Below are 57,671 nucleotides of genomic sequence, written 5' to 3' on the forward strand. Positions count from 1 at the left end.
TCCTGGAGCGCTCGGGCGCCGAGCTGCACAACCTCTACGGCCCGACCGAGGCCGCCGTGGACGTCACCGCCTGGGCCTGCGAACGCGACGACGACCCGCGTCCGGTCCCGATCGGGTTCCCGATCGCCAACACCCGGATCCACGTGCTCGACCGGCGGCTGCGGCCGGTCCCCGTGGGGGTGCCGGGCGAGCTGCACATCGCCGGACGGAACCTGGCCCGCGGCTACCTCGGCAGGCCCGAGCTCACCGCCGAGCGGTTCGTCGAGGACCCCTTCGACGCGNCCCCGGGCGCGCGTCTCTACCGGACCGGCGACCTTGCCCGCCACCGCGAGGACGGCGCCCTGGAATACCTCGGGCGACTGGACCATCAGATCAAGCTGCGCGGCCTGCGGATCGAGCTCGGCGAGATCGAGTTCGCCCTGGCCGGGCACGAGCGGGTACGCGAGGCGATCGTGGTCGCCCGCGAGCACGGGCCGGGCGACACCCGTCTGGTCGCGTACCTGACCGCCGCGGGGGAGCCCGCGGACCTCGGCCCGCAGGGGACGGGAGAGCTGATCGATCATCTGCAGCGGCGGTTGCCCGAGTACATGGTGCCCTCGGCGTTCGTCGTCCTGCCCGCGCTGCCGCTGACCCCCAACGGCAAGGTCGACCGGGCGGCACTGCCCGAGCCCGAACTCGACCGATCACGGGTGCGGACCCCCTTTGTGGCCCCCCGCGAGGACCTGCCGCGTGCGATCGCCGCGCTGTGGCGGGAGCTGCTCGGCGTCGAACGGGTCGGGATGAACGACAACTTCTTCGACCTGGGTGGTCACTCGCTGCTGATGGCCGAGCTCAGGACCAGGCTCACCGCCGCCGTCGGTCGGGAGCTGTCGATGGTCGAGCTCTTCCAGCACCCGACGGTCGGTTCCCTGGCCGACCACCTCCGGCGGCCGGCCGCCCCGCGGGACGGCGCGACGGACGCCGCACGCGACCACGCGGAGAGCCGTCGCCGCTCCCAGATCCAACGCCAGCAATCGGCCGCTCGCCGGGCGCGCCCACGAAACGGCAGGTGACCACGTGTCAGACGCAGCCCAGGACCTGGAACAGGTCGCGATCGTCGGGATGGCCGGGCGCTTCCCCGCGGCCCCCGACGTCGACGCCTTCTGGACCAACCTCACGCAGGGTCGGGAGAGCATCGCCGTCCTGTCCGACGAGGAGCTGCTCGCCTCGGGCGTCGATCCCGCCCTGCTGGAACTGCCCAACTACGTCAGGGCCAAGGGAGTGCTGGAGGACGCGGACCTGTTCGACGCGGGCTTCTTCGGTTTCTCCCCCCGGGAGGCGCAGCTGCTGGACCCGCAGCACCGGGTGTTCCTCGAATGCGCGTGGCAGGCGGTGGAATCGGCGGTCGGCGACCCCCGCGCCTTCGGTGGGCGGATCGGCGTGTTCGCCGGCGCCAGCCTCAACTCCTATCTGCTGTTCAACGTGATGGCCGACCCGCGGGCGGTGGAGTCCAGCGCCGCCTACCAGACCCTGCTCGCCAGCGACAAGGACTTCCTCGCCACCCGGACGTCCTACAAGCTCGACCTGCGCGGCCCCGGCATCACCGTCCAGACGGCCTGCTCCACCTCGCTGACGGCGGTGCACCTCGCCTGCCAGAGCCTGCTCAACGGCGAATGCGACCTCGCCCTCGCCGGCGGCGTGTCGGTCGGTGTCCCGCTGCGCGGCGGGTACGTGTACGAGCCGGGCGGGATCCTCTCGCCGGACGGGCACTGCCGNGCGTTCGACGAGGGCGCGGGCGGCACCGTGCCGGGCAACGGCGTGGGCATCGTCGTGCTGCGCAGGCTCAGCGAGGCCGTCGAGAACGGCGACGACGTGCGGGCGGTCATTCGCGGCACGGCGGTCAACAACGACGGGTCGCTCAAGGCCGGCTACACCGCCCCCAGCGTCGACGGCCAGACCGAGGTCATCGCGGAGGCGCTGGCCGTGGCCGACGTCGATCCCGCCACCATCGAGTACGTCGAGACCCACGGCACCGGCACGGCGCTCGGCGACCCCATCGAGATCGCCGCGCTGACCCGGGCCTTTCGCGAGCACACGCAGGACACCGGCTTCTGCGCGATCGGATCGGTCAAGAGCAACGTCGGTCACCTCGACGCCGCCGCCGGCGTCACCGCCCTGATCAAGGCCACTCTCGCGCTGCGCAACGAGGCCATCCCGGCGACGCTCGGCTGCACCGCCCCGAGCCCCGGGCTCGAGCTCGACAAGAGCCCGTTCTTCGTCAACACGCGCCTGCGGCCGTGGCCGCGGCGGGCGACGTCGCCGCGCCGGGCCGGGGTCAGCGCCTTCGGCATCGGCGGTACCAACGTGCACGTCGTGCTGGAGGAGGCCCCCGGCCGTGCGGCCGCCGCGACCGAGGCTCACGACCCTGGCCAGGCGCGGGCGGTCCGCCTGCTGCCGATCTCCGGAAGAACCCCGGCGGCACTGGCGGCCAACGCCGGGCGGCTGGCCGACCACCTCGCGGCGCACCCGGACGCCGACCTCGGCGATGTCGCCTTCACCCTGGCGAACCGCAGGGCCTTCGAACGCCGCCAGGCCGTGGTCTGCCGGGACGTGGACGACGCCGTCGCCTCACTGCGCCGGCTGCACCGCACGGGCGGGTCCGACTCCGCCACGGCCGACGGAACCGAGGTCCCGGTCGCCTTCCTCTTCCCCGGACAGGGCGCGCAGTACGTCGACATGGCCCGCGACCTGTACCGCCACGAGCCGCTGTTCGCGGCGGAGCTCGACCGGACCGCGCGGCTGTTCACCGGCCACCTCGGAGCGGACCTGCGTGACCTGCTGTTCGTCCCCGACGACGAGCCGGACGCGCGGGAGGCTGCGGCGCGCCGGCTGGAGCAGACCGCGATCACCCAGCCGGTCATGTTCGCGGTCGAGTACGCGCTGGCCCGGCTGTGGACCGCCTGGGGCGTGCGGCCCGCGGCGATGGTCGGGCACAGCGTCGGCGAGTACACGGCGGCCTGCCTGGCGGGGGTGTTCTCGCTGGAGGACGCCGTCCGCCTGGTCGCCGAGCGCGGCCGCCTGGTCCAGGCGATGCCCGCCGGCGCCATGCTCGCGGTGTTCCTGCCCGAGCGCGAGCTCACCGCCAGGCTCGGGGACGACCTGTGCGTGGCGGCGGTCAACTCGACCGGGCTGTGCGTGGCGTCCGGCCCCGCCGGGGCGGTGGACGACCTCCACCGGGAGCTGACCGCCGACGGTGTGGCCTGCCGCAGGCTGCGCACCTCGCACGCGTTCCACTCGCCGAGCATGGACGACGCGGTCGCGCCGTTCGTGGACCTGGTCCGCCGGGTCCGCCTGCGCGCCCCGCAGATCCCCTTCTGCTCGAACGTGACCGGAACCTGGATCACCGACCGGGAGGCGACCAGCCCGGAGTACTGGGGCGCCCACCTGCGCGAGGCGGTGCGGTTCGGCGACGCCCTGGACGTGCTTCTCGCCGATCCCGCCATGGTGATGCTGGAGGTGGGGCCGGGGCAGTCGCTCGGCGACTTCGTCCGCCGGCACCGGGCCTACGACGGCCGGACGGTGCTCGGCTCGCTGCGGCATCCCAAGCAGCGGCGCGACGACCGCGACCACCTGCGCAACGGACTCGGCGCCCTGTGGAGCACGGGGGTGCCGGTCGACTGGGCCGCCCACTATGCGGGCGAGGACCGCAGGCGCGTGCCGCTGCCCGGCTACGCCTTCCAGCGGCAGCGCTACTGGATCGAAGCCGGTACGCGACAGGCCCGTGCGCCCGGCGGCCGATCCTCCGGTGTGGAGTCCTCCGGTGCCGGGTTCTCCGGTGCCGGGTTCTCCGGCGTCGGCTGGCGGCGACTGCCCGCGCCGACGGAGCCCGCCGGTCAGGACGATGCCGCGGTGTGGCTGGTGCTGGGCGCCGATCTCGCGCTGGGGCGGGAACTCGCCGAGCGGCTGGAGGCCGAGGGCCGGACGGTCGTCCGGGTGAGTGCGGGCACCGGCGCCGAACCGCGACGCGACGGCGGGTCGTGGTCGCTCGACCCGTCCCGCCGGGACCACCACGGGGCGCTGTTGCGGGCGCTGACCGAGGTCCCGGCGGAACGCGAGCCGAAGTCCGTCCACATCGTGCACCTGTGGAGCCTCGGACACGACCCCCTGGACGGACCGGACGCCGCCCGGCCCGACCCGGCCCGGTTCGCCGCGGCGCGCGCCCTCGGCTTCGACGGCCTGCTCGCGCTGGCGCAGGGGATCGACGACGCCCGCCCGGCGGTCCCCATCGCGATCGACGTGCTCTGCCGCGGCGTTCACAGCGTGACCGGCGAGGAGGCCCTGCAGCCGGAGAACGCGACGCTGCTCGGGCTCTGCACGGTGATCCCGCAGGAGGTCGCGGGCGTGACGTGCCGCACTCTGGACGTGACGGGCGTGGACCCGCGGGCGCCGCGCCAGGAGGCGGTGCTGGCGGTGCGCACGCTCCTCGGCAGGGTCGCCGCCGCCGACGACGATGACGAGGCGGTCGACGAGGCGGTCGGCGAGCTGGCGTTGCGCGGCCGGCACTGGTGGGTCCGCGGCTTCGACCCGGCCCGGCTCGGCTCCGGTCCGGCGCGGCTGCGCGACGGGGGCGTCTACCTGATCACCGGTGGTCTGGGTGGGGTCGGCCTTGCGCTCGCCGAGCACATCGCCGGCGCCGTCGACGGCCCCGTGCTCGGGCTGCTCGGCCGGTCGTCCTTCCCCGCGCAGCAGCAGTGGGTCCCCTGGCTGGACTCCCATGACGAGCAGGATCCGACCAGCGTCCGCATCCGCCGGCTGCGCCGCCTGCAGGAGCTGGGCGCCACCGTGCGCGTGCTGNAGGCGGATGTGACCGACCTGGAGCAGACCGTCCGGGCGGTGCGGGACCTGCGCACGGGCTTCGGCGCCCTGAACGGGGTCGTCCACGCGGCCGGCCGGCCGTCCGTGAGCATGATCGCGGGTAAGTCGCGGGAGGACGCCGACGCGGTGCTGGCGGCCAAGACCCGGGGCACGCTGGTGCTCGACCAGGCCCTGGAACAGGTGCTCGGCCGTCAGGAGCACCCCGGCGAGTGCGACTTCGTCCTGCTGTGCTCGTCGCTGACCGGCCTGCTCGGCGGTCCGGGACAGAGCGACTACGCGGCGGCCAACACGTTCCTGGACGCGTACGCCGAGTGGAAGCGGCAGACGACCGGGGCGCCCTTCACGTCCATCGGGTGGGACACCTGGCNCGGGGTCGGGATGGCCGCCGACCTGGCCGCACGGTTCGGCGGTGACGGCGGCGGGCCGGCCGGGGAACCGACCGGTCACCCGCTGCTCCAGCGGCTGGTGCGCAGGACCGACCAGGCGCGGACCTACCTGACCGTCCTGCGCACGGCCGACAGCTGGATCCTCGACGACCACCGCATCATGGGGCACGGTCTCGTTCCGGGGACGACCTATCTGGAGCTTGTGCGGGCGGCCGTGGNCGAGCAGGCGCGGGGCCGGATCATCGAGCTCCACGACGTGCTGTTCCTGACGCCGATCATTGTGCCGGACGGGCGGCGCCGGGAGATCTACACGACGGTCTCCGCGCACGAGGGCGGCCTGCGTTTCACCGTGCGCAGCCTCGCCGACACNGGGACCGGCCCGGCCTGGCAGGAGCACGCGAGCGGTCTGGTCTCCTTCCACGACGCGGACAGTGAGCAGGCGCGGGACGCGGCGCGCGTGCGCGACCTCGACGCGATCGTGCGGGATCTCGGTGCCACCGAGGTGATCGAGACCGAAGAGAAGATCAAGCGCCGGTTCAAGCTGGACCTGGTCGAGAAGGGCGGTCGGATCGAGTTCGCCTTCGGCCCGCGCTGGCGCTGCCTGCGCAGGATCCTGGTCGGCGACGGCCGGCTGCTCGTCACGCTCGCCCTCGACGAGGAGTTCCTGCCCGACCTCGACGACTACGGCCTGCATCCGGCGCTGCTGGACGTCGCGGGCGCCTCCGCCCGCATCCACGCGCGGGACGTCTTCTACCTGCCCTTCACCTACCGCAGCCTGCGGGTCTCGGCGGGCCTCACCGGCACCGTCCACTGCCTGGTGGAGCGCAGGGACGCGGTGGACGCCTCGGGTGAGACCCTGACCTGCGACTTCGACATCCTCGACCCGCAGGGCCGGTCGCTCGTCCGGATCACCGAGTTCACCATCAAGCGGATCAACGACATCGACGGCCTGCTCGGGCAGATCCAGCGCGCCGTGGAGCAGGCCGAGGCCGAGCAGGACGAGGCCGAGCAGGACGGCGGCGCGGCGGGCGAGGACGCCGTCCCCGGCGCGCTGCGCGCGCTGGGCGAGGGCATGAGCGAGGCCGACGCCGTGGCCGCGTTCGCCCGGATCCTGACCGCGCCGTCCCTGCCCGCGCAGTTGGTGGTCGCCCACACCGATCCCGCGTCCCTGCGACGGCTGGCCCGGTCGATCACGCCCGCGCTGCTGGCCCGCGAGGTGGAGCGGCTCGTCCCGATCGGCGGGACGCATCCGCGGCCCGACCTGGACACGCCGTACGTGGCTGCGGTGACGGGCCCGGAGGAGGCGGTCGCCGGCATCTGGCAGGAGGTGCTCGGCATCGACCGGGTCGGCGTCCACGACGACTTCTTCGCCCTCGGCGGCCACTCCCTGGCCGCCGTCCAGATCGGCGCGAAGATCCAGAGCCGGTTCGGCACCGAGCTGAACCTGCGGACCTTCTTCGACACGCCCACGGTCGCCGGCACGGTCGCCGCGCTCGCGGCGGCGGGGCCGGCGAAGGACGCCGCGCAGGAGGGGATCCGCGCGCGCAGCCGCGATCTGCCCGAAGACGGCGAGACGACCGACCTGGGCGCCCCGGACGGTCTGGACGGTCTGGACGACATCGACGGACTGTCCGACGAGGAGGTGGAAGCGCGACTGCACGCGCTTCTCGCCGCGGAGACGAAACGGCAGGGCGACACCGCATGAGCACCATCGACCTGGGCGGACTGTCACCGGCCGAGAAGCGCGCGCTGCTGGCGGAGCGCCTCAAGGACCGAAAGCGCCGGCAACGGCCGCTGCGCCGGTTCCCCGCCTCGTTCGCCCAGCAGCGCCTGTGGTTCCTGGATCAGCTGACACCCGGCAACGCGGCCTACAACATTCCCGGCGCGCTGCGGCTGCACGGTGCGATCGATCTGGACCTGTGGCGGCGGGCCTGCGCCGAGATCGTGCGGCGGCACGAGTCGCTGCGCACCACCTTCGAGGAGGTCGACGGGGAACCGGTCCAGGTGATCGCCGAGACCGGCGAGCCCGAGTTCGACGTCGTCGAGTGCGGGCACCTGGCGGGGCCGCAGGGCGACGTCGAGATCACCAGGCTCGCCCGCGCGGAGTTCGCGCGCCCTTTCGACCTGCGCACCGGCCCGCTGCTACGGGTGAAGTTCCTGCGGCTGCGTTCCGACGAGCATGTCCTGCTGCTCACCATGCATCACATCGTCGGCGACCTGTGGTCGACCTCCGTCGCCTTCGCCGAGCTCGTCGCGCTGTACGGGGCCTTCCAGGCCGGCGGCGAGGCCGCGAACGCGCTGCCCGACGACCTGCCCGTCCAGTACGCCGACTACGCGGTGTGGCAGCGTGAGCGGCTCGACGGCGGTGCGCTCGCCGATGACCTGGCCTACTGGACGCAGGCGCTGCAGGGCGCTCCGGCCGCGCTGGAACTGCCGACCGACCGTCCCCGTCCGGCCGTGCAGGGCGTCCACGGGGCCTCGCGTCCGTTCCGGCTCTCCGCGCACACCATGGACGCCGTACGCGAGCTGAGTCGCGGCGCCGGTGCGACCCCGTTCATGACCCTGCTCGCCGCCTTCGGGGTGCTGCTGCACCGCTACAGCCGCACGGACGACATCGTCGTCGGGGTGCCGGTGGCGGGCCGGGTCCGGCCGGAGGTCGAGCGGCTGATCGGGTTGTTCGTCAACATGCTCGCCCTGCGGACCGACCTGTCGGGCGAGCCGACCTTCCGGGAACTGGTGGCCCGGGTCCGGCGGACCTGCCTCGACGGCTTCGCGCACCAGGAGCTGCCGTTCGAGCGGCTGGTGGAGGAGCTGCACCCGCGCCGGGACCTGTCGCGCTCCCCGGTCTTCCAGGTCTCGTTCATCTTCCAGAACATCCCTCTTCCCGAGTTCGACGGGATCGGGCTGCGGGTGGAACCGGTCGAGATCGAGACCGTCACCTCCCGCTTCGACCTGACGCTTGAGGTCTTCGACCGGCCGGATGGGCTTCGCGGCTGGCTCGAGTACAACAGCGACCTGTTCGACGCGGCCACCGTCCAGCGCCTGTCGGAGCAGCTGGAACTGCTGGTGACCCGGCTCGTCGCCGACCCCGACGAGCCGGTGGCGCGGGTTGCGATGCTGACCGCCGAGCAGGAGCGACGGCTCCGGCTGGAATGGAACGACACCCGCCGGGACTGGCCGCAACCGCTGCTTACGCACGAGCGGTTCGCCCGCCAGGCCGCGCTGACGCCGGACGCCGAGGCGGTGCGCGCCGACGACGGCGTCCTGACCTACGGCGAGCTCGACCGGCGCGCCAACCGGCTCGCGCACCGGCTCGAACGGCTCGGCGTCGGTCGGGACACGCTGGTCGGCATCTGCCTGGAGCGCTCGACCGAAATGGTCGTGGCGATGCTCGCGGTGCTGAAGGCCGGGGGCGCGTATGTGCCGTTGGACCTGACCTTCCCGCCGGACCGGCTGACGTTCATGGTGGCGGACTCCCGGCTGCCGGTGCTGGTGACCCGGCGGCGCGTGCTGGCCGAGGCGAACGAACTGGGGACGGCCGAGGCGCAGGTGTTGTGCCTGGACGAGGCCGGGCTCGACGCGGAGTCGGACGGCCCCCTGCACGCGCCCGTCGCCGCGGCGGACCTCGCCTACGTCATCTACACGTCGGGCTCGACCGGGCGTCCCAAGGGTGTGCAGATCCCGCACGGGGCGCTCGCGAACTTCCTGAGGGCAATGAAGGAGCGGCCGGGCATCGAGCCCGACGACGTGCTGCTCGCCGTCACCACCCTGTCGTTCGACATCTCGATGCTGGAGATTCTGCTTCCGCTCGTCGAGGGCGCCCGGGTGGTCCTGGCCAGCCGTGAGGTCGCCGCCGACGGCGAACGGCTGGCGGCGGTGCTGGCGACCTCCGGCGCCACCATGATGCAGGCGACACCGTCCACGTGGCGGATGCTGCTCGATGCCGGCTGGCCGGGCCGAGGCGGGATGCGGGTCCTGACGGGCGGGGAGGCGCTGCCCGCCGAGCTCGCCGAGCGGCTNCTGGCCACGGGCGTGACCCTGTGGAACATGTACGGGCCGACCGAGACCACCATCTGGTCGTCCGTCGCGCGGATCGACGCCGGACCGGTCAGGCTCGGCGAACCGATCGCCAACACCGAGCTGCACGTGCTNGACGACCTGGACCGGCCGGCCCCGCTCGGCGTNCCCGGCGAGCTGTGCATCGGCGGCGCGGGTCTGGCCAGGGGCTACCTGGGGCGGCCCGAGCTGACCGCGGAGAAGTTCGTCGCGCACCCCTTCGAGACCGGTCTGGGCGACCGGCTGTACCGCACCGGCGATCTGGTCCGCCGGCTGTCCGACGGCTCGCTGGAGTTCCTGGGCCGGCTGGACCACCAGGTGAAGCTGCGGGGCTTCCGGATCGAGCTCGGCGAGATCGAGTCCGTGCTGGCCAGGCAGCCCGCGGTCGGCCAGGCGGCGGTGGTGATCCGCCAGGATGTTCCCGGGGACCAGCGTCTCGTGGCCTACCTCGTGCCGACGGCGGACGCCCTGGACCGGCCCGCCGTCATTGCCGGGCTGCGTGCCGCGCTGGGCGCGACGCTGCCCGACTACATGATCCCGTCCGTCTTCGTGTTCCTCGATGCGCTGCCGCTGACGCCGAACAACAAGATCGACCGCGGGGCGCTGCCCGTGCCCGACGGCGGCCTCACCGATCTGGGCGCGCACTACGTCGCGCCCCGCGACGAGGCCGAGGCGAGGCTGTGCACGCTGTTCGCGGGGGTGCTCGGCCTGCCCGAGGTCGGGATCGACAACGACTTCTTCGAGCTGGGCGGGCACTCGCTGCTGGCCACCCGCCTGATCGCCCAGATCCGCACCGCCTTCGCGGCCGAACTACAGGTGCGGACCCTGTTCCAGCATCCGACCGTGGCCCGTCTGGCCCCGTGTCTGCGACGCGCCGGGACGGCTCGACCGGCGCTGCGTCCAGCGGTCCGGCCGGACCCCCTGCCGCTGTCGTTCGCCCAGCGCCGCCTGTGGTTCCTGCACCACCTGGAAGGGCCCTCGGCCACCTACAACATTCCGATCGCGCTGCGACTGACCGGCCCGCTGGACGTCGACGCGATGCGTGCCGCGCTGGCGGACGTGGTCGCCCGGCACGAGACGCTGCGTACCGTCTTCCCGGACACCGACGGGGTGCCGTACCAGCGCATCCTGCGCCCCGAGCAGAGCCGCCCGCGCCTGGAGGTGACCGCCGTCGGGGCGGCCGACCTGGCGGCGGCGGTCGGCGCCGCGGCCCGGTACGCCTTCGACCTGGCCGTCGAGGCGCCCATCCACGCCCGGCTGTTCGCGCTCGGTCCCGACGAGCACGTGCTGGTGCTGGTCGTCCACCACATCGCGGCCGACGCGTGGTCGCTGGCGCCGCTGGGCCGTGACCTGGCCGTCGCCTACGCCGCCCGTCGGGAGGGCCGGGCCGTGGCCCAGCCGCCGCTGTCGGTGCAGTACGCCGACTACACGCTGTGGCAGCACGCCCTGCTCGGTGACCAGGACGGCCCCGGCAGCCGGTGGGCCGACCAGCTCGGCTACTGGCGCAAGGCGCTGGAGGGGCTGCCGGAGCGGATCGCCCTGCCCACCGACCGCCCGCATCCGCCGCAGGCCTCCCTGCGCGGACGGACCCTCGCCTTCGAATGGGACACCGATCTGCACGCCGGCCTGACGAGCCTCGCCCGGTCCGGTGGGTCCAGCACGTTCATGGTCGTCAACGCGGCGCTGGCCGCGCTGCTCGGCCGGATGGGCGCCGGCGAGGACATCCCGATCGGCGCCGCCATCGCCGGGCGCACCGACTCCGCTGCCGAGGACCTCGTCGGCTTCTTCGTCAACACCCTGGTCCTGCGGGTGGACCTCGCCGACGCCCCGACCTTCCGCGACCTGCTCGCCCGGGTGCGGGAGACCGGCCTGGACGCCTACGCCAACCAGGACGTCCCCTTCGAGTACCTCGTCGACGCGGTCAACCCCACCCGCTCCCTGGCGCACCACCCGCTCGTCCAGGTCATGATCGCCTGGCAGAACACCCCGGACGCCGCGCTCGACCTGCCGGGGCTGCGGGTGCAGCCGATGCCCGCGGCCACCGNCACCGCCCGGATGGACCTGGCGTTCACGCTGGCCGAGCGGCCGCGGGACGGCGGGATCGACGGCACGGTCGAGTTCAACACCGATGTCTTCGACCCCACCACCGTCGAGTCCCTGCTGGACCGGCTGCGCCGGCTTCTGCGGGCGGTGACCGCCGACCCCGACCTGCCGATCACCGGGATCGACCTGCTCGGCCGGGACGAGCGGCACCGGCTGCTGACCGGGTGGAACGACACCGCCCAGCCGTTGCCGCGGGCCACCCTGCGGGAGCTGTTCGAGGCCCAGGTGGCACGCGATCCGCGGGGCGTCGCGGTCCGCGGCGCCGACACCACGCTGACCTACGCGCGACTCGATGCGGTGGCCGGCCGGCTGGCCGGGCGGCTGGCGGAACTCGGGGTGCGCGCCGGGAGCCGGGTGGCGATCCTGCAGGGACGCTCGGTCGACCTGGTCGTGTCCGTCCTGGCCGTCGTCAAGGCCGGCGGCGTGTACGTGCCGCTGGACGACAGGTACCCGCCGTCCCGAATACAGATGATCATGGCGGAGACGCGGGCCTCGGTGCTGCTGGTGGACGGTTCGGCCCGCAGACCTCCGGTGGACGAGGACGTCCACGTCATCACGGTGGACGGTCTCGCGGACGAGTCCGTCGACGAGGGCGCCGTCGCCGCGGNCGGACCGCCCGCCACGGATCCACATCCACATCCACATCCGGATCCGGATCCGGCCTCGGACCCGGACCCGGACCCGGACCNGGACCAGCCGGTCTATGTGATGTACACGTCCGGGTCGACCGGCACCCCGAAGGGCGTGGTGGTCACACATCGTAACGTGGTCGCGCTCGCCCAGGACCGGAGATGGCGGCAGGGCGACCACACGCGGGTGCTGATGCACTCGCCGTCGGCGTTCGACGCCTCGACCTACGAACTGTGGGTTCCGCTGCTGTCCGGCGGCCGGGTGGTTGTGGCGCCACCCGGTGCGCTCGACCCGGAGACGCTGGAGCAGACGGTCCGCGAGCACGGCGTCACCGCGGCGTTCCTGACCACCGCGCTGTTCAACCTCGTCGTCGAGCAGCGCCCCCGCGCCCTCGCCGGGCTGCGCCAGGTGTGGACCGGCGGCGAGGCCGTCTCGCCCGCCGCGTTCGAGCGGGCCCTGCGGACCTGCCCGGATACGAGGTTCGTGCACGTCTACGGCCCGACCGAGACCACGACCTTCGCCACCTGCCACCCCACCCGCGGACCGGTGCACTCGACCGTGCCGATCGGCCGGCCCATGGACAACACTCGGGTGTATGTGCTTGACGGCGGGCTGAAGCCGGTTCCTCCCGGCGTCCCCGGCGAGCTGTTCATCGGGGGAGNAGGCGTCGCGCAGGGGTATCTGGAGCGTCCGGAGCTGACCAGGGAGCGCTTTCTGGCCGATCCCTACGGCGAGGCGGGCGCCCGGTTGTACCGCACCGGCGATCTGGTCCGTTGGACCTCCGAAGGAGTACTGGAGTTCGTCGGCCGCACCGACGACCAGGTGAAGATCCGGGGTTTCCGGATCGAGCCGGGCGAGATCGAGGCGGTTCTCGCCGCCCACCCGGCGGTGGGACAGGCCGCCGTGGTCGTCCGCGAGGACCGTCCCGGGGACAGGCGGCTGGTGGGGTACGTGGTGCCCGCGGAGTCGGTGCGGGGCGGCGTCGACCCGGCCGAGCTGCGGGACTTCCTCGCCGAACGGCTGCCGCAGTACATGGTCCCGGCCGCCGTCGTGCTCCTCGGCGAGCTGCCGCTGACCCCCAACGAGAAACTGGACCGGTCCGCGCTGCCCGCCCCCGACTACGGCACGGCCACGACCGAGTCGCGCGACCCGGCCACCCCCGCCGAGGAACTGCTGTGCGCNGCGTTCGCCGAGATCCTCGGCCTTGCCCGGGTCGGCGTCCACGACGACTTCTTCGAACTCGGCGGCAACTCCCTGCTGGCGACCCGGCTGGTGTCCCAGCTTCGCTCGGTGCACGGGATCCACCTGCCGATCCGAGACCTGTTCGACAACCCGACCGTCGCCCGGCTGGCCGCGCGGACCGAGGCGCGGGAGGTCCACGCGCCCGCCATGGAGGCCATCGCGCCGCTCGCCGACCGCGGCGGTGCCGTCCCGCTCTCCTTCGCCCAGGAATGGCTGTGCGCGAACCACCCGGTGGCCGCGGACGATCCGTACCACAACGTCCTGACCGCCGTGACGCTCAGGGGCGAACTCGACGACAGGGCGCTGCGTCGCAGCCTGGACGACATCGTGCTGCGGCACGAGGCGCTGCGGATCCGGGTCGTCGACGGCCCGGCCGGCTGGTACCAGACGGCCAGGCCCACCGGCGGGTGGCCGCTGACCGTCGTCGATCTGCGGGACCACGACGAGACCGCCCGCTTCGAGGAACTGCGCCGGCTGATCGGGACCGAGGAGCGCCGCGCCTTCAGGATCGGGGACGAGCCGCTGCTACGCGNCGCTCTGGTGCGGCTGACCGCGGACGAGAGCGTGCTGATCTTCGTGATCCACCATCTGGTCACCGACAACTGGGCCTACGGCGTGCTGGTCCGCGAGCTGTGCGAGCTGTACGAGGCGCACACGCTCGGCCGGCCGTCCCGGCTGCCCGAGATCGAGGTGCAGTACCTGGACTACGCCGCCTGGCAGCGGCGGCGGCTGGCCGACGGCGCGCTCGACGACCACATCGGCTACTGGCGGCGGCGCCTGGCCGGCCTTCCGGCCCCGCTGGACCTGACCGTGCCGGACCACCAGCGGATCGCCGCGACCTCCGGCCACACCCGGGGCTTCGTGCTCGACGCCGCGGCGGCCAGGGGCCTGGCCGAGCTCGCCCAGGCCGAGGAGGCGAGCCTGTTCATGGTGCTGATGGCGGCCTTCCACCTGCTGCTGGCCGCCTATGCCGACAGCGACGACATCGTCGTGGCCTTCCCGGTGGCCGGGCGCGACCGGCCGGAGACCGAGCAGATGATGGGTTTCTTTGTCAACCATCTGCTGGTGCGGACGGACCTGTCCGGCGCCCCCACGTTCCGGGACCTGGTCCGCCAGGTCCGCGACGAGACGCTCGGCGGCTATGGGCATCAGGACGTCCCGGTCTGGTCTCTCGACGAGGTCACCGACGCCGCCCGCAGCCCGTTCGCGATCGCGTTCAACCTGCTCAACGCCGAGGTGCCGGCCCTGGACCTGCACGGTCTGGCGGCCTCGCCGCTGGAGCTGAACATCGGCGACGACTACGTCTTCTCCGAGGTCATCATCACCATGGAGCCCTCCGCGGTCGACCTGACGCTGATCATGCGCGAGGACGGCGACGAACTGCGCGGCATGTGGCTGTACTCGTCCGAGCACATCGATCCCGTGGCGATGGCGGTGCTCATGGACCGATGGGCGCCGCTGCTCGGGCTGGTGGTGGATGACCCGGAACGCGAGGTCGGGGAGCTGCGCGACCTGCTCCGGGCGACCGTGCTCACCGCTCACCGGGACCGCCCGGGCGCCCCGGCCGGTGAGACGGTCTGACCGATGATCCTCTTCAGCTATCTGCTGCGATCGTCGCGACGCGCCTTCCTGCTGGCCGTCGCCGCGAGCGTGGTCAGCGGCGCGACCGGCGCCGCGTTCATCGCGGTCGTCAACCAGGCGCTCGGACATCCGGCNGACGCCTCGGCGGCGCTGATCCTGGCGTTCACCGCGCTCTGCCTGGTCACCGTCGTGACCCGGTTCGTCTCGCAGCACCTGCTGTTCCGGTTGTCCCAGGGCGTCCTGTCCGGCCTGCGCCGCAGGCTCGTCGACGACATTCTGGGCGCCCGGCTGCGCACCGTCGAGAAGATCGGCACCGCGCCGCTGTACTCGGCGTTGTCGGACGACGTGGTCGTGATCGCCGACGCGCTGCCCGGGCTGCCCATCGTGTGCTCCAGCGTCGCCTTCACCATCGTGTGCCTGGTGTACCNGGTGATCGTCTCGCCGACGGCCGCTCTCGCCACACTCGTGGCGGTCGTGGTCGGGGTCGTCGTCTATCGGCTGTTCTCCTCCTCCGGCCTGCGCGCCCTCGCCGCCGCCCGGGAACAGCAGGACCTTCTGTTCGAGCACTTTCGCGGCGTCACCGAGGGGATCAAGGAGCTGAAGCTCAACCGCAGGCGGCGCGAGGTGCTGGCCGGGACCGAACTGAACGCGACGGCGGACTCCTACCGCCGGCACAGTGTCGTGGGCCTGTCGGTCTTCGAGGGCGCGGCGGCCAGCGGGCAGGCCGTGTTCTTCGGGCTCATCGGGGTGCTGCTGTTCGTCCTGCCCGCGTACACGGCGATCTCGGCGAAGACGCTGACCGACAGCGTGCTCGTCGTGCTGTTCCTGGTCTCGAGCCTGCAGGGGGGCCTCACCTGGCTGCCCATGCTCGGCCGCGCGTCCGTGGCGCTGGGCACGATCGAGGAGCGGATCGGCTTGCTGCGGGACGGCGATCGGGAGGACGGCGATCGGGAGGAGGGCGACCGGGATGACGGCGTTCGGGAGGAGTCGGCGAACCGGTCCGGTGCCGGGGCGTCGCCGGACTGGTCACGGCTGCAGTTGTGCGGTGTGTCCCACCGCTATCCGGGACCGGCGGGGGAGGAGTTCGTGCTCGGCCCGCTTGATCTGGAATTCCGGCGCGGAGAGATCGTTTTTGTGGTCGGCGCGAACGGCAGCGGGAAGTCGACGCTCGGCAAGGTCCTCACGGGGCTGTATCCCCCGGAACGCGGCGCGATCCGGGTGGACGGCACCGAGGTCACGGCGGCGAACCGGGACGCCTACCGGCAGCACTTCTCCGCCGTGTTCGCGGACTTCTTCCTGTTCGACAGCCTGCTCGGCCTGCCGGACGGCGGCCGTGCCGAGAAGGCGCGCCACCATCTGAAGCGCCTTGCGCTCGATCACAAGGTGGCCATCGTGGGCGACCGGTTCTCCACGACGGCGCTGTCCCAGGGGCAGCGGAAACGGCTGGCCCTGCTCGCGGCCTACCTCGAGGACCGTCCGTGCTGCCTGTTCGACGAATGGGCGGCGGACCAGGACCCGATGTTCAAGGAGTTCTTCTACACCGAACTCCTGGCGGAGCTNAAGGCCGGCGGCAGGATGGTGATCGTGATCAGCCATGACGACCGCTATTTCCACGTCGCCGACCGGGTCATCCGGCTGGACCAGGGTCAGATCAGACAGGAGGAGAACCCCGATGAACAGCTGGCTGTCAGCCGGACGGGCGCCGAACCCGCACGCTGAGTTCCGGCTTTTCTGCCTGCCCTACGCGGGGGGTGGGGCCGCGGTCTACCGTGGCTGGTCGGACATCGCCCCCGAGGCGCTCGACATCTGCGCGCCGGAACTGCCCGGCCGGGGACGGCGCCTGCAGGAGCCGCCCTTCCTGCGGCTCGCACCCCTGGTCAGGGCCCTCGCGGATCGGCTCACGCCCGCTTTCGACCGCCCCTTCGCGATCTTCGGTCACAGTATGGGGGCACTCATCGCGTTCGAGCTGGCCATGGAGCTGCGCGAGCGGGGAGGGGCGCAACCGGCGCACCTGTTCGTCGCGGCGAAGTCCGCGCCCGGGCGGCAGTCCGGCCGGCCGCCGATCCATGCGGCCTCGGACGCGGCGATGATCCGTGAACTGCGCCGGCTCAACGGAACGCCGCAGGTGCTCCTGGAGAACCGGGAACTGATGGAGCTGATGCTGCCGACGCTGCGGGCGGACTTCTCGCTCGTCGAGACCTATCGGTATCGTGAGCGGCCGCCGCTCGACGTCCCCATCACCATCTTCGGTGGGACCGAGGACCGGCTGGTACCACCGTCGGAACTCGATGAATGGCACGGGCTGTCACGTCGGGGATCGCGCCTGGAAATGTTCCCCGGCGACCACTTCTTCCTGCATTCTGCCGCGACCCGACTGGTGGCTTCGGTCGCCCAGGACCTGGGGCTGTTACCGCGCGCCTCACTCGTCCTTCAGGTCACGACGGGAGAACAGCAGACCGCCGAGTAGCGCGCCCACCACCCCGAGGCCGGTGATGATCGCCGCGCTCGACCAGTCGGGGCCGCCGGCGGGAGCCGGGGCCATGTGGAAGAAGACGGACGTGTCCAACAGCCAGTGACTGAGGTGGACGGTGCCTCCCGCGAACTCGACGAGGACCGACCAGGTCAGGTAGGCGTAGACGACCATCGAGGTGCGCCGTGGCCAGGCACCGAACGCCAGGGTGCCCAGACCCAGCAGGAGCAGCCCGGGCGGGACGACGTTCAGCCCGGCCGTGACCAGCGCACCTGGACGCACCGTGTCGTCCTGACCGGCCGTCCCCACCCAGGCTCCGACCCCCGCGAGCAGGCCGGCGGCGACGAGCAGAAGGCAGGACAGTCCCAGCCGTCCGGCGAGCCACGATGCCCGGCGCACGGGACGGACCAGAAGATTGTCCAGATGCCCCTCGGCCTCCTCGGCCCGGATGGCCGTGCTCTGCCCGGCGGCGACCAGCGCGACCAGGAGCGCGACGACGAGGAAGGTGAGGCCAAGGTAGAGNGCGGCGGACGACCCGTGTCCGCCGAGCCGTCCGATCGCCTGCTCGACGTCCTTCGAACCGGTGGCATCCTCCGTCGAGGACTCGGCGACCGCGCCGAGGAGCACGGAGAACGCGGTGATCACGGGCAGCCAGCCGAGCGCCACCGGCCGTTGCAGGCGCGCGGCGAACCTGGTCGGGCCGCCGAGCAGGGCCAGGCGGGGCCGTGCGGAGTGCCGGTCGGGCAGGGCCGCCGTCCCGACGTCACGGACGCCGACCAGGTGCAGGGCCAGGGCGGCGGCCCCGACCAGCAGGACAAGCGCGGGGAGCAGCGCCGTCGGATTCGGCTCGGTCAGCGGGCGGACCTGCTCGAGCCAGCCGAGCGGACTCAGCCACACCAGCCAGTGCACGCTCGGGTTCGAGTCGGCCACCATCCGCAGGGCGTACGCGACGCCCAGCACCCCGCCCGCCATCGCCGCGGCGGAACGCCGGGTGGCCATGAGCTGGCAGGCGAGGGCTCCGACGGCGAGGAACATCGCCGCGCCGGCCACGAGTGTGACCGAGAGGTACAGGCACTGGCCGAGGCCGAAGTCGACGGTGGAGCGCCGACCGACGGCGATCGTCCCCAGCGCGGTCAGCACGAACATGGCCGCCAGGCCCACGCCGAGCCCGGCGATCGCCTGACCGCCGGCACGGCGGCGCGTCGTCTGACCGGCCAACAGCAGCTCGTAGCGCCCGGACTCCTCGTCACCGCGCAGGAGACGGGTGGCGGTCAGCACACCCCACGCCGACCCGAGCAGGCCCACNATGCCGACGAAGCGCCAGGTGACCCATCCGTCGATGGTGTTGATGGCGTCCGCCTGGCCGAAAATCGCGTTCATGCCGGCGTTCGTCCCGTAGACGCGGGCCATCTGATCGCGTGCTGCCTGGGTGTCGTACTCCGAGGTGTAGGTGACGGTCTGCACGACGATGAACAGGGCGAAGACGAGGCCCCACAGCGCGCCCGACCGGGCGGCGCGGCGGGACACCTGACCGGCCACCACCAGCCGGGGACCGCCGCCGGCGGGTCGCAGAACGCCGGGTCGGGGGAGGGTCAGCTCGGTCATGTCCGGGCCTTCGCGGGGGCCGGGACCTTCCCGGCCGCCGGGGACTGGTCCGGCGCGGCGCCGTCCGGCCCGTAATGGGCGAGGAACAGCTCCTCCAGTGAGGGCTCGCGGCTGAGCAGCTCCCGCACGCCCGAGCCGGTGAGGGCGTCGACGAGGGGTTGGATCGGCCCCCTCAGGTCCAGCCGGGCGCGATGACCGTCCACCACCACCCGGGTCACGCCGGGCACGCGGGTCAGGTCGGGGGGCACACCGTCGAACGTGGCTTCGACCGTCAGGCTGGACAGGTGGCGCATCTCGCCCAGTGTTCCCATCTCGATGAGGCGTCCCTCGCGCAGGATGCTCACCCGGTCGCACAGTGCCTCGACCTCGCTGAGGATGTGCGACGACAGGAACACCGTCTGNCCGGCGTCGCGCGCCTCCCGCACGCTGCGCCGGAACTCCTGCTCCATGAGCGGATCCAGCCCGCTGGTGGGTTCGTCGAGCAGGAGCAGGTCCGGACGGCTCATCAGGGCGGCGATCAGGAGCACCTTCTGCTTGTTGCCCTTGGAGTAGGCCCGCACCTTCTTCGACGGGTCGAGGGCGAAGCGCTCGATCAGCTCGTCGCGGTAGGCGGCGTCGACCCTGCCCTGCACCCGTCCCAGCAGGTGCAGCGCCTCGGCTCCGGTGAGCGACGGCCACAGGTTGGCCTCGCCGGGAACGTACGCCAGGTGCCGGTGGGCCTCCACGGTCCGGCGCTGGCAGTCGTACCCGAAGATCTCGGCCCGCCCGGAGGTCGGCCGCGCGAACCCCAGCAGCAGCCGGATCGTCGTCGTCTTCCCGGCCCCGTTGGGGCCCAGGTAGCCGAGGACCTCGCCGCGGGCGACCTCCAGGTCGAGATCTCGCAGCGCGTGGAACTCGCCGTAACGCTTGCCGAGTCCGACGGCGCGGATAGCGGGTGCCGTCAAGATGTGCGCTCCTCTCGCGTCACCTTGGGGTCGCCTGGCATGTCCTCGTCTCCCGGGTCGTCGGCGGGTAAGTCGGGAACCGTCCAACGCTCCAGCGCGTGACGGACGTCGATGATCCGTGACTCGCCCCAGTCGACCGCCGGGTCGGGCTCCAGGAAGGCGGAGGCGATACTGGCGACGCCGAAGGCCGGAAGCGACCATTCGCCCGGCTCCGACGCGCCGAACGGGCGCGCCGTCATCCGCTGCGCGGCGATGTCCGGGTTGGACAGCGCCATCAGGAACAGCCCCCGCATGCTGGCGCCGAGCAGGCTTGCGAGCGTCTCGAAGGTGGNCGCGAGGCCGGGCCGCAGCCGGTAGCCGAACAGCGCCGCAAGNTGCTCCCAGGACCGCGCGACCCGGGTGGTGTGGTCCCGCTCGGACTGGGCGAGCGCCGCTCCGACCNCGTCACGCAGCTCACTGTCGGTCAGGCTCAGAAACGTCGCATGCAGCGCGACATACGTTCGCCAGTCCGCGGACTCGTAGACGATCTGGAAGTCGAGGAGAGCCAGCTCGCGGAACAGCGTGACGACGAGATCCCGCCGGAGCTCGGGTGTTTCGAACCAGTTCGGCCGCTCGGCGAGCACCCGTCGCAGCAGGGCCACCTCGTCGTGCTCGATCGTGGGGGTGGCGTGCCGGGCCAGCTCGCGCACCACNTCGATGACGAACAGGTCCTTGTACGGCCAGCGACGGTAGACGGCGCTGCGCGAGACACCCGCGTCCCGGATGACGTCTTCCATGCTGATGTGGTCCAGGCTCACCGTCAGCCCGGTGCGGTTCACCATGTCCACGGCCGCACGCAGCATCCGCCGTTCGGTCTCCTGCCCCGACCGGCGGCGACTTCTGCGGCTCAGGCCGCTCAGCTCCCGGGGCTGGGCCCCGCTCCTCGTCCCGTCCGGAGACATCGCAACCTCTGAACTCTGAAATCTGAACTCTGAACTTGGAACTTGAAGTTCCATGTCCGGTGCACAGCAACCTAGCATTGACGACTGGTGATCGGCAACCACGATGCGTTTCGCCGGATGGCGCGTCATGCGCGCGGCGAGGCCTTCCCGCGGCGAGGCCTTCCCGCGGCCAGGGCCGCTGTGTCAGGCCAGAGCCGAACGTCCAGGTGAAGGGGGACATTCGCCGCTGTCCGGGGCCTGTCCATCGGCCGAACATGGANGGTGCCGGGGTGCCCAGCCGGGTCTCGGAGCGCTGACCCCGCTCGACGTCAGCTGGACATGACACATCGGGTGTTCGCCGGAGGGCAGGATGGGCGCCAAGACAGTTCACGAGGTCGAGTACAAGTACGAGGTCGGACCGGCCTTCAGCGCGCCGGCCTGGGACCGGNTGGCCGGGGNGGCGGAGGNGACCGCTCCCCGGACCGTGACGTTGGACGCTGTCTACTACGACTCCGACGACCTGCGGCTGGCGCGTAACCAGATCACCTTGCGCCGCCGCACCGGCGGTCACGACGCGGGCTGGCACCTGAAGTTGCCGGNGCGCTCCGACGAACGACTCGAGGTCCAACGACCGCTCAACGACTCCGCGGTCCCTCCCGGCGACCTGGCCGACCTGGTCCTGATCCACGTGCGCCCGAGCGACCTGCGGCCCATCGCGAAGATCACAACCGAGCGCACGGTGTGGCGGTTGCGTGATGCCGGCGGCCGGGACCTCGTCGAGATCGCCGACGATCAGGTCCACTCGGCGACCTTCGGTTCGACCACCGAACTACAGGCGTGGCGGGAGATCGAGACCGAGCTGATCGGCGACACCGACCCCAAGATCCTGGACCTGGCCGGCCGGACGCTGATCGAGGCGGGTGCCGCCCCGGCGGGGGACGCGTCGAAACTGGCCCGGGTGCTGGGCACGAGCCCACGCCCGACGTCCACCGACCGCGGCCGCACGCGGCTGCGGGGCAGGTCCCCGGCGGGCGCGGTGATCCGCGCCTACCTGGTCAGCCAGGTGGACGCGCTGGTCGAGGCCGATCCACGGGTGCGCCTCGACGAGCCCGACTCCGTCCACCGGATGCGGGTCGCCTGCCGGCGGCTGCGCAGCACGCTGCGCACCTTCGCGCCGTTGTTCGACCCCGACGTCGCCGAGGACCTCGCCGGCCGGTTGCGTGACCTGGCCTCGGCCCTGTCCGGCAGCCGTGATCGCGAGGTCATGCTCGAGCACCTCACCGCCGAGCTCGCCGCGCTGCCCGCCGACCTGGTGGTCGGCCCGGTCGCCGAACACATCGCCGGGCAGCTGACCGCCGACCTCGCCCGCTCCCGCGAGGAGACGCTGGCGGNCCTGCGGGCAGAGTCCTACCTACGGCTGGTCACCNATCTGCGCGCATTCGTCACCACACCCTACGAAGGCGCCGCGGCCCGGCCCGCCCGTGACGTCCTGCTCCCACTCGCCCACCGGGCGGGCCACAAGCTCGCNCGCCGGGTCACCGCCATCGAGGCCACCCCGCCCGGCCCGGCCCGCGACCTTCTCTACCACCAGGCCCGCAAGCAGGCCAAGCAGGTGCGCTACGCCGCCGAGGCCCTCGTCCCGCTCTACGGCACCGACGCCCTCGCCGTCGCGGCCTTCGCNGAACAGGCGCAGAACCTTCTCGGTGACCATCAGGACGCGATCGTCGCCACCGGCCTGCTGCGTCGATGGGCCGCGCAGGTCTCCCACGAACGCGACGGCGATCCACTGACCTACGGCGTCCTGCTGGGTATCCAGATCAGTCGGCTCCGTGCCGCCGAGCGGGACTTCGCCGCCCTGTGGAGCCAGCTGCGCCGCTCCCCGGTGCGCCGCTGGCTGCGCTGACCGGACGGCTGGGCGACGGCGGGCGACGGCGGGCGACGGCACCGTGCCGAACGTCTCGCCCTTGCCCGCCGTCCGACTCCCTGCACATCCCGTCCGGGGTGTGCAGGATCGGGCCACAAGCAAAATCTGCTCGTGGAGTCAGGCCACCCCGAGGGGGCGTTGCGATGACCTGTGATGTCGATAGCAAACGTGCGGGCGAATCCGAATGTTCGGCCGATCTGACCGTCGCCCTCACGACCTTGCGGGACGATCTGATCCGTTATTCGGAAGATCACGCGGTGGATCTGTCGCGGGTGTACCCGGGGCATGTGCGTAGCGCGGAGAACCTGCTGCACTATGTGGCTCTGCGGGAGCACGACGTCCGCGAGCTGCAGGTCCGGCTTTCCGAGGCCGGACTGTCCTCTCTCGGCCGCGCGGAGGGTCACGTCCGGGCCACGATCGAGGCGGTGCTGCGCGCCCTGCGCGCGCTGGACGGCGAGGCGACCAGCCCGCCAACCGGTGACTGGCTCACCTTCGCGCAGGGACGCCAGCTACTGACGGCGAACACCGACGCCCTGTTCGGTCCGCCACCGGTCGGCCGCACGGCGCGCATCATGGTGACGCTGCCGGCGGCCGCCGCGGACGACTACGGGCTGGTCCGCGAGCTCGTCGAACGCGGTATGGACTGTGCGCGGATCAACACCGCGCACGACGGCCCGCCCGCCTGGAATCAGATGATCGACAATGTCCGCCGGGCCGCGGCCGAGACCGGTCGATCCTGCCTGGTCGCGATGGACCTCGCCGGCCCGAAGCCTCGTACCACGGTCGCCGACGGCGACGAGCCGCACCGCCTGCACGCGGGTGACGAACTGCTCCTCGCCCGCGATCCGGAGCCGACGGGGCCAGCGCAGCCGACGGGGCCGGCGAGGTCGGCGTCGGGTCGCAGGGTGCGTCGGGTGGGCTGCACCCTCCCGCTGCAGAACGTGCACGTGGGCCACCGCGTGTGGTTCGACGACGGGAAGATCGGCGCCGTCGTCATCGCGACCGAATCGGACGCCCTGCGCCTGCGGGTGACCGACGTCGCTCCGAAGGGACGACGACTGCGTGCCGGGAAGGGCATCAACCTGCCCGACAGCACGCTGCCCATCCCCGCGCTCACCGACAAGGACGTGGCCGATCTCGGCTTCGTCGCGGCGAACGCCGACATCGTGTCGCTGTCCTTCGTCCGTCGACCACACGACGTGGAGGACCTGCAGTCCCGGCTGGCCGCGCTCGGCCGCGACGACCTCGGCATCATCATCAAGATCGAGACCCTGCAGGGCTTCGAGCACCTGCCCCAGATCCTGCTCACCGCGCTGCGCGACCGGCGGGTAGGCGTGATGATCGCCCGCGGGGACCTGGCCATCGAATGCGGCTATCGCCGGCTCGCCGAGTTGCAGGAGGAGATCCTCTGGCTGTGCGAGGCCGCGCACGTCCCGGTGATCTGGGCCACCCAGGTTCTCGACCAGCTCGCCCGCACCGGCCAGCCCACCCGTGCCGAGATCACCGACGCGGCGATGTCCGAACGGGCGGAGTGCGTGATGCTCAACAAGGGGCCCTACGTCGCCGACGCCGTCGCCCTGCTTGCCGACCTGCTCGGTCGGATGGGCGCCCACCAGCACAAGAAGTCCTCCCTGATGCGCCGGCTGCGCTCCTGGCAGGCGGAGCCGAAGGTCCCGCTCTGACGGCCGCCGCTGGCCGGCCGCCGGTTCTCGGGTCGGCCAGGTCCGGATGGCACCGAGTGCGGGCGGGTCCTCAGGAGCTCAGGCGGCGGTAGCGGGCAAGACGGCGCACCCCGTCCGCGGCGGGGCGGCCGGTGCAGGGCTCCAGGGCCGCCTCGAGCCGGGTGCGGACGGTGGACCGGTCGAGATGCATGCCTATCGCGACCAGACCGCTGGGATTTCCGGTCCCGGGCCTGGCCGCGACGTGGATCTGGCGTCCGACGACATTCACGACGTGGCCGCGCAGGCTCCGCCCGGTGTCCACGGTCACGGTGCCCTTGAGCCGGTACATGTCCGCGGGCAGGTCCTCAAGCANGTCGACCAGCCGGCCGGGATCGACCGGGCCGGTGGCGGGAACGGTCACCGCGTTGACGCGCGGGTGCGGCTCGCCGTCGTGGTCGCCGTCGTGGTCGTGCCGGGCCAGGGCCGCGAGCGGGAGTTCGTCGACCGGGTCGTGCGGGCTGGCGGCGTCGAACACGAGGACCGGGTCGATGCGGCCATGGGTGGTCTCGACGACGTGGGCGTGGGGGTTGCTCGCGCGAATCCGGCCGGCGATCCGCGCCACCGTCTCGGCGCGGTGCGCCGGCGGAACCCGGTCAGTCTTGTTGATCAGGACGAGTGAGGCCGACGCGAACCGGGCCGGCGGTAGGCCGCCCGTGTCGACGGTGTCGAAGTAGGCGGCGGCGTCGACCACGTCGACGAGACCGCCGGGGCGTACGCGGTCCACGCCGCTGAACCGGATGAGCCTGGCGAGATGCGGCGGGTCGGCCACGCCGCTGGCCTCCACGATCACCGCGTCCAGCCGCAACCGCGGATGGGTCAGTTTCGCCAGCGCCTGGTCCAGGCCGTCCGTGTCCGGCAGGCAACACAGGCAGCCACCCGCGATCGAGGCCGGCTCGTCCACCTGGCCGGTGACCAGTGCGGCATCGACGTTGATCGCGCCGAAGTCGTTGACCACCACCCCGAGGCGCGCCCCAGGCGCCTGGAGCAGGTGGTTGAGCACCGTCGTCTTTCCCGCGCCCAGGTAGCCGGTAAGCGCGATCACGGGTACCCGCACACCCATCCCTGCCCGCCTCCCCCTCCCGGGCCGCACCGCGCCGGTGGCGCGATCCGCATCGCCTGGTGCGCGGATCCCGGGCTCGGGCCACGAAGACTATCCACCCGGGCCGGCCGTCGACCCGGCGGCCACGAGCCGCCCCGCCCCGGGTGCTTCACAAATGGGAACCTCGCGGGGAGCCATAAGGCCCCGCNACCAGAGTGGAAAAGCATCGCCGAGCCCGAAGGTTGTCGTCGGATTGCTTGCTAGGATCGGCGCGCGGGCGGCAGCGCCGAGGCCCGGCGGTCGAGAAGTCCAGTCGTGACCGGCGTCCGCGGATACTCCGGAAGGAAATTCCCGTGAGCAGCAAGCTCAACTGGCTCGTCTGCAAGGTCGGCTGCATCGAGTGCGGCATGATAGAGGACCCGGCGCTGAGAATCATCGGAGTGTATGCGGACGAGCAGGAAGCCATTGCCACCGCCCGCAGTACCGCCCAGACGATCGCGCAACGTTGGGGGATGACCAATCCCGACGAGCCGTACCCGGTGAACGCGACCGAGATGCTGGGCTCGCGAACGGGCGCCGGCTGGATGTGGACACCCGCGGACCACGAGCAGGTCTTCGCGGTGCAGGTCCCGTCCTGACAGCTCGGTTGCCTGCGGGTGGCGGCCCTGTATCGATCCGCTTCCGGACCCGGCCGAGGCGGTTATCCTGCGGTGGCGGTTTTGAGTAGCCGGCCGCTGCCGTCGTAAAATCGTAGAACGGGCGCCCTTGACTGCAGCCAGTGCCGGACCGCGTACTTGTCGGTCGGTTCAGGTCCGTCCACCTGAACGGATCGCATGATGAAGAAGCCGTCCTGGATCGGGACCTGAATCGTCTGCCCGTCGGGCGTGGTCGCCGTGATCCGTGCGACCTCGGTGCTCACCAGTCCACCGGCGGTGTGCACCCTTCGTGGGTCATCAGGCCTGTCCAGCCCGCCAAATTCGTGGCTGCCGGAAACGTCGATGGATACGGGGTCAGGGGCGGAGCGAGTGGGCGCCGTGATGCTCATAAACCCATAGGCCAGTGAGATGTCCGGCCGGCCGGCGGCGTCGAGCGGGATCTCGCACTCGGTCGTTGTTGAGTCAATGGCCAGCAGCACACTCATACTGATCCCCACATTGTCGCGGACCGCCGCTCGCGGGATCAGGCCGAAGGTGGGGGACCGGGCCGGATCCGCTTTGCCGGGACCTGACTGCGCGCATTCCAGGGGGATCNCAGCCTTCTCGGCCGGGGAGAGGTGAACGGNCGTGTTCGTGGAGCTGGTGATCGTGTGGCTGGGGGGTGGCGCGGCCGGGAGCAGCGACACGTGATCGTCGCTGCCCGTCCTCGTACCGCCGAAGGCGACCGCGGCGCTGGTCACGGCGGCCGCGAACACCGTGACCAGCAGGATCGTCCGCCTCNCTGCCCGGCGTCGGCGTTCCCCGGAGACCCGCGCCTCGACGCTGGTCCAGATGTGCTCCGAGGGATGTGCACGCAGATCCCCGGCCGCCGCGCGCAGCCACGCGGCGGTGGTCTCGTCGGTTGTCATGCGGAACCTCCCGTCATCGATCCAATTTCATGTGCCGCGGTGCCATGGGCCGCAGCGTCGGACGCCGCGGTGTCCTGCGCCGATGTCACCTGCTGGTGGTGACGCCCCTGATCGGGCGGCTTCGGCGACTCGGCCCACTCGGAATGNAGCGCGGGGTGCAACCGCAGCTTCGCCAGTCCCCGGGATGCCTGGCTCTTCACGGTCCCGACCGACCGGCCGAGCACCGTGGCCACCTGATCCTCGGAAAGGTCGTCGCAGTAGCGCAGGACGACCACCGCACGCTGGCCCGGCGGCAGCGTGGCCAACGCCGCGGCCAGCCCGGCCCGGTCCTCCACCGCGGTAAACCCACCGCCGTGCCCGGCCGCCTCCGGCACCGTCGCCACGAGATCCTCGGCCACCCGTCGCCGGCTGAACCGCCGCCTGTTCGCGTTCACCAGGATGCGGCGTACGTACGCGTCCGGATGGTCGCTGTCGCGGACCCGACGCCACGCCACAAACGCCCGCGCGAGCGCGATCTGGGTCAGGTCCTCCGCCTCCGTGGCATCCCCGCAGAGCAGGTAGGCCAGTCCCAGCAGCCGCGGCAGCCGCGGTGCGAAGAACTCGCGGAATTCCCGGTGTCTGTCCTCATCCATGCGCCCCTCCACAGCCACCCAGATCCCGCCGAGTGGCCCGCGGGTTGCTCCGTCGGGAAACTTTCGTCCCATTCGCCGGCGGCGGAGCCGGCGACCAGCGAAGACTCGCTGGTCGCCGCGGCGGGACGGGGGCTACCTTCGTCGAAACGAGGTGAGTGCCAGGTGCGCACGAACCCGACGGCTCCACGGGATCTCTGCCCGGAGTTGCCGGCTGACCCTGGTCACCAGGGTCCAGGCTTTGTCGGACTGCTGTGGCCTGGCCGGCCCTGGGGCGAACACCGCGGCTTCATGGACCGCGACAAGGTCCGCGACCGGTTCCGCGAGACGTGACGACGCGTGGCTTTCCGTCGCGGCGACAAGATCTTTCCCGGTGTGGCTGCGCACTAGGGGAATACCCGCGTCGACCAGCCGGTCGACCATCTCCTGGCGCGCCCCCTCGATGCGCGCGGAAACGTCGCTGTTCCCGCGTCTCCGGCGGGCCCGGATCGTCTTGGCGACCGGGACGGCGCCGACCACGAGCAGCGCCGCGCCGACGACGACCGGCAGAGCGACGAGGACCGGCGGCCAGTCACCGTCGCGTGCCTCGGTGTTTTCGGCGTCGTCGGTACCGCCGGACCGGTGGGGCAGGGAACCGGGCACCTGCCCCGCCTGGGATGCTCCGCCGGCACCTCCCGCCGCGGACGGCGGACCGCCGGCCGGGTCGGGGTCCGGGCGCGGTAGTGGCTGCGCGTCGGCCCGGTCGTTGCGGGGGGATGGGTCGAACGACACCCAGCCGGACTCCTTGAACAGCACTTCCGCCCAGGCGTGGACGTCGCGGCCGGTGATGCGGAACTCGCCGGACTGGGCGTCGGGGCGCGGCGCGAGATACCCGAAGACCACCCTGGCCTCGTAGCCGAGTGAGCGGACCATGACCNCGAACGCGCTGGCGAACTGTTCGGAGGTGCCGCGACGGTCGGCGAGGAGCCGGCTGATCTGGTAGAGACCGTGTCCCGCCGGGGCATCGACGCTGTCGTCGTAGCGGTACTGACCGCTGCGGAGAAACAGGTCACGGACCGCCTGCACCTGCGCGAGCGGAGTACGCGCGGACGCCGCGGCCCGGTCGGCGGCGTCCCGGACAGCCCGGGGAACGTCGTAGTCGGCCCGCTCCGTCATCCGGACCGGAACATCGACGGCCAGGCGGTCGTCGTCGTCGACGACCGGGACCGCACCGACGACCGAGTAGCTGGCGGGCACGGGTCGGTCGGACGGCACGACGATGTCACCCGTCGACGGGTCCACCCCCATGCCGCTGACGGACAGCCGCAGGGGGCGTCCCAGGGCCGGAAGCCAGGTGAGAGACCCTGGCTTCACAACGGTGACGCCGATCTCCTCCTCGCGGCTGGGCACCGTGACCGGTGGCGACGGCAGCCGCTGGTCCGCTCGCCGGTACGCGGCGGAGGCCGTCCAGTAGACGCCGTCGAAGTCCGTCAGGGTGACGGCACGCAGCTTGTCCACCGCCGTCGCGGAGTGGACAACCAGCTCCGGACCAAGGTCAGGGTCCTTGCCGTGCGCCAGGGCCGGGAACGCGACGAGTGGGTTGATGGTGGAGCGCGGTGTCACGGGCTGGGCGACGAGCGACTGGGCGTCGAAGCGAGCGGTGTCGCCCGAGCCACCGGGCACGATCGGCACGAACAGCAGCGCCAGGACTATGGCTGTGAGGGCGGCCGCCGGCGGAGCGAGACCCCGAAGGATCTTCACGGCCCGGCCGGGTCCGGGCCCGGGCCGGGTGCCGGCGAGGCGTGGACCGGCCGGCACCCCGCGCCGACCTCCCCTGCCGGACGTCCGGCCGGGCGTCCGGCCGAACATCGTCGTCGACGCCTCGCGCCAGCCGCCCGCCATGATCTGTCGGGTGGCAAGCTGCGCCGCCACGACCAGTGCGAAGCCGGGTCCGAGCCAGCCCGCGGGGGGGCCGATGGAGGCGCCGACCGCCAGGCCGACCACCGCACAGACCAGCGGGGGAAGGGCGGGCAGCAGGGCGTTGCGCCGGCGCTGGACGAGTTCGGCGCTGAGCAGGGCTGCGACCCCCACGGCCAGGACGACCGCGGCGAGCTCCGGTCCTTTCGCCTGCACCGGCAGGCCGCTGGTCAGCAAGCGGCGGGGCCCGTCGAGGACGTGGCGGCCCGGCGTGAGCACCACCAGCACGTAGGCGATCAGGCCGGCAGCCGCTGTTGCCGTGCGGGTCGCGGCGGTGAGCCGGGTGCGGACGAACAAGATCCCGCTGAGTCCGACCGGCACCACGACCCCGCCGAGGATCGCCAGGTCGAACCGTCCGATGGCGCCGTCCGACCGGTAGCCGCCGAACACCGGCGCGAACACCAGGCCGCTGAGGAGGGACAGCGCGGCGGACAGCGCCGTCGAGAGCACGACGTCCAGGCGACCGCCCCGCTGTTCGGCGGGGACGCGGACGGAGCCGGCACGGGAGGCGGAGCCGGCACGGGAGGCGGAGCTGGCACGGGAGGCGGAGTCAGGAACGGAGGCGGCGGTCACGAGGCGCCCAACCGGCGCCATGCCGCGACGGCGTCGACGGCAGTCGGAGCGCGCAGCACGACCGCGCCGGGGCGTGGCAGGGCGGTGGGCCGCTCGAGGTCGGCTCGGAGTGAGATCACGACGACCAGTGCGTGCCGGCCAAGCCGGGACAGCAACGGGGCAGTGACCCCGTCGTCATCGCCGGTCACGACGACGACGCACCCGCCGGGGTCGATCCGGTCCACGGCGCGCAGGACCACAGGGGCCGTCTCGCCCTGGACCGGGCGGGCCGCGGCGAGACGGTCCAGCGGGTCGGCGGCGACCGGAGCGCCGGTGTCGTTCTCGCCGATGATCCGCAACGTTGCGGGCCGCCCCCGGGAGGCGGCGCCGAGCACCCCGCCGAGGGTGAACGAGGCGGCGACCTCGACGGCCTCCTCGAAGCGTGCCTCGTCGAGCACCGACGCGCGCGCGTCGAGTACCACCGTGACCGTGGGCTCGTCGGCGTCGATGTGTTCCTTGACCATCAACGTGCCGGTGCGTGCGCTCTGCTTCCAGTGGATGTGGCGCGGGTCGTCGCCCAGGGTGTACGCCCGCAGCGACGAGAACGCCGCCGTGCCCGCCGTGGCCGTGCCCCGTACCTGTCCTTCGACGTCGAGGACGACACCCGCCGGCGGGTGCTGGAGCGGATGTACCCGTGGCCGCACCCAGACGGTCAACTGGCCCTCGACCAGACGGGACCGGCGAAACAGGCCGAGNGGATCCCGGCGCTCGACCGTGACCGGGCCGAGCACGAGCGTGNCGCGTCGCGCTCCGGGCACGGGATACTGCACGGTTCGCCGGGAGCCGGGAGCCACCGTCTCGATCCCCAGCTCAAGCGGCTCACCATCGATCCGCTCGACGGCCACCAGGCGCGGCGCCGGCCACCGGGAGTCGTTGCGGGCGACCAGCCGGCCGAGCGCGAACTCGCCGACCGTCAGCCGGTCGGGCAGCACCGTGCGGCTGACCGTGAGCTGGGGTCGCACCAGCACGGTCGCGGCGGCGAGCAGCGCAGTCGTGGCGGCGGTCACGGCGAGGCCGACGAGCATCGGGTATCCCGCCGCGACCCCCAACGCATACGTTCCGACCACCGCACCGAGGAATCCCCATCCGACGGGCGTGACCACGGCGGCCGTCGCCCGTGCCGCGTCCGCCGCCCGGGTGGCCGTTGACGTCGCCACGAGCTAGTTCGCCTGGGTTCGGGTCGGCGCCGGGACGCTTGCGAGCACGTCGTCCAGGACGTCGGTCACGGAGATGCCGCGGACGTCGGCGTCGGCCGTGAGCAGGAGCCGATGGGCCAGCACCGGCCGGGCGACGGTCTTGATGTCGTCGGGGACGACGTACCCGCGTCCCTGGCCGTAGGCGAGCGCCTGCGCGGCTCGCAGCCAGCCGATACTGCCTCGGGGGCTGACTCCCAACCGCAGCTCGGGTCGTGTCCGTGTCCTCGCGGCGAGGGTCGCCACGTACTGCACGATCGAGGGCGAGGTGTGTGCCTGCCGGACCGCCGCGACGAGCTGGCTCACCACCTGGGGCGAGGTGACCGGCTCGAGATACGCGGCGGCCCCGGCCGAGTCGGCTCCGGTGAGTATCGCCATTTCCGTCGCGAGATCAGGGTAGCCCACCGAAAGGCGCATGAGGAAGCGGTCCAACTGCGCCTCGGGCAGCCGGTAGGTGCCTTCCATGTCGATAGGATTCTGGGTTGCGACGACCATGAACGGCAAGGGGACCTGGTNGGTCTCGGCGTCCACGGTCACCTGCCGTTCCTCCATGACCTCCAGCAGCGCCGACTGTGTCTTCGGGGAGGCCCGATTTATCTCGTCGCCGATGACGACATTGGCGAAGACCGCGCCCGGGCGGAACTCGAAGCGGNCGATGTCGGATCGCCACATCGATATTCCGGTGATGTCCGAGGGAAGCAGGTCGGGGGTGAACTGGACGCGCTGCGACGTGCCGCCGATGGTGGCGGCAAGCGCCTTGGCCAGGGAGGTCTTGCCGACGCCCGGGACGTCTTCGACCAGCAGATGGCCGCCGGCGAGCAGGCACGCGACCGCGAGTCGGACCACCTCCGACTTGCCGTGCACAACTCGTTCGACGCTGGCGACGATGGCGTCGTGTATGTGCGCGAAGGTCGCCCCGCTGCCGCCCGGATAGGCGATATCGCCAGGCGAACCGAGTGGCGGGTAGGCGGCTTCCGGCTGGGAAGTATAGGTCATCGTTCCCTCATGTGAATATGGTCCGGGGCGTTCAGTGGCCGTCGGCGACCAGGCACTGCGGCGAGTTCGCAGCGGCCGGGGGCGGTGTTCCGGTGGTCGTCACCAGCGCGGCGACGGAAAAGCAGTGCACACTGCCGTCGAGATTGCCGGAGCGCCAGGACTTCTGGTCCCGTTCTACTTCGAAACCATTGTCGCTGCCATCGACGTAGACAAGGTACCCTTTGATTCCGAGTGGTTCCCCTTTGCCGCCGAAGGACACCTCGACGATTCCCGGGCTGGGCGAGTCGGCGACGAACGGGATCGGCAGGAGGAACGGAACCGTCGCTGGAGCTCTCGCTGGTGCCGGCGTCCGGCCCTGCAGCGCCAGCCCAATCCCGGAGCCGGCACCCACGATCGCGACGGCCAGCACGGCCGCCGGCAGCCGCCACGGCCGCCGGCGCCGGCCGTGGGCGGCGGCCGCATCCGCGGCCGGCCGGGGCGGGGCGGGAACGGTGGCGTCCGCGGTCGCCAGCGGTTCCCCTCGGCGCGGGCGGGAACTGTCGCCGGGCGCCACGGTGGGGCCGTTCGTCCGGCCCGCCTGTGCCGTCGGCTGGGCGGGTGCCAGGGCGGCGGCGGACAGCGCGCCGACCAGCTCGTGGGCCGTGGGCCGAGCTTCCGGCGCCTTGGCGAGGCAACTGTCGACCGTCGCCCACAGTGGTTCGGACAGGTCGGCGGGCCGCGTGGGAGGCAGCTCGAGATGCGCCCGAAGGAGAGCCGCATCGTTGTCGCCGTCGAAGGGTCGCCGGCCGGCGAGCAGTTCGTAGGCCATGACTCCGAACGAGTAGANGTCGGAGGCGGAGGTCGCCGGGCGTCCGGCCGCCAGTTCCGGCGCCAGGTAGGCCGTCGTCCCCATCAGCCGGGTGGCTCTGGTGAGCGAGGAGTCGCCGGCGGCCCGCGCGATCCCGAAGTCGGTCAGCCGTGCCACCAGCTGCGCGGCGCGGCGTTCGACGAGCACGTTTTCCGGCTTGACGTCGCGGTGCACGATGCCGGCGTCGTGGACGGCCGCCAACCCGTCGGCCACCTGGGCGAGCAGCGCGACTGCCTCCGCCTCGGCGAGGCCGCCGGCCGCCATCGTCCCCCGCAGGTCCTCGCCGTCGACGAGATCCATGACGATCGCCAACGTCTCACCCTCGGCGACCAGATCGTGGACCCGGGCCACATTGCGGTGCCGCACCCTGGTCAGCGTGGTCCGCTCCCGCAGGAATCTGGCGACGGTCTCCGGCTCGTCCGCCAGGTCGGAGCGCAGCACCTTCACCGCGACGGGCCTGCCGTTGTCGCGACGCCGTCCCCGCCACACCTGGCCGGTGGCACCCCGACCGATCCTGCTGTCAAGCAGGTAGTTGCTGCCGAGCGCCCGCCCACCGGCGGGGGTCGGGACCACCGGCAGCGGCGCGGTCGGCGGTCGAGTCTCGAGCTGGTCGTAGGCGCGAGCCAGGAGCGCGGCGAACTCGCCCGCCGTCGCCGGTCGCTGCCGTGGATCGGTCGCCATCCCCCGGCGGACGACGTCCTGGACCGCGGCGGGGACGCCGCACCCCGCGAGATCGGGAGCCGGGCCGGTGAGCATCCGCAGCACAAGGTCCTGGTCCCCGGCGCGGTCCGCGTACGGGACCCGGCCCGACAGGAGCGTGAAGACCGTCGCGGCGAGGGCGTACACGTCGGAGGCGATGGTCCAGTCGGCCCCGCCGAGCACCTCCGGCGGCCGGTAGCCGACCGTCGGCCCGGGTCCGTCGTCGGCCAACGCGGGTAGCAGCGGGGGTGCCAGCGCGACAGCCTCCGCGGGCCCGGTCAGCAGGTTCGCGGGGGTGATGTTGCCGTGCAGCAGCTCGTCGGCATGCAGGGCGTCGAGGCCGGCCGCGCCGCCGACCGCGGCGCGCAGCACCACGGCCGCGGGCAACGGTCCCTCGGCACGCAGCCGGTCATCGATCGATCCCGTCGCCCGCTCGCTGACCAGAAAGCAGGTGCCGTCGTCGGCGCGCCCGACCTCCAGCACGGGCCAGAGGTGGGGGTGGGCCGGAAGTGCCAGAAGATCCTCGGCCTGGTCGAGGAAACGGCCGAGGACGGGTTGGTCGAGGCGGCCGAGGAGGTGTACCGCCACGGCGAGGTCGTCGGCGAGCCGCGTGGCGGCGATCACCGGGCCCAGCCGACCGGCGGCGAGGGTCCTCTCGACGCGGTATCCGGGTAGTACGGGCGCCGGGCATGCGGCCGCCGTCTCCTGTGGTCTCACGGTCGAAACGTGCCCCCGTCCACGCATCGGCTCGGACTGCGCCCGGCGGTGGTCGGCGCGCGTGACTACGACCGGGTACTCGTCCTGGCTGCGGCCGTCCCGCCACGCTGCGCCGACGGTGGCGAATGCACTAGCGGAATGCTGCGAGTCAGAAAGTAGCGTGGCCGCGCCGGACCGCCGCAGGGTGGCGCCGGAGAGCGACCGCGTCACTGTCCCGCCACGGCTTTGGCCGACCCGGGTGTGCCCGCGCGGTCCTCGGGCCAGTCGACCGCCGGCTCCCGGACCGGGTCCAGCACCTGCACGAGCTCCGGGTTTCCTCGGGCCACCAGCAGGGCCCGACCGGGAGGCCACCGCCCGAACCCCGAACGTGGCAGCCGGAGGTCGAACACCTCGCCGTCCACCGGCGACGTGGGGCACAGCAGCAGCCCGGAGCGGGACCGTAGGGCGCCGGCGACCCAGCCCCGGTAGCGGCTCGCGATCAGGTCCTCGGTGGTGCCGGCGGCGACGAGGATCGAGCCGCTGTCGCGTGCGGTCCGCAGGAACCGTTCGAGGAGGGCCGCNGCGCCTGCGTCGCCGACCAGCTCGGCGTCGTCCACGACCACCGCTACCGGCCTTCCCGACGTTGCGCACTCGTCCACGTGCCGGGCCAGATCGTCCGCGCGGTGGCAGACCTCCACCACCCCGGGCAGCGCGGCAAGGCCCCGCAGCGGCGACTGTCGGGGAGCGGCCAGGACGACGGGCAGCTCACCGTCGACCCGGCCGCGCAGGGTCTCGATGATCGAGACGAGCGCGCTGCTCCGGCCCGATCCCACCGGACCCGCCACGACGAAGCTGCCGCCGAGCGCGCTGAGATCGACGTCGATCGGCGCGAGATGGTCACCGCCGACCACCGGCGTGCAGACGGCGTGACCCGCGGCCGGCGTGGCATACGCCGCCCGTGCCACCAGCGGAGTTGCCACGTCGCGCAGTCTGATCCGCTCGGGCAACGGGTCGAGTCGTCGCGGTCGTCGGTGCTCGGGCGTGCTCTCCCAGCGACGGCGGGCCTCGGCGGCGAGGTCGACGACGGCGGCGGCGTCGGAGCAGACGACCTGCACCTGCTCACCGGTGGCCGCCCACACCGCGCGGCCGGCGGGCATCCCCCGGGGCACGCGCCGGCGGTCCAGGCCGTAGACGGCGAAGTCCTCGTGGTCGGCCTGGCGCAGCACCAGCCGGGACTCGACCATGCCGCTGATGCGGTAGCTGAACCCGGAGCGGTCCGTGCTGAGGACGACGAACACCCCGGCGGACGGGCCATGACGCAGCAGCCGCTCGACGGCGTCGACGAGGCGACCGCCGTCGGTGTCGGCGTACCGAGCGTGAAACCCCTCGAGCTGGTCCAGCAGGACCACCAGGTACGGAAGCTGATCGGCCGGAGGTGCACAGGCGCGTTGCTCGGCCAGCGATCCCTGCCCGGCGGCGGCGAGCTGGCGCTGCCGGCGGGTGATCTCGCGGTCGAGGAAGGCGAAGAGTCGGTCGAGGCGGGCCAGGTCGGTGCCATCGACGACCGCGCCGGTGTGCGGCAGGGCGGCCAGGCCCCGCATGGCACCGTTCCCGCAGTCGATCGCGTAGAGGTGCACGTCCGCCGGGCTGCCGGTCTCGGCGAGGCCCGCGGCCAGCGTGCGCAACACGGTCGACCTGCCGCTGCGGACGGTCCCGGCGACAGCCAGCGCGCCGGTCCGTTCCAGATCGACGACAAAGAGGTCCTGAACCTGGTCCGCCGGCCGGTCCGCGAGCCCCAGCGCCACGGCAACCGGCGAGTCGCCACGTGGCACCGCCGCAAGGTCGGTTCTGGTCAGCAGCTCGGGCAGCGGGGGCAACCAGGGCCGTCGCGGTTCGGCCGCCCCGGTCTGCCGGGCGGCCGCCCGGACGTCGTCGATGATCACGTCGAGGTCGGTCCGGCCGGTCTGATCAGCCCGCTGCGGCTGCGATGGTGCACCGCCGGCGTCGGCGAGTCGCCGGGGCACGACCCGCGCTGGCCCGGCGGCGAGTGCGGCAGCCGGCCTGGGCCAGCCGACGCGCGCGGTCTGGAAGGCCGTCAGCTCGCGATGGCCGGTGCGCAGGTAGGCCCGGCCAGGTGTGCGGCTGGAGAGGTGGGCCGCGTCCGGCACGTCGACGACGTCGGTGCTGTCGGCCTGGCTGGTGACCCGCAGGCAGATCCGGAGGTTGACGTTGGCCCGCAGCTCCGGGGTGACCACGCCGGCCGGTCGCTGGGTGGCGAGGATCAGGTGCACGCCCAGGCTGCGGCCCCGCATGCCGATGCCGACCAGTCCCGGCACGAAGTCGGGTACCTCCTCGACGAGGGTCGCGAACTCGTCGACGACGATGACCAGCCGCGGCAGCCGCCCGGCCCCCGACACCCACAGCTCGTCCACGTCCTTGGCGCCGGCCGCCGCCAGCAGCCGTTCGCGGCGACGGAGTTCGGCGCTCAGCGACTCCAGCACCCGGCCGGCATGGTGACCGTCCAGGTCGGTCACGAGGCCGACGCAGTGGGGGAGCGCCGCGGCGGTGGCGAAGGCGCTGCCACCCTTGTAGTCCACGAGCAGAAACGTCAGGGCCTCCGGGGNGTTGCCCAGGGCGAGCGAGGCGACCATCGTCTGGAGCAGTTCGGACTTGCCCGATCCGCTGGTGCCCGCGACGAGCGCGTGCGGTCCGTCGCGGCGGAGGTCGGCCGTCAGCGGACCGTCCACACCGACGCCGAGCAGCATCTCGGTCGACTGCTCCCCGCCCCCAGCCCCGCCCCCAGCCTCCTGCCCGGGCCTGGCCCCGGCCGCCCAGCGCGCCAGCGTGGCGGCGGGTGAGGACTCGGTGAGACCGGCGAGTTCGACGTACCGCAGCGACTCGGGCAGTTCGGCGCCCGGCCCCATGCCACCGAGCAGCCGCAGCGGCCGCAGCGCCCGGGCGACGTGCTCGGCCAGCTCCCGCGGCATCCCGTCGGCGACGACACCGTCCACGGTTGCGGTGGTGGGCCGCCTGATCCGCAGCCGACTGCCCGCCGGGCCGTCGGCCGTCACGGTGGCCCGACACTCGTCGGGCAGACTCGCTTCGTTCACGTCGAGGCACACGGCGTACACCCCGACGGCGGGCCCGTCGCGGAGGACTTCGGTGAGGCCACGCAGCGCGCGCAGTCGCCGAGCGCCGTCCAGCAGCAGGACGTAACGGCGGCCGGCGGGACGCGGATCGGGCGGGCCGGCGGCCTGCCCGACACGCCGCTCCTCGATGAGCCGGCGCAGCTCGGCGAGCCTCGCCTCGGCCTGGTCCGCATCGACCCCGACCGATCGCCAGGGCGCCTCGGCGGCTGTCGACGACGGCCGTAGATGCGGCAGCCACGTCGTCCACTCCCAGTCCGTCGCGGTGTCCGGTTCGCCGGTCAGCAGCACCAGACCCACGGCGTCCGGATCGTGCAGGACGGTCACCTGGACGACCAGCGCCCGCGCCGCGGCCAGCACCGCGGGCCGGCATCCGGCCAGGCCGACGACGCCGGCGGTCGGTAGATCGATCGTGACCGGCACGAGCCGGCACATCGGCACGTCGACCGCCCCGTCCGGGTCGGCGATCCGGACGTCGAGGGCGCTGGTCGCCAGCCCGCACCGGAGCCGGAGGAAGTCGTCGCTGTCGACGCGCCGTTCCCACAGCCGGCCGGTCGGCGCGACGACGGTCGTCAGGAGCGTCGCCGGGTCGGGGAGCTGCGCTCGCAGGCGGAGCTCCTCGGCCTGGGCGAGCGTCGCGAGCTCGGCCCGCAGGGCGGCGAGCCGGTCGGCGTGGTCCCGTACCTGACGATGGTGGTCGGCACGCCCGGAGCGTCGGTCGCTCCAGACGTTCGCCACCAGCATCACGGGTGACAGCACCATGAAGACGAGGTAGTAGCGGGCGCCCGGCAGCAGCGCGAACAGTGCTCCGGCAACCAGCAACGGCATCGCCACCGACACCAACGGGAACCGGAACGCCCGCGGCTCCACCGGGGCCGCGGGAACGCCGAACGTGGGCTCCGGTCGAAGGTCCGGAATTCGTGGTGGTCGGTTGACCACGTACCCGGGACCGAGCGGGTCGGCGGTGAGGACGTCGCTGACCCGCGCTGATCGACGCAGCTCGAGCACCGTCTCACCGAGCTGGAACACGTCGCCGGCACGCAGCGCCACCCGGTCGTCGAGTCGGTAGCCATGCCAGGACACCCCGTTGCGGGAACCCGCGTCGGACAGTTCGACCCGGTCGGAGTCGATCGTCAGGATCGCGTGGTCCCGGCTCACCTCGGGATCGGACAGCACGATGTCGTTGCCCGGGTCGCGCCCCACCCGCACCTCGCCCGAGAGCGGCAGCGCCGCGGTGGACCCGGCGTGCAGCCCGCCGACCACGGCGAGCTGCCACTGCCCTTGCCCGGTCGGCTGTCCTTGCTCAGTCGACTGTTCTTGCCGGTTCGGCGGCGAAGCGGGAACGGGCCGGCCGAGTGCCACGACCGAGCCCGGGAGCAGCCCCGCGTCGGTGAGCGTCAGCGTGTCATCCAACGGCGCCGTACCCGCGTACAGCGCCTCGCCGGCACCGACGCGGCGGACATCGACGCGGCGGGCCGGTACTTCGTGGGTGGCGCCGCGGAACGTCCGCAGCGCCGACCGGACGTCGCCGACCCGGGTGTCCGGACCGATCGCGACGGAGACGACCTGCCGGTCTCCGCCGCGATCGACGAGTTCGAGGTCGAGGTCGAGGTCCATGGTGGTGGGCGGCTGTGCGCGTGGAGACGTCGCCTGATCGCCTTCAGGCGCCGGCGGCGGTCAGCGCCTCGGCGCGGCGGCGGACCTCCTCGGCGGCGGAGGTGAGCGCCGCGGACAGGCTGCGAAGGGCCGGCCGGTACTCCGATTCCCAGGAGGCGCGGAACCGGTCCGCGGCGCCGCCCTTCCAGTTGGCGTTGTGCACCTGGGTGGTCAGCTCCGACAGGAGCGTGTCGACCGCGCCGCTCTGCCGCTTGAGGCTCACATTCAGGCTGTTGAGATCGCCGATCTCGGCACCGATGACTGCCATCCGACACCTCCGGACTCGTGTTCCACAGACGGTCTGTGGCGCGATGCCGAGGCTAGGGAGAGCGGCGGCCGATGGGAATCGGGAACCCTTCCCATGGTTTCTAGCGCCGCAGCAGGTGCAGATCCTCCTTGGTGACCAGGCGCGTGGCGATGGCGTATTCGGCGAGGTTGGTGAGCGCGTTCCACCCCGTCAGGTTCGGTACGCCGGCGTTGGTCAGCCGGGTCCGGAGGTGCTCGATCCGCTTCACCAGCGTGGTCCGAGGCCAGTCGAGCCGGGCCGCCGCCGCGCCGTAGCTCTTCGGGTACGGGTCATGCCGGGGCGGGTCCTCGAGGTACCCCGCGAACAGCGCGACCATCGCCAGCCTGTCCGCGCTGTTCACCACCACGCCCTCGCCGGCCGATGTCGAGGTCCCGACCACGGCCGCGACCACCACCTGGTCCTTGCGGGGAACGGTCACCTGCAGCGAGTAGGTGCCGGCAGCGCCGTCCAGGACGACCCGCACCGGCGCCTCGACGGCGACTCGACGACCGGGCGGGACCACACTGCGGAAACCGAACTCGTCGACGACCGCGAACAGGCGCCGGCCGCTGTCGTTCGACAGCCACCAGGTGCCGCCCTCGTCGCAGAGAGACCCGGCAACGCGGGAGATCGCCGCGTCACCGATCGCCAGCCGTGCCGTGCAGTCGTGGGAGCGACCGAAGGTGAACCGCTCCCCCGGGACAAGCGGATACGAGTGACCGTCGAGCTCCACCTGACCGGCCATCTGAGGGAACCCCTTCCCGTTCTGCCGCAGCGTGCTGTGTCCGTATCATCGCCGCCAGCCCCGAGAGGAGATCTGTGAGCCCCGGATCGCGCACCGCCACCCCCGCCGCGGCCCGCCGGGTCCCGCGAACCGTCCGCCGGCTGGTGGCGTCGCGCGGAAGCCTGGTCCGTAGCCGCCTCGCCCTGTCGGCGGTGCTGCTCCTGGTCGTGGCCGGCGTCTCGACCGGCACCGGGTACCGGGTGTCGAAGTCGGTGCTCGGGAACGGGAGCGCGTATCTGCCGGCCGGCCACGGCATCGCCCACGCCAACGCGGCCGCCCGGCAACCTGACGCGCAGCTCGAGGGCTCGTTGGCGACCGGGCGGCAGCGGCTCGAAGTCGTACAGGCCGGCCGCCTGCTCTACGCGATCAACAAGGACACCGGGGTGGTGTCGCAGGTCGACACGTCCCGGATGACGGCGACCACCGTCGTCGACCAGGCGTCGGATCGCGGCGAGAGGTCCCTCGTGGCCGGNGGCCTGAACGCCTATGTCGTGTCGAAGACCGGCACCACCGGCTCGGTCGCCCTGCTCGGGCCCGGCCACGGTACGGGCAGACCCATCAGGCTGGAGAAGAAGATCGTCGGCCAGGTGGCGGACTCGGCGGGAACGCTGTGGATCCTGCTCGCGGACGGAAGCCTGGTCCAGGTGCGGGGCACCAGCCTGGTCGGCAGCCCCATCGACGTCGGCGGGGACACCCGGCTCCTGCTGACCCTCCTGCACGACCGGCCGGTGGTCGTACGCGCGGACGCAAACAAGCTCGTCGTCGTGCGGCCCGACCANACGACGCACCGCGTCCCGGTCACGCTGCCGGCCGGCGTACCGATCCGGGTCTCGGCGCCGAGCGAATCCGCGACGGCGGTATGGCTGATCATCGTCCCGACCCGGCAGCTCATACGGGTCGACGTCGACAGCGAGACCGTCGGTGATCCGGTCGACCTGGGGCCGAGCGCGGACCCCCGGTACGGCGACCCGCTGGAGGTGCACGGCCGGGTCTATGCGCCCGACGACACGAACCACCAGGTCCTGAGGTTCGACGCGGCGTCCCTCACGAAAGCNGACCCGCTCCCGCTGCCAGCGAACGGTTCAGGGAACGTCGAGCTCAAGGTCGACGGCGGCTGGCTGTGGATCAATGATCAGTACGCGAGGGTCGCCACCGCGATCAACCCGGACGGCAGCAGCTTCAACATCGACAAGGGAGNCGGCCCTGGACTCGGCGCGGGCGCGGCGGGCCTGCCTGGTCAGGGCGCCCCGTCACTGCCCGGCCCCGCGCTGTCTTCGACTCCACCCACGCCCGACTCCCCACCGGTGCCGCGGACCGTGCCGAACCCGTTCCGCCCGAGCACCCCGCCGACCCGTGCCCCGGAATCCGTCGCCCCGTCGGCAACTGCCCGGCAGACCGCTGCCCCGCCGGCCGCTGCCCCGCCGCCTGCCGCCCCGCCGCCCGCCGCCCCGTCGACCAGCGGACCGTTGGCCGACCGGCCAACGCAGCCGCTCGCCCCGGGACCGCTCGCCCCGCGACCGCTCGCCTCGGGGCCGCTCGGCGGGGGGCCGCCCGCGGCACAGTCGCCCGCCGTAGGACCCACCGGGCCGGTGGCGCCGAGCAGCGTCGGGCCGGGTGGACCTGGACCTGGCGGGGTGCCGAGGGTCGCGGTGCCCAACGTCATCGGTCTGAGCCAGACCGAGGCATGCGCCCAGCTGCGCTCGAAGCGTCTTGACTGTCGCCCCGAAGCCGACGGCAAGGGCGGTGGCGCCACCGGGTCCGTCGTCGACACCGACCCACCGGCCAGGACCTCGGTTCAGGAGAGGTACATCGTCGTCGTCCACTACCGGGATCGGATTACGGTGCCGGGCCTCACCGGGAGCACCGTGGCCGCGGCGTGCGGGACCGTGAGCGATCTGGGGCTGACCTGCGTCCAGGCGCCCTCAGGGCTCGCCGCGAGTGCGGCCGGGCTCAACATTGTCACTGCCCAGACGCCAGCGGCCGGTGCGCGGGTCGACACCGGTGGACAGGTCTCCGTCACGTTTCCCAACCAGATNGCGGTGCCCCAGCTCACCGGCCTGGCCGCCGATGACGCCTGCAACCAGGCGAAGGCGGTGGGCTTCGTCAACTGCAGCGGGACCGACATCGGCCCTGCACCGGCCGGCCAGGCCCCGGCGACCGTCGTCAACCAGACGCCGGCGGTCGGCACGGGAGCGGCACCGACCGGCCCGATCACCGTGCAGTACTACGGGACCGCGCAGATCACTGTTCCCGACCTGACGGGGATGAGCCCCGCGGCCGCCCAGGCGGCGCTTACCAGCAAGGGCCTCGTACCCGCCCCTTCGCCGGACGAGGTCACCAACCAGCCGAACGTGGTCCATTCCCAGAGTCCGGCCGCCGCAACGGCGGTGGCGTCCGGTACGCAGGTGCAGTACGTCTACGAGGATGCCGCGCCGGTGCCGCTGTATCTGCACAAGCGGGCGGGGGATCCGTTCTACCTGTTGAGCACGGAGGCAAGCGTGGCGGGTTACAGCAACCAGCGCAGCCTCGGCAACGTCTTCCCCGCCTNGTCGCCGGGCGGCGGGACCACCGCCGTCTACCNTTACCGCTGTGACAATGTCTGCGGATCCGGGACTACCTACTACTTCTCGATGAGCAATGTTGCCAGCTTCAATCCGGGCTGGGTCAACGACGGGGTCGCCTTCTACGCCTATGCGCAGCCGCCGGCGGGTGCCTCGTCGATTGCCGCCATGTTCAGCCCTGGGGACAGTTCCTGGGTCTGGGCTGTCGATCCCTCGTCCGAACACGACATCTACGCCGGCCGGGGGTACACCAGCGGGAACAACTTCACGCTGGGATACGTCTGGCCGTGACGTGCCACCAGCCCTCGGGCGGTGGTTGCCACGCACTGCCGCGGCAACCGCCCGAGGGCCGGCGGGGCGATATTCCGCATTCCGCAACCCAAAAATTCCGCAACCCAAACGCGAAGCGCTCAGGGCAGGGGCAGGAGCGGCAAGCTCGGTGGCAGCGGGAGCCAGGGGGCGGGGCCGTCGGTGTGCGAGGCGCCCGGTGACGGCAGATCCTGCACAAGGTCCTCGGCCCCGTCCAGGACCGAGTCGGCCGCGTCTGTGAACGCGTCGACGGCTCTCCCGAAAAATCCGGGTTTCGGCGGTGGCGGCGGTGGCGGGGGAGGCGGGGGAGGTAGCTCGGGCATTTCGACCGGCGGCTGGCACTGGTCCAGTTGCTCGTTGGCGGTCTGCCTGACCTGGTCCGCGATCTGCCCGTCGAGGATGTCGGTGAGGGCCTCCTCCATCGGCTTCAGCCCCGCCTTCGCGCCGCCCATTGCGGCGGCCGCGGACTCGTGGATCAGGTTCTGCACCGGGTCGTCGAGCGGGCACTCGAAGTTCTCCACGACCTGCCGCAGCTTCACGGCCAGCCCGCTCGGCAGTCCTCCCGGCTTGCCGGCGGCGTCCGCCAGCTCGGCGAGCACGGCTCGGGCGCGCACGTCCCGTCCGAGTCCCTGGACCGCGGTGCCCGCCCGTCCCATGGCCGCGCCGAGCCGGTCCAGGGCGGCGTGCACCTGTCGGGCCACGGCCGGCGGCAGGTCGAAACCGTCGGCCAGGGTGGGTATCGTCGCGCCCATCCGGTGCGAGACCTCGGTGGCGGTGTCCAGGTCGTCGGCGACGCCGCGCATCGATCGTGGCTCGAGCCGGAGGTACTCGCTCATGCCCGTCCCCGGCGGTTCTGGTCCCGGACGGCATCCTCGTAGGCGTCCGAGCGGCGCTGCCACGCCGCCTGGTCGCTCGCGAGTTCGTCGGCCGCACGGCTCAGCAGGGTGGCGAGGTCCCACAGCGCGTCGCGGACGGGCAGGACCACGTCCTGCCACCGGCTGACGGCGTTGTTTATGTAGTTGGCGGACCGACCCGTCCACAGCTCCGACCCCACGACGGCATGCACTCTGCCCGCCGCGTGAACCTTGTCGCCGAGTGCCTGGGCATACGCTTCGCATATCGCCGCAAGAGCATCGCAGTCGCCCGGGGTGCCGGGCGGTTTCGGCCCAGGTGGAACAGTCAACCCAAACGGAAAACCCATGGTGCGACGTTAGGGCTGCTCGATGTGCGGCGTCGACGGTAAACCCTACCCAGCGAATGCCACCCAGGCCGGCACCGCTGCCCGACGGATGGAGACGCGGATGAGCATGGCCCCGGGGACGGGCACGGGCACGTGGACGGGCGCGGAGTCGCCCGCGCTGCACGTTGCCGATCGCCACGAGCTGATCCGCGTGCAGGGTGCGCGGGAGAACAATCTCAAGGACGTCAGCATCGAGATCCCGAAACGCCGGCTGACGGTGTTCACCGGCGTCTCCGGCTCGGGCAAGAGTTCGCTGGTGTTCGGCACGATCGCCGCGGAGTCGCAGCGGATGATCAACGAGACGTACAGCGCCTTCGTGCAGGGTTTCATGCCGACGCTGGCGCGTCCCGAGGTCGACGTGCTCGAGGGGCTGACGACCGCGATCATCGTCGACCAGCGGCGGATGGGCGGCGACGCCCGCTCCACGGTCGGCACCGTCACCGATGCGGGCGTGCTGCTGCGCATCCTGTTCAGCCGGCTCGGGCGGCCGCACATCGGCCCGCCGGGCGCGTACTCCTTCAACGTCCCCTCGGTCCGGGCGAGCGGTGCGATCACGGTCGAACGCGGTGCCGCCAAGGCGGTGAAGAAGACCTTCACCCGCACCGGTGGCATGTGTCCGCGCTGTGAGGGCCGGGGCGCGGTCACCGACTTCGACCTGACGCAGTTGTANGACGACAGCAGGTCGATCAACGAGGGTGCGCTCATCGTCCCCGGCTACAGCGTCGACGGCTGGTACGGGCGCATCTTCGGCGGCTGNGGCTTCTTCGACCCGGACAAGCCGATCCGCCGGTTCACCAAGCGGGAGCTGCACGACCTGCTGTACAAGGAGCCGACCAAGATCAAGGTCGACAACGTCAACCTGACCTACGAGGGCCTGATCCCGAAGATCCAGAAGTCGTTCCTGGCGAAGGACGTCGACGCGCTGCAGCCGCACGTCCGCGCGTTCGTGGAGCGGGCGGTGATCTTCACGACCTGCCCCGACTGCGGCGGCAGCCGGCTCAGCGAAGCCGCTCGATCATCGAAGATCAACGGGATCAGCATCGCCGACGCCTGCGCGATGCAGATCAGCGACCTCGCCGGGTGGGTGCGCGAGCTGGCCGAGCCGTCGGTGGCGCCGCTGCTCGCGGCGCTGCACCACACCCTCGACTCGTTCGTGGAGATCGGGCTTGGCTACCTCGCGCTCGACCGGCCGTCGGGCACGCTGTCGGGTGGCGAGGCGCAGCGTGTCACGATGATCCGCCACCTCGGCTCCTCGCTCACCGACGTCACCTACGTCTTCGACGAGCCCACCATCGGCCTGCACCCGCACGACATCGCGCGGATGAACGACCTGCTGCTGCGGCTGCGGGACAAGGGCAACACGGTGCTCGTCGTGGAGCACAAGCCGGAGACGATCGCGATCGCCGATCACGTCGTCGACCTCGGCCCCGGCGCCGNCACGGCGGGCGGCACCGTCTGCTTCGAGGGAACCGTCGCCGGGCTGCGGGCCAGCGGCACCCTCACCGGCCGCCATCTCGACTACCGGGCCGCCCTCAAGGAGACGGTGCGCACGCCCACCGGGCGGCTCGCGATCCGCGGCGCGACGGCGAACAACCTGCGCGACGTCGATGTCGACATCCCGCTCGGGGTGCTGGTCGTCGTCACCGGCGTCGCCGGCTCCGGCAAGAGCTCGCTCGTGCACGGGTCGCTGCCGGCCCTGTTCGGGTCGGNCGGCGCGGGCGGGGGGGCCGGGTCCACGCGGGGCGGCGACGGCGAGGCGGTCGTCGGGGCGGTCGTCGGTGCGCTGGTGTCGATCGACCAGACCGCGATCCGCGGCTCGCGCCGGAGCAACCCGGCGACGTACACCGGACTGCTCGACCCGATCCGCAAGGCGTTCGCGAAGGCCAACGGAGTGAAGCCGGCGCTGTTCAGCGCCAACTCCGAGGGCGCCTGCCCCACCTGCAACGGCGCCGGCGTCATCTACACCGATCTGGCGATGATGGCCGGCGTCGCCACCACCTGCGAGCAGTGCGAAGGGAAGCGGTTCGAGGCCTCGGTGCTGGACCACCACCTCGGCGGCCGCGACATCAGCGAGGTGCTCGCGATGTCGGTGACCGAGGCCGCGGAGTTCTTCGGCGCCGGCGAGGCGCGCACGCCGGCCGCGCACGCCGCCCTCGGCCGGCTCGCCGACGTCGGGCTCGGCTACCTCGGCCTCGGCCAGCCGCTCACCACGCTGTCCGGCGGCGAGCGGCAGCGGCTCAAGCTGGCCACCCACCTGGCCGCCAAGGGCGGTGTCTACGTCCTCGACGAGCCGACCGCCGGCCTGCACCTCGCCGACGTCGAGCACCTGCTCGGCCTGCTCGATCGGCTCGTCGACGCCGGCCGGTCGGTCATCGTCGTCGAGCACCACCAGGCGGTCATGGCCCACGCCGACTGGATCATCGACCTCGGCCCCGGCGCCGGCCACGACGGCGGCCGGATCGTCTTCGAGGGCACCCCCGCCGACCTCGTCGCCGCCCGCTCCACCCGCACCGGCGAGCACCTCGCGGCCTACGTCGGCGCCTGACCGGCGCCTGTCCGTCTCGGCTGTGAGTGAATTGGCATTTCCGCTGGTTAACGTCCGATCGGACCTGCGTGCGCCATATGACCGGTATGTCTGCGAGAATCGCGCCGCTGGGATGCTGAACGCAGGGAGGGCGGCGGGCGTTGGCGAGAAGGCTGGGAAGTTCCTACACCCTGGACAAGGTGATCGGTCGGGGTGCGATGGGCGAGGTGTGGCGGNGCCGCGACGAGAGCGGCGCGCCGCTCGCCTTCAAACTCCTGCTGCCGGAGCTCATGGTGGACCCGCAGATCGTCGCCCGGTTCATGCGGGAACGCTCGGTGCTCCTCCGGGTCGACTCACCCTTTGTCGTGCGGGTCCGGGATCTCGTCGCCGAGCGCGGGGACCTGGCCATCGTCATGGACTTCATCGAGGGTTCCGACCTGCGTCGTGAACTGATACGGNGCCGAACGGTCCCACCCTCGGAAGCCGTGGCGACGATTGTCGACATTCTGACAGGGCTCGATGNCGCACACGCGCTCGGCATCATTCATCGTGATCTCAAACCCGAGAACGTGCTGCTCGACCGGNATGACGGCGGGTATCGCCCGAAGATCTCGGACTTCGGGATCGCCAGGCTGACGGACGCGTCGACGCGGCTGACCATCGGGCAGGGCCTGCTCGGTACTCCGCTCTACATGGCACCCGAGATGATCGAGGAAGGCGTCGCCGGTCCGCCCGCGGACATCTATGCCGCGGGGCTCATGCTCTACGAGCTGCTGTGCGGGGTCACGCCGTTCACCGGGCGAGCGCCGCTGGCGATCCTGCGGGCGCACGTCGACCTCCTGCCCGGCCGCCCGCCGAACCTCAGCGACGAACTGTGGTCCGTCCTCGCCGCCATGCTCGCCAAGGACCCGGCGGCGCGGACCGGGGCCGATCAGTTACAGGCTCTCCTGCCGGACCTGCACGGGTTGCCCGCGAGCCCGCCACTGGCCACCCCGCCGCTGGCCACGCTGACGCCGGGTAGCCTGCCGCCGGCCACTCTGCCGCCTGGCACCGAGTCGCCTGGCACCGAGTCGCCTGGCACCGAGTCGCCTGGCACCGAGTCGCCTGCCGCCGAGTCGCCTGCCGCCGAGTCGCCCGCCACCTCGTCGCCTGACATCACGCCGCCCCCGTCGGTCGGCAACGGTGTGCCGGACGAGCAGGTGCCAGTGCCGCCGTCGGCATCCGCATCGCCCCCGCCGGGCGACGCCGATGCGAGCGGCTCCGGCCCCGACCGACCTGGGGATGCCACCGCCGGGCCGAGCGGGCGGCACCGACGTCGCCTCTTCGTCGTCGCCCTCGGCATCGTCGTGCTGATCGCGGCCACGGCTGCGGCCGTCGTGTCGACCACCGGCTCGTCGTCCGACCCGTCCAAGCGGCTCCTGACCCAGGCACGGGCCAGGGACCAGCAGGCGATGGCGGGGCAGCCCGCCGCCGCGGCCAGCCCGAGTCCCGGTGCCTCCGCTCGCGCCGACGGCGCCGGGCCACCGGCACCGACATCGATGCCGGCATCCGCGTCGACACCGGTACCGGCCTCCGGACTGGCACCGGCCTCCGGACTGGCACCGGGGTCCGCACCGGTACCGGCGTCCGGACTGGCGCCGGCGTCCGGGCTGGCGCCGGCGTCCGGGCTGGCGCCGGGGTCCGCGGCGGCACCGGCACAGGCGGCCGCCAGGCCCGCGGCGAACCCGACGGCCCTGCCCCCGCCGCGCGCGGCCGGTCCCGTCGCCGCGGCGCCGCCCGCGGCCGCCGCCGCCGCGCCCGCGCAGGGCGGCCTCGGCAGGACCTACGCCGACGTCGCGACCCATAGCTGCCTCGACAGCAATGAGCAGGGGCAGGTCTACACGATGGGCTGCAATCAGGGTAATTACCAGCATTGGGTGTACGCGGCCGGGAATGGTGGGGTGCGGCTGAGGAATTTCCAGACCAATAACTGCGTGGGCAGCAGGGTGAATCCCGCGCCGGACGGAACCAGATACCAGGGCACGGTGTACGCCGCCGGCTGCGACGGCGGGGCCGCGCAGCTCTGGACCATGTCCAGCGACAGTGCTGGAGTGACCTTCCGAAACGCCGCCACCGGTGAATGCCTGGACAGCAACGCCGATGGGCGCGTCTACACCCAGGGTTGCAACAATGGCGACTACCAGCGCTGGGGCTAGGGCGGCTGTNGTCCAGGCCCTCCAAGCTGTGCCGGTGGCGGCGGTGAACGGTTTGTCGAGGAATGCCGTGGCGCCGCCCTGACCGTGTTGTTCCGGTGGCCGGCGGCCGGGCCTGCGGCGGTTTACCCCAAGGACTCCCTGGGGCCAGCCATACCCTCGGGATGCCTGTCGGCACCAATGCCACGAGTTCGCCGGGCTGGTTCGCTGGTCCCATGACGCAGGCAGTCGCGCTCCGCGACGTCCGGAAGGTGTACGGCCGCAGGTCGGCGACGGTGGCGGGACTCGACGGGGTGACCCTCGACTTCGGCCGCGGGACCTTCACCGCGGTGATGGGGCCCTCCGGCTCGGGCAAGTCCACCCTGCTGCAGTGCGCCGCCGGGCTGGACCGGCCGACCACGGGCGAGGTCCTCATCGACGGCGAGCCGATCGGCGGCCTGGACGAGACCGCGTTGACCCTGCTGCGTCGCGACCGGATCGGCTTCGTGTTCCAGGCGTTCAACCTCGTGCCGTCGCTGAGCGCCGAGCTCAACGTCGGTTTGCCGCTGCGGCTGGCCGGCCGTCGGCCGCGCCGCAGTGAGGTCCGCGACGTGCTGGCCGCCGTCGGCCTGGGCGGTCACGCACATCACCGCCCGGCCGAGCTGTCCGGCGGCCAGCAGCAGCGGGTGGCCTTGGCGCGTGCCCTGGTCACCCGGCCCTCGGTGCTGTTCGCCGACGAACCGACCGGCGCGCTGGACTCGGCGACCGGCCGGGAGGTCCTGGCGTTGCTGCGCGGGATGGTCGACCGGGACGGCCAGACGATCATCATGGTGACCCACGACCCGATCGCCGCCTCCTGGGCTGACCGGGTGGTCTTCCTCGCCGACGGCCGGGTCGCCGGCGAGCTGAACGATCCCACCCCGCAGACGGTCTCCGCCCGGGTGAACGGGCTCGAGGCCACCGCGTGCGCGCCATGCTGAGCCTCGCGTGGCACACGGTTCGCGCCCGATTCAGCAGCCTGGTTGGTACGTTCGTCGCGCTGGGGCTTGGTGTCGCCCTGCTCGCCGCGATGNCGCTGACCCTCGTCAGCACGCTCGGCGGGCCCGGCACCGGCCCGAGGTGGTACGTCACCCCGGATGTGGTCGTGGCGGGCGCCACGACGGTGAGTGTCACCACCGGCTCCGGCGACGACCGGGAGACCGAGACGGTGCGAACGCAGCGCTCGCGCGGGTTGCCCGCCGATCTCGTCGACCGGCTGTCCGCGATGTTCTCCTCGGCAACGGCGGCGACTACGGCAACGGCGGCGACTACGGCAACGGCGGCGACTACGGCGACGGCGACGGCGGCGAGCCCGGTCCGCATGGTTGCGGATGCCGCGGCGTACGCGGTGGTGGCCGGTGCCCCGGGCGACACCGTCCACCCCNGGTCCGCCGCCGGGCTGCACAACTACACCTGGGTCGCGGGCGCGGCGCCGCGCACCGAGGGGGAGGTCGTGCTCAGCGGGCCTACCGCGCACCGTCCCGGTGATCAGGTCACCGTTCTGACGGCTCGGGGCGCCGAGACGTTCACCGTCAGCGGGGTGTTGCGAACCTCCGCACCGGCCGCGCTGTACATGGTCGACCGGGTCGTCACGGACCTTGCCGGCGGACGGATCGAGGCGGTCGCGCTGACCGCGGGCCCGGGCGAGTCGGTGCCGACGCTGGCCGACCAGGCTCGCGCAGCCGTCGGCGTCGGCGACGGCGACGCGGTACAGGTGCTGCGCGGCAACAGCCGAGCCCGCGCCGAGCCTGACCCGGACGCCGACCGGCGGGAAACCGCGATCGCCCTGCTGTCCGCGACCACCGGCCTGGCGGCCTTCGTCTCGATCTTCGTGGTGTCCGGGACGTTCACCTACGCGGTGGACGCTCGGCGTCGGGAGTTCGGGTTGCTGCGCGCCGCCGGCACGACGCCGCGCCAGGTCTTCCGGCTGGTGCTCGGTGAGGCGCTTGTCGTCGGGGTGCTCGCCGCGGCCGTCGGCGGCGCACTCGGCGCGATGCTCGCCCCCCGGTTCGCGCGATGGCTGGCCGGGACGGGGTTCACCCCGAGCGACTTCACCGCCCGGTTCGTCTTCTGGCCGGTCGCTGCGGCATTCGGGGTCGGGCTGGTCGTCGCGTTGCTCGGCGCCTGGCTGGCGGCGCGCCGCGCCGGGCGGGTGGCACCGATCGCCGCGCTGCGGGAAGCGGCCGTGGACCCCCGGCCGATGACCCTTGCGCGCGTCGTCGTCGGTCTCGCCGCCCTCGGCGGCTGCGTGCCGATGCTCGTGGCGATGTCAGCCGTCCATTCGTCAGACGCGATCGCCCTGGTCCTGCTGTCCGCGATGCTGCTGGTCGTGGCCTGCGCCATGTTCGCTCCGCTGGTCGTCCCGCCGGTGGTGCGGCTGCTCACCGCGCCGCTGGCCGCGTCGTCGGGTGGGGTGGTCCTGCTCGCCCGCCACAGCGCCGTCACCGCCGTCCGGCGAACCGCGGCCACGGCGGCGCCCGTCCTCGTGACCGTGGGCATCGCCAGCGCGACGCTCACCGGTTTCGGCACCCTCCAGGCCGCCACGCAGAGCGCCGCCCATGATCGGATCACGGCCGACGCCGTGGCCGTTCCCGGCGGCGGCGCCGGGCTCGCCGACCCGACGGTTGCCCGCCTTCGGGCCGTCCCCGGCGTCGCGGCCGCCATCCCGGTCACCGAGGACCCCGTCTACGTCAGCGCAGGAGGCGAACCCGAGGAGTGGACCGGTCGCTACGCAACCGGGGCGGATCTCGCCACCGTGCTCGACCTTCCCGTCGTCGACGGGAATTTGGCCGATCTCACCGGCACGGCGACGATCGCCGTTCCGGCCGGACGCTGGAAGCTGGGTGACACCGCCGAGATCTGGCTGGGCGATGCGACCCCGGTGCGGCTGCGCGTGGTCGCGGTGTTCGACCGCCAGCTCGATCTCGACGAGACCGTCCTGCTCCCGTGGGACCTGCGGCGCGGTCACGCAAGCCAGGTCGCCGACACCGTCTACCTGCGGTTCGCGGCCGACAGCGTTGTCACCGCGGGGGGCNCCACCGTAGGGGCCGCCCGCGCCGGGGCGGCGGCGATCGCCTCGGCTGGCGGCGCCACGGTGGTCGAAACCGACGACTACCTGTCGGCCGCCGGCGAGCAGGAGGCCCGTACCAACCGGCAGGGGGCGATCGCGATGCTCGGCATGGCGCTGGTCTACACCGGCATCGCGATCGCCAACACACTGGTCATGGCGACCAGAGACCGGGCGCGGGAGTTCGCGACCGTACGCCTGGCCGGTGCCACCCGCCGCCAGGTACTCGGCCTGGTCGGCATCGAGGCGGTCCTGGTCACCTGTGTCGGCGTTCTGCTCGCCGCTGTCGTCACCGCCGTCACCGCTGCGGGAGCCCGCCACGGTCTCGCCGACCTGGCGCCCTCCGTGCCGGTCGCCGTGCCGTGGCTGCCGCTGGGCGCCATCATCCTTGCCTGCCTGGCGACCGCCGTGCTGGCCAGCCTGGTTCCCGCCGCGCTGCTGCTGCGCCGCCCGCCCGCGGAGTTGGCCGGGGTCCGCGAATGACGCCCGATGACGCCCGATGACGCCCGCAGCCTCCGGCCGGTACTGAACCGTGAGTGAACCGTAGCTGGACCCCGGAGATGCAGGCTTGTAGTTGCAGGTTCACAAGTTGCACGGTCAATGAGTGGGGAGCCGACGCCGGAGGCCGGACAGCGACGGCAGCCACCAGAGCTGGCCGAGCACCCCAAGGGTGACTGGCTCGACACTCGGATGGGAAAGGTATGAAGGCGACATATGAGGCGCCGGCCCTCCAGGATCAGGGATCGTTCCGGAAGGCCACCGGCTTCATCGGCTTCTTCGGAGGCTGGGGCTGGGGTGGTTGGGGCGGCCACCGGCATCACTGGGGCCGCTGGGGCCACCGGGGCCACGGCGGTTGGGGTGGTTGGGGTGGTTGGGGCTGATAGCCCACCAGCCCACCAGCTCACCAGTCCGACATCATCAACCAGCAGGAACCGAGTGGCGACGAGCCGGCGAGCGGCCGTCGCCACTCGCCGTTTCCGGTCGCTGGGTCCGGCGGCGCCCTGGTCGACGTGGAAGCGATACCGGGCCCGCCGTCAACCGTTGATCTGTGCTTTGAGATCCCTGACGGGGAGTACCTGGGGTAGCTGCGGTGATTCCGTGTCCTGATGGCTGGCCTGGCCCGAGTCCTCGAGATAGAGCCCGGCCGCCACGCCGACGACTGCGTACTGGTTGGTGACGTCCTCGCCGTCGCGTGCGAACCTTTCCAGGAACAGGAGATAGGAGGATCCCGGCTTCAGGATGTCGTCCCCGCCGACGCCGCCGGTATCGGTCTGCCGTATTCGGATGGTGCTGGGCAACGTGCCGCGGATAACTTCCGTGACATGTACGTCGGTGATCGTGAATGGTATGCCGGAGATGACCGTGGTCTGGGTCCTGTCGGTCGCCTGAACTCGGACGATCGCGTCGGAGTCGGCTTTCAGCTCGGCGATGTTGTGGTAGCTCTTGACACGACTCGGCCCGGCAGGTGCGGTGGTGCTGCCACCCGCCGGCGAGGGAGAAGCCGAGGGTCCGGAACCCGAGCAGCCGACGATGCAGGCCAGGACAAGAAGAACGAGTGCACAGTGACGACCGGTCTGCCGGGGCATGCAAGCTCCATCGTGCTCAGGCGAGAAAACGGCGGCTGCCAGGGTACTTCCAAACCAAAAGTTACGCTGTTCTTTGCGGAAAGTTCTTCCAAGTCGGAAAACGCGCCGTCCCGCCGGCTCTAGGTTCACGGCATGAAGAAGCGCAGAATCTCGGCCGTCCTCGGCGCGGCCCTCCTCTGTTCCCTGGTCGGCATAGCGCCGAGCGCGTCGGCGGCGGGTCCCGGTGCGACCGCCCCCGTGCACGGAGTCACCCCCGTGCGTCCGTTGCACATTCTGCTCACCAACGACGATGGATGGCGGGGCACCGGAGGCTCCGACACCCCACTGATCGTCGCTCTGCGCGACGCCCTCAAGGCCGCCGGTCATGACGTCGTCGTCGTGGCACCCGGCACCGACCAGAGCGGCCAGGGCGGTCGTATCTCCGCACCCCCGCTGCAGCTTACGGTCGCCAAGCCCGAGCCATCGGTGTGGACGGTCACCCCGGGATCACCCTCGGACAGCGTGTTCTTCGCCTTCGACCAGGTCTTCACGAACGCCAAGCCCGACCTGGTCGTCTCCGGGATCAACCCCGGCAACAACCTCGGTCAGGCGGTCAACCACTCGGGCACCGTCAACGCGGCCGCGACCGCGCTCGAGTTCGGAGTGCCCGCGATCGCGGTCAGCCTGCAGACCTCGAGCACCTGGCGGGAGGGAACGGTCGTCGCCGCGAAGAGCTCGGCCGCCTACGTGGCGGATCTCGTCGCGCGGCTGGAAGGCCGGTCGCAGCACGGCGCGCTGATGCCCCCGGGAGTCGGTCTCAACGTCAACTACCCGCTCCTGGCCGGCCCCGTCGACCCCGCCACCGGCAAACCCGGTTCGGTGCTGCCCCCCAGAGGGGTCCGGCCCACCACGCTGGATACCGGCGTGGCCCTCGACCTTGGCTACACGCCGACCAGCGGGCAGGCGGGACAGCCGGGTACCTACACGATCGGGCTCACCCCGAACGACCAGGCGGCTCCCGCGGGTACCGACACCCGTGCCGTCCAGGACGGATACGTCAGCCTCACCCCACTGGAGGCGGACCGGGACGTGGACGGCTCCACCGAGAGCTGGCTCCACCGCATGCTCTGACGGTCGACATTCTCTCGGGCTTCGTGAACTCCCTCGTGCCCGGCGAACGTGCCAGATGTGCGACGACATCCGGGGCCGGTCCTGGGCAGAGGGGAGATGNGCGATGATCCGAGCGCTCCTTGTCACATGGTGACCACTCTGACCCGGATGGGTCTCGAGGGGCCTTCGGCCGAGGGCGCGGCCCGGGCTACCGCACTGGTCGCGGAGGCGGTGGCCTACGCCCGAGGCCTTGCTGACCTGAAGGAGGCGGGCTACCAGGCGGCGGCGGACCTCGACCGGCGGCTGACGGGTCGAGCCGCCCTCACGCTGGCGCTGGACACGCCGCGCGCGGCGCGACTGCTCGCAGAGTCGGAGGTGGTGCGCCGCACCCTCGCCACCGGCGCAGCGTCCGCCGCCGAGCAGTCCGCCGCGGACCGGGTGCGTGCGGCCTGTCACACGCTCGGGTTCGACCCGACGGCGCGCGACGCGCCAGGCCGGCTCGTCGGGGACCTGACCGTGGAACAGGTCGTCGCCGCGGCCGCGGCCGTCGGTCGGATGTCGCGGCTGGCCGACTCGCTCACCGACCGGGCCGCCCGGGTGGCGGCGAGGCGCTGGTCGGCCGCGCTGGCTGCCGGACCGTCCGTGGAGCGGGAATTCACGGCCATTCGCCGGCGACTCGACAGCGTGCTGACGCCGTCGGGACCGGGCGGTCCCGAGACGGACCCGTCCCGCCTCGCCGCACGCCTGCTGTCGGAGTCGGAGCTCGTCCACTGGCCGGTGCTCGCGGCGCGGCTCGCTCGCATCGGCGAGGCCAGCGGCCACGCGCGGATCGCCGCGATGGTGCGTACCGCGAAGGCCCGGCTGACCGACCAGCAGGCAGAGCGCCGCCGGCAGGCGAGCGTGCGTGGCGGCGTCGACCTGGCCGGTCGGATGGGCCGGGCGGCGAACCGCCGCCCGGCGGCCTGGCCGCTCGAGGCTCCCCGCGGCGAGACGCTGTCCTGGCTGCGCCGTCTGATCTGCGCGCCGCTGCACACCCCCGACGCGGAACGGGTGCTGGCCGCAAGGCTGGGCGCGGACCTGTTCGACCTGCGCAGACCACCCCCGGAGCCGGCCTTCCTCGCCGGCGTCGACATCGGGAACCTGCGGCCCGAGCATGTCGCGCCGTTCCTGCGCCGCATCAGCATGACCCGCCCCGTTCCGAGCGCCGAGGAGTTGTCGGAGGAATCCCTCGAGGCCGACCGCGGCGCTGTCAGCTGGGCGCGGCGCTCGGCGGACGAGCGGCGCTGGGGGCAGGCGGCCGACACCGGGGTGCCGCTGCTGCCGGAGGTGGTCGGAATACCGCATGTGGTGCACGGAATCTGGTTGGGCCAGCCGATGCCCGCGCGGACGGCCTTCCGCGACAACTACGGCGCGGCGGCCCGCCGATACGCGGGCCAGGTCACCGTGGTGCTGTGGACGGATATCCCGCGTGCGCAGTGTGCGGCCGTCCTGGCCGAGCCCGCCCCCCCGGTCGGCGCGGACGACCCGCTCCGGTACGTCCGCACCCTGGCGACCTGGGCCCGTGACAACGACGTGGCGCTGGTCAACGTCGACGAGGTCTTCCACGCCNACCATCCGCTGTACCTGCGTCCGCAGTACGNCCTGGAAATGGCGAAGCAGCGTCCCCGCGGCTACACGAGCGCGACCGATCATCTGCGGGTGGAACTCGTCCACACCTTCGGGGGTCTCTACATCGACGGTGACATCCGGTTCGACGCCGGATCACCGGAAGGCGGGCACCCCGGCTCGGTCCCCGAGCTGCTCGCGGCCGTCGCCGCCTCCACCTGTGGCTTCACCCTGAACATCCTGTCGATCGACATCGGCATCAGCAACGACCTGATCGTCGGATCCGCCCGCCATCCGGCGCTGCGCCTGTGGATGGAATGTGCCAGGCTCAACTACTTCCCTCTGCAGCGGGAGATTGTCGGCGGACTCGAGATGATGGCGCGGCCCTACGTCGGAGCCTCCCACCAGGGGCTGCGCCACCTCGCCCCGCACCGCACGGGACGGGTCCACCACGTCCCCCTCGAGCTGCTGGGCATCACCCGCGACGACCTCACCCCCACCGGGGGAGCCGTCATCACCACCAACGAGATCACCTGGGTGCCCCGCGGGCGGGAACGAGTCGAGTTCGACGTGACCGGCGCCGATCCCGCCGATCCGGCCACCCGGGACGAGGTGCTGACGCGGACGATGGGGCTCGTGACGTTCCTGCTCTGGCAGCTCGTAGCCAGGGAGGGCAACCTGTATCTGTCGGCGGTGGAGCCCGTCGTCCTCGCCCTGCCGGACCCGGACGCGGTCTGGATCGCCCTGCTGGGCTTCCTCGCCGCTGCCAACGCCGCGCGCGTGCTCGTCACGTCGGTCACCGACCACCGCCGCGGTGAGGACGGCACCCTCGAATACGTCCGGCTACCCCGCGAGGCGGAGGCGTTCCTGGATCGGGAGGCCAGTCCGCCGTCCTGGTTCGGCAGCGAGCTGGCCGAAGGCGACCGGCCGGTGTGGCTCCT

Annotated in this window: 30 protein-coding genes and 39 pseudogenes (1 of these 69 only partly in view); 47 read left to right on the forward strand and 22 right to left on the reverse strand. The window is 72.3% G+C overall.

Going from position 1 to position 57,671, the window contains the following annotated elements:
- The 22 genes and pseudogenes from FF86_RS66295 to FF86_RS14105 form a co-directional block, all read left to right on the forward strand.
- Positions 1-281, forward strand: a pseudogene (locus tag FF86_RS66295) (amino acid adenylation domain-containing protein); its annotated part reaches 646 nt to the left of the window's first position; the annotation flags it as partial.
- Position 282: 1 nt separating this feature from the next.
- Positions 283-1,052: pseudogene (locus FF86_RS66300) on the forward strand (phosphopantetheine-binding protein); the annotation flags it as partial.
- 4 nt (positions 1,053-1,056) lie between these two features.
- Positions 1,057-1,754 (forward strand): beta-ketoacyl synthase N-terminal-like domain-containing protein (locus FF86_RS66305; protein WP_396229872.1); only part of this gene is annotated, 698 nt, incomplete at its 3' end.
- Between the two features lies 1 nt (position 1,755).
- Positions 1,756-4,833 (forward strand): annotated as a pseudogene (locus tag FF86_RS66310) (type I polyketide synthase); the annotation flags it as partial.
- Position 4,834: 1 nt separating this feature from the next.
- A pseudogene (locus FF86_RS66315) lies at positions 4,835-5,221 on the forward strand (SDR family NAD(P)-dependent oxidoreductase); the annotation flags it as partial.
- Positions 5,222-5,232: 11 nt separating this feature from the next.
- A partial coding sequence (locus FF86_RS66320; protein WP_396229880.1) for a hypothetical protein occupies positions 5,233-5,458 on the forward strand: 226 nt, incomplete at its 3' end.
- 1 nt (position 5,459) lies between these two features.
- A pseudogene (locus FF86_RS66325) lies at positions 5,460-5,609 on the forward strand (hypothetical protein); the annotation flags it as partial.
- A gap of 133 nt (positions 5,610-5,742) precedes the next feature.
- On the forward strand, positions 5,743-6,945 hold the full coding sequence (locus FF86_RS66330) for a polyketide synthase dehydratase domain-containing protein (protein WP_396229881.1): 1,203 nt from the start codon (positions 5,743-5,745) through the stop codon (positions 6,943-6,945).
- The coding region (locus tag FF86_RS66335; protein ID WP_396229873.1) for a condensation domain-containing protein at positions 6,942-9,259 on the forward strand (2,318 nt) is incomplete at its 3' end. The genes FF86_RS66330 and FF86_RS66335, both read left to right, overlap by 4 nt.
- A 1-nt stretch (position 9,260) precedes the next feature.
- Positions 9,261-9,391: hypothetical protein (locus FF86_RS66340; RefSeq protein ID WP_396229882.1), on the forward strand; the 131-nt coding region annotated here is incomplete at its 3' end.
- Positions 9,392-9,425: 34 nt separating this feature from the next.
- Positions 9,426-11,340 (forward strand): annotated as a pseudogene (locus FF86_RS66345) (condensation domain-containing protein); the annotation flags it as partial.
- 1 nt (position 11,341) lies between these two features.
- Positions 11,342-12,006, forward strand: a pseudogene (locus FF86_RS66350) (AMP-binding protein); the annotation flags it as partial.
- Position 12,007: 1 nt separating this feature from the next.
- Positions 12,008-12,087: pseudogene (locus FF86_RS66355) on the forward strand (hypothetical protein); the annotation flags it as partial.
- Position 12,088: 1 nt separating this feature from the next.
- A pseudogene (locus FF86_RS66360) lies at positions 12,089-12,690 on the forward strand (AMP-binding protein); the annotation flags it as partial.
- A gap of 1 nt (position 12,691) precedes the next feature.
- Positions 12,692-13,210 (forward strand): annotated as a pseudogene (locus tag FF86_RS66365) (hypothetical protein); the annotation flags it as partial.
- 1 nt (position 13,211) lies between these two features.
- Positions 13,212-13,803 (forward strand): annotated as a pseudogene (locus tag FF86_RS66370) (phosphopantetheine-binding protein); the annotation flags it as partial.
- A gap of 1 nt (position 13,804) precedes the next feature.
- Positions 13,805-14,852: pseudogene (locus tag FF86_RS66375) on the forward strand (condensation domain-containing protein); the annotation flags it as partial.
- 3 nt (positions 14,853-14,855) lie between these two features.
- Positions 14,856-14,986 (forward strand): twin-arginine translocation signal domain-containing protein (locus tag FF86_RS66380; RefSeq protein WP_396229883.1); only part of this gene is annotated, 131 nt, incomplete at its 3' end.
- 1 nt (position 14,987) lies between these two features.
- Positions 14,988-15,279, forward strand: a pseudogene (locus FF86_RS66385) (ABC transporter transmembrane domain-containing protein); the annotation flags it as partial.
- A 1-nt stretch (position 15,280) separates the two neighbouring features.
- A pseudogene (locus tag FF86_RS66390) lies at positions 15,281-16,411 on the forward strand (cyclic peptide export ABC transporter); the annotation flags it as partial.
- Between the two features lies 1 nt (position 16,412).
- Positions 16,413-16,571: pseudogene (locus tag FF86_RS66395) on the forward strand (hypothetical protein); the annotation flags it as partial.
- Positions 16,525-17,319, forward strand: a complete 795-nt coding sequence (locus FF86_RS14105) for a thioesterase II family protein (RefSeq protein ID WP_044885282.1) — start codon at positions 16,525-16,527, stop codon at positions 17,317-17,319. The pseudogene FF86_RS66395 and the gene FF86_RS14105, both read left to right, overlap by 47 nt.
- On the opposite strand, the pseudogene FF86_RS35860 reads toward FF86_RS14105, so the two are convergent.
- The 3 pseudogenes from FF86_RS35860 to FF86_RS48315 all read right to left on the reverse strand — a co-directional run.
- Positions 17,272-17,844 (reverse strand): annotated as a pseudogene (locus FF86_RS35860) (hypothetical protein); the annotation flags it as partial. The gene FF86_RS14105 and the pseudogene FF86_RS35860 sit on opposite strands and share 48 nt — an antisense overlap.
- Positions 17,845-18,923: 1,079 nt before the next feature.
- A pseudogene (locus FF86_RS48310) lies at positions 18,924-19,328 on the reverse strand (ABC transporter ATP-binding protein); the annotation flags it as partial.
- Position 19,329: 1 nt separating this feature from the next.
- A pseudogene (locus FF86_RS48315) lies at positions 19,330-20,072 on the reverse strand (ABC transporter ATP-binding protein); the annotation flags it as partial.
- 1,089 nt (positions 20,073-21,161) lie between these two features.
- Here FF86_RS48315 and FF86_RS62395 point away from each other — a divergent pair.
- From FF86_RS62395 to FF86_RS14130, 7 genes and pseudogenes are all read left to right on the forward strand, one after another.
- Positions 21,162-21,239: hypothetical protein (locus FF86_RS62395; RefSeq protein WP_255355792.1), on the forward strand; the 78-nt coding region annotated here is incomplete at its 3' end.
- Between the two features lie 20 nt (positions 21,240-21,259).
- The coding region (locus tag FF86_RS48320) for a CYTH domain-containing protein (RefSeq protein ID WP_242418751.1) at positions 21,260-21,390 on the forward strand (131 nt) is incomplete at both ends.
- A 1-nt stretch (position 21,391) separates the two neighbouring features.
- A pseudogene (locus tag FF86_RS48325) lies at positions 21,392-22,182 on the forward strand (CHAD domain-containing protein); the annotation flags it as partial.
- A gap of 36 nt (positions 22,183-22,218) precedes the next feature.
- Positions 22,219-22,318 (forward strand): annotated as a pseudogene (locus FF86_RS48335) (hypothetical protein); the annotation flags it as partial.
- 1 nt (position 22,319) lies between these two features.
- A pseudogene (locus FF86_RS48340) lies at positions 22,320-22,471 on the forward strand (CHAD domain-containing protein); the annotation flags it as partial.
- Position 22,472: 1 nt separating this feature from the next.
- Positions 22,473-22,694 (forward strand): annotated as a pseudogene (locus FF86_RS62400) (metal-binding protein); the annotation flags it as partial.
- Positions 22,695-22,972: 278 nt separating this feature from the next.
- Positions 22,973-24,397, forward strand: a complete 1,425-nt coding sequence (locus FF86_RS14130) for a pyruvate kinase (protein WP_055409231.1) — start codon at positions 22,973-22,975, stop codon at positions 24,395-24,397.
- A gap of 70 nt (positions 24,398-24,467) precedes the next feature.
- On the opposite strand, the gene FF86_RS48345 is transcribed toward FF86_RS14130, so the two are convergent.
- Positions 24,468-24,748: GTP-binding protein (locus FF86_RS48345; protein ID WP_242418748.1), on the reverse strand; the 281-nt coding region annotated here is incomplete at its 5' end.
- A 1-nt stretch (position 24,749) separates the two neighbouring features.
- Positions 24,750-25,496, reverse strand: a pseudogene (locus FF86_RS14135) (CobW family GTP-binding protein); the annotation flags it as partial.
- Positions 25,497-25,828: 332 nt separating this feature from the next.
- On the opposite strand from FF86_RS14135, the gene FF86_RS14140 reads away from it, so the two are divergent.
- On the forward strand, positions 25,829-26,113 hold the full coding sequence (locus FF86_RS14140; protein WP_044885287.1) for a hypothetical protein: 285 nt from the start codon (positions 25,829-25,831) through the stop codon (positions 26,111-26,113).
- A gap of 1,073 nt (positions 26,114-27,186) precedes the next feature.
- Here FF86_RS14140 and FF86_RS14150 read toward each other — a convergent pair.
- The 14 genes and pseudogenes from FF86_RS14150 to FF86_RS14190 form a co-directional block, all read right to left on the reverse strand.
- Positions 27,187-27,671: pseudogene (locus FF86_RS14150) on the reverse strand (SigE family RNA polymerase sigma factor); the annotation flags it as partial.
- A gap of 132 nt (positions 27,672-27,803) precedes the next feature.
- The coding region (locus FF86_RS66400; protein WP_396229874.1) for a transglutaminase-like domain-containing protein at positions 27,804-28,584 on the reverse strand (781 nt) is incomplete at its 5' end.
- Position 28,585: 1 nt separating this feature from the next.
- Positions 28,586-30,218 (reverse strand): annotated as a pseudogene (locus tag FF86_RS66405) (DUF3488 domain-containing protein); the annotation flags it as partial.
- Positions 30,194-30,931 (reverse strand): DUF58 domain-containing protein (locus FF86_RS35865; protein ID WP_206778940.1); only part of this gene is annotated, 738 nt, incomplete at its 5' end. The gene FF86_RS35865 and the pseudogene FF86_RS66405, both read right to left, overlap by 25 nt.
- Before the next feature lie 465 nt (positions 30,932-31,396).
- The coding region (locus tag FF86_RS48350) for a MoxR family ATPase (RefSeq protein ID WP_242418749.1) at positions 31,397-31,944 on the reverse strand (548 nt) is incomplete at its 5' end.
- A gap of 1 nt (position 31,945) precedes the next feature.
- Positions 31,946-32,081, reverse strand: a pseudogene (locus FF86_RS48355) (AAA family ATPase); the annotation flags it as partial.
- Position 32,082: 1 nt separating this feature from the next.
- Positions 32,083-32,425: pseudogene (locus FF86_RS48360) on the reverse strand (AAA family ATPase); the annotation flags it as partial.
- A gap of 31 nt (positions 32,426-32,456) precedes the next feature.
- Positions 32,457-33,250, reverse strand: a pseudogene (locus tag FF86_RS66410) (hypothetical protein); the annotation flags it as partial.
- Between the two features lies 1 nt (position 33,251).
- Positions 33,252-34,715 (reverse strand): annotated as a pseudogene (locus tag FF86_RS66415) (protein kinase); the annotation flags it as partial.
- A gap of 179 nt (positions 34,716-34,894) precedes the next feature.
- The coding region (locus tag FF86_RS35870; RefSeq protein WP_206778941.1) for a hypothetical protein at positions 34,895-35,248 on the reverse strand (354 nt) is incomplete at its 5' end.
- Between the two features lies 1 nt (position 35,249).
- Positions 35,250-37,290 (reverse strand): annotated as a pseudogene (locus FF86_RS66420) (FtsK/SpoIIIE domain-containing protein); the annotation flags it as partial.
- Between the two features lies 1 nt (position 37,291).
- Positions 37,292-39,430 (reverse strand): annotated as a pseudogene (locus tag FF86_RS66425) (FHA domain-containing protein); the annotation flags it as partial.
- 43 nt (positions 39,431-39,473) lie between these two features.
- A complete protein-coding gene (locus FF86_RS14185; protein WP_044885289.1) occupies positions 39,474-39,737 on the reverse strand; it encodes a WXG100 family type VII secretion target in 264 nt (87 codons plus the stop codon).
- 100 nt (positions 39,738-39,837) lie between these two features.
- Positions 39,838-40,500 (reverse strand): hypothetical protein, encoded by a 663-nt coding sequence (locus FF86_RS14190; protein ID WP_044885290.1) that lies wholly within the window; start codon positions 40,498-40,500, stop codon positions 39,838-39,840.
- A gap of 1,688 nt (positions 40,501-42,188) precedes the next feature.
- Here FF86_RS14190 and FF86_RS66430 point away from each other — a divergent pair.
- Positions 42,189-42,574: PASTA domain-containing protein (locus FF86_RS66430; protein WP_396229875.1), on the forward strand; the 386-nt coding region annotated here is incomplete at its 3' end.
- 181 nt (positions 42,575-42,755) lie between these two features.
- Positions 42,756-43,086, forward strand: a 331-nt coding sequence (locus FF86_RS66435; RefSeq protein ID WP_396229884.1) for a PASTA domain-containing protein, incomplete at its 3' end; no start/stop codon positions are given.
- 424 nt (positions 43,087-43,510) lie between these two features.
- Here the strand turns inward: FF86_RS66435 and FF86_RS14200 are convergent.
- Together FF86_RS14200 and FF86_RS14205 are read right to left on the reverse strand one after the other, a co-directional pair.
- Positions 43,511-44,245 carry a hypothetical protein gene (locus tag FF86_RS14200; protein ID WP_044885292.1) on the reverse strand — a complete coding sequence of 245 codons (735 nt, stop codon included), beginning with the start codon at positions 44,243-44,245 and terminating at the stop codon, positions 43,511-43,513.
- The gene (locus FF86_RS14205; RefSeq protein ID WP_044885293.1) at positions 44,242-44,475 is read right to left on the reverse strand and encodes a hypothetical protein; all 234 of its coding nucleotides are present in this window, start codon (positions 44,473-44,475) and stop codon (positions 44,242-44,244) included. The genes FF86_RS14200 and FF86_RS14205 overlap by 4 nt, the downstream gene beginning before the upstream one ends.
- 241 nt (positions 44,476-44,716) lie before the next feature.
- Here FF86_RS14205 and FF86_RS48365 point away from each other — a divergent pair.
- The 13 genes and pseudogenes from FF86_RS48365 to FF86_RS31915 form a co-directional block, all read left to right on the forward strand.
- A pseudogene (locus tag FF86_RS48365) lies at positions 44,717-45,318 on the forward strand (excinuclease ABC subunit A); the annotation flags it as partial.
- 88 nt (positions 45,319-45,406) lie between these two features.
- A pseudogene (locus tag FF86_RS48370) lies at positions 45,407-46,085 on the forward strand (excinuclease ABC subunit UvrA); the annotation flags it as partial.
- 1 nt (position 46,086) lies between these two features.
- Positions 46,087-46,358, forward strand: a pseudogene (locus FF86_RS48375) (excinuclease ABC subunit UvrA); the annotation flags it as partial.
- 1 nt (position 46,359) lies between these two features.
- Positions 46,360-47,194 (forward strand): annotated as a pseudogene (locus FF86_RS48380) (ATP-binding cassette domain-containing protein); the annotation flags it as partial.
- Between the two features lie 140 nt (positions 47,195-47,334).
- A partial coding sequence (locus FF86_RS62405; RefSeq protein WP_255355793.1) for a hypothetical protein occupies positions 47,335-47,409 on the forward strand: 75 nt, incomplete at its 3' end.
- Between the two features lies 1 nt (position 47,410).
- Positions 47,411-47,631 (forward strand): annotated as a pseudogene (locus FF86_RS48385) (serine/threonine protein kinase); the annotation flags it as partial.
- A 1-nt stretch (position 47,632) separates the two neighbouring features.
- A pseudogene (locus FF86_RS48390) lies at positions 47,633-47,695 on the forward strand (hypothetical protein); the annotation flags it as partial.
- A 1-nt stretch (position 47,696) separates the two neighbouring features.
- Positions 47,697-47,757 (forward strand): annotated as a pseudogene (locus FF86_RS48395) (hypothetical protein); the annotation flags it as partial.
- 1 nt (position 47,758) lies between these two features.
- A pseudogene (locus FF86_RS14215) lies at positions 47,759-49,368 on the forward strand (ricin-type beta-trefoil lectin domain protein); the annotation flags it as partial.
- Between the two features lie 212 nt (positions 49,369-49,580).
- Positions 49,581-50,324 carry an ABC transporter ATP-binding protein gene (locus FF86_RS14220; RefSeq protein ID WP_082121884.1) on the forward strand — a complete coding sequence of 248 codons (744 nt, stop codon included), beginning with the start codon at positions 49,581-49,583 and terminating at the stop codon, positions 50,322-50,324.
- A 632-nt stretch (positions 50,325-50,956) separates the two neighbouring features.
- Positions 50,957-52,417 (forward strand): ABC transporter permease (locus FF86_RS48400; protein WP_242418753.1); only part of this gene is annotated, 1,461 nt, incomplete at its 3' end.
- A gap of 144 nt (positions 52,418-52,561) precedes the next feature.
- A complete protein-coding gene (locus FF86_RS48405) occupies positions 52,562-52,933 on the forward strand; it encodes an ABC transporter permease (protein ID WP_313954337.1) in 372 nt (123 codons plus the stop codon).
- A gap of 218 nt (positions 52,934-53,151) precedes the next feature.
- Positions 53,152-53,331 carry a keywimysin-related RiPP gene (locus tag FF86_RS31915; RefSeq protein WP_082121885.1) on the forward strand — a complete coding sequence of 60 codons (180 nt, stop codon included), beginning with the start codon at positions 53,152-53,154 and terminating at the stop codon, positions 53,329-53,331.
- Between the two features lie 153 nt (positions 53,332-53,484).
- Here the strand turns inward: FF86_RS31915 and FF86_RS14230 are convergent, their stop codons facing one another.
- Positions 53,485-54,036 carry a hypothetical protein gene (locus FF86_RS14230; protein ID WP_044885297.1) on the reverse strand — a complete coding sequence of 184 codons (552 nt, stop codon included), beginning with the start codon at positions 54,034-54,036 and terminating at the stop codon, positions 53,485-53,487.
- 132 nt (positions 54,037-54,168) lie between these two features.
- Between FF86_RS14230 and surE the strand changes: the two genes are divergently transcribed.
- On the forward strand, positions 54,169-55,146 hold the full coding sequence (gene surE / locus FF86_RS14235) for a 5'/3'-nucleotidase SurE (RefSeq protein ID WP_055866735.1): 978 nt from the start codon (positions 54,169-54,171) through the stop codon (positions 55,144-55,146).
- Between the two features lie 126 nt (positions 55,147-55,272).
- Positions 55,273-56,733: hypothetical protein (locus tag FF86_RS35900; protein WP_206778942.1), on the forward strand; the 1,461-nt coding region annotated here is incomplete at its 3' end.
- Between the last annotated feature and the right edge of the window lie 938 nt (positions 56,734-57,671).

Source organism: Frankia sp. CpI1-P (assembly GCF_001421075.1).
GTDB classification, from domain to species: Bacteria; Actinomycetota; Actinomycetes; order Frankiales; family Frankiaceae; genus Frankia; species Frankia torreyi.

Bases quoted from the DNA above. Each gene is read 5' to 3' on its own strand.
- FF86_RS14105 (WP_044885282.1), top strand. From the start codon at position 16,525: ATGAACAGCTGGCTGTCAGCCGGACGGGCGCCGAACCCGCACGCTGAG.
- FF86_RS14185 (WP_044885289.1), bottom strand. From the start codon at position 39,737: ATGGCAGTCATCGGTGCCGAGATCGGCGATCTCAACAGCCTGAATGTG.
- FF86_RS14190 (WP_044885290.1), bottom strand. From the start codon at position 40,500: ATGGCCGGTCAGGTGGAGCTCGACGGTCACTCGTATCCGCTTGTCCCG.
- FF86_RS14200 (WP_044885292.1), bottom strand. From the start codon at position 44,245: ATGAGCGAGTACCTCCGGCTCGAGCCACGATCGATGCGCGGCGTCGCC.
- FF86_RS14220 (WP_082121884.1), top strand. From the start codon at position 49,581: ATGACGCAGGCAGTCGCGCTCCGCGACGTCCGGAAGGTGTACGGCCGC.
- FF86_RS48405 (WP_313954337.1), top strand. From the start codon at position 52,562: ATGGCGCTGGTCTACACCGGCATCGCGATCGCCAACACACTGGTCATG.
- FF86_RS31915 (WP_082121885.1), top strand. From the start codon at position 53,152: ATGAAGGCGACATATGAGGCGCCGGCCCTCCAGGATCAGGGATCGTTC.
- FF86_RS14230 (WP_044885297.1), bottom strand. From the start codon at position 54,036: ATGCCCCGGCAGACCGGTCGTCACTGTGCACTCGTTCTTCTTGTCCTG.
- surE (WP_055866735.1), top strand. From the start codon at position 54,169: ATGAAGAAGCGCAGAATCTCGGCCGTCCTCGGCGCGGCCCTCCTCTGT.